The following is a 57671-nucleotide window of genomic DNA, read 5'->3' as shown; positions in this document are numbered from 1 at the left end:
ATAGCTAATTTCTTTTGATCTTCATAACTATTCAATCAATTTTAAGGGGCATTAACTAAATTCCATTCAACGTGCCCCGTATAATTTCCGGGTTGTGCTACCTTTGCATCAGTGATTTTGAGTGAGACATTTCCTAAATCATAATTATAGACAGAGGTATGAATTGCTTGAGTAGCTTTCATTATAACGATTGGGCTATCCGTTTTTATTTCTGGTGAAATAGTACCTTGGACTTCACTACCACAATCAACCAAGTCCGTACTAGGATTAAATGGCGCATTTCCATCATTGATATTTTTCTTCACGATACCTTGGTTAGTTAGGACGATCGAGCTTGTTGGAATCTCCTGAGCGCTATCCCAAACAAGTTGCGCTTGTAGTGACCAACTATTATTAGTTTGACTCTCATCACATACACCGACATCAAAAGAAGTTTGTTTAATAAATGGAATATATTGCTCTCCTGATTCTTTTAATGGTGTTTCAAGAAAGCTAAATTTCTTAGGGATATAAGAAAGTCCAAATGAACTTGTTGTTCCCGGTCTCATATTGTCTGAAGGAGATGGCATTTCTGGTAATGGTGACCAGATGGCTTGATAAGTCGTATTGAGTAAGTCTGTCACCTGATTTCCACTGCCCCCTTCTTTTATGTTCCAGCCGATAAAAATGCTATTTGGTTTCTCAGCGACTAGAGTAGCTTTGAATTGATCAAGTGTTGCCATTTGTAGTTTAGGATCGGTAGGAGAAACCGCAACAGATTGGAAATAGTGTTTTGTTATACTATTATCTTCAAACGTCCCCCCGTTGGCATCAAAAGTAGGACCAGCGATTATCCGATTATTTGAAAGATAATTATAATTCAATAGTTTATTATCTTTGGCAATAACTAATAGTGGAGTCTTGTTGTCTGTAGTAAAGATATTAGTAGTATCAGTGACATTCGTCAGATCAAATTGTCTTAAATCTAATAAGTTTAACTCATTCATGCCAAGAAACATGCTGTTCATAATCTTTACTTTTTCGGTTTGAAAAGAGCTCAAATCTAATTTTTTTACACTAGATAAATAAGAAAACATATGATCCATATTTACTACTTGACGAACATCCCAATTTGCTAGTTCTAATTCTTGTAATTTTCGATCTGCATTGAACATATAATTCATATCTATAATATGGGAAGTATCCCAACCACTCAGATTTGCTTTAGTTAAAAGGGGATCATTAGCAAACATCGCTCCTGTGTTTGTCACTGTACTAACATCCAATCCCGTCAAATCTACTTCCTTTAAATTCGACCAAAATTGAAAAGCATGTCTTAAATCTGTCGTTTGAATTGGTACTTTATTCCCCGAAGCAATTTTAAAACTGGTAATCGATTTATAATTAGGGAAAACTGCAGTGTTGATATTGTTCAAAATAGTCGGCTTTCCATTGATTACTGTAGGTACAATTATTTCTTGGCTCTGTCCAATGTATTTCATTAAAAGATAACGATCCTTTTGTGGCGTCAACTGATATTGCCATTCCGATACAGTACCGGTTGCTGCTGTAACAGAGGAAGTTATTTGATCTACAGGCGATGTCGCTACATAGCTTCCCTCAATAGAATGTTCATTCATTAGGTCTTTTAAAATGACACTGTTTGCTAGTTGTTCTTGCAATTGATTCTGCAATGAAACTGGCCAATGACTTAAATCTAAATTTTTTAATGCGTGACAATTAGTGACGAATCCTTTGACACTTTTAATCATTGTTGTCTTCCAATTGTTGATTCCCTCAATTTTTGTTAACTGTGGACAATCATTAAACATATCACTCAAATCTTCTGGCATTTCATTTTCTAAGATTGTCACTTGTGTTAAATTCGGACAATTCATAAACATGCCTCCTAAATTAGTCGCATCAAGTTTATTGATCTTTACAGATTGTAATTGCGCACAGTTTTTAAACATTTCACTTGTATTAGTCACTTGACTAAAATCAGTCTGCCCAAAATCAACATTTCTAAGTGTTTGATTTCTAAAAAATACTTGTGACAAGTTGACACTATTTCCCTGATCACTAGCAATACAAGGGGCGAAAGGAAGATCAGCAGATACCGTCAAAGAATGCACTTCATTTTTGTTGATATCTCTCAAAAATTGTGGAGATAAGATTAGTTTTTTTATATTTGGTTGAATAGCATCTAAAAATGAAGAATTAATCACGATGGCTGGGACTTGGGTATTGTCTGACAATCCTGACAGCGTTAGTTCTGAATCATTCAATAGATAGTTGATGTGTTGATAGACTCCCTGATGAATTCCTCCCGTTGGCGAATTTTCTTTCTTAGTGAGTAGTTTTGGCGATTCTATTACTTGCTTCAAGTCGTTGTTTTCAACGGCAGTCGCTGTTTGCTCTGTTTGGCTATCTGCAAAGCCTGATTGTCCATAATAAACCATATTTCCTAACAAAATCATCATAATCGAAACATATTTTATTTTTCTCAAAACAGTCAGCTCCTCTTCACTTATAATTGTTTCGCCACAACGAAAAAGTAACCAATACCTAATAAGATGAAACAAATTGAAGTAATAAGAATTAGTGTATTAAGATAAAGAATCGTTTTATTTTCTTCTCCTATAATCACTCTTTTATAATTCATTAAAAATAGGTAAATGGCTAAGCTCATGAAGAGAATACCCGTTGAAATAATAAAAATCGGTATCGTATACATAATTGTTCACTCCTTCCAATCAAATAAATATAAGACTTATACTTATTTGATTCCTCCTTTGAAAGTATGTTATTTCTGTTCATAAAGTAAATCATTCATACTCCTATTTTTTCTAAAAATGGATATAAACGAAAAAAGAGAATGAGTACTCATTATTTTTTCTTATATCTTATAGCCAGATAGATGATGCCAGCTACATTGACTAAAAAGAGAATGATCCAACTAATTTGGAGCCATTGAGGAACAACAACGTGATAAAGCGACTGTTCATTGATATCATTAGCCGTTGTTGGATTGATCGTAAATTCTTTGCTAAATAACCATTCCTTGCCACCTGCCTTAACTGAACCAGTAAAAACATATGTCCCTGCTTTTAGTTCATCCTTTTTCCAATCAAATTGAAAAGGATAGACTGAATAAGGTGCAATATTTACATTTGTTTTTTGTTGCTCTTTGATGACTTTATCTGTATTTTTTTCAAGAATTTTACCTGCAACAGTTGCTTGATCAAATATATAAGGGTTAGGATTTAAAATATCTGCTTGAATGATTTTTCTTCCATTTGATAAAATCGGAGCGACTTTTTCTAAAGTAACAGAAATAGGTTGATTCATTTTGGTTTTTGCATTGTTGGTTAAAACTACTCCTAATGTGTAGTTATACGTATTTTCGATTGATACTTCTTTTTTCTGGTCTTTTGGTGTTTTTTCAGCTTTCTCAGAAACCACGATTCCTCCGACGACCACACCGGGAAATTTTTCTTTGGGTAATGTAACCGTAAGAGAGGTCTTTACTTCACTCTTTGCTGGTACTTTGACTTCTGACTGTGTCGCTTTGACGATCGAAGTCAATGGTAATTTCAAAACTTTGTTGTTTTTTATCGTACCTGTATAATCTAACAAACCATTCGCATTGGTATTTGCATTTGTAACTTTAACCGTTAATAGTTTCTCCTGATTTGAACTATTGATCAATTTAACACCCAATTGATCTTGTGTGCCTGGTTGCTCACATAGATAAAAATAGCCTAAACTAGTATCAATTTGATGTACATTTGGGATACGTTCGATCGTATAGCCTCCCATTATTTCTTCTGCTTGAACATCCAACGTACCAATAAACATAAACATAAGAAATAAGATGATTGATTGCACTTTTTTTAACAATACCGTTCTTCCTTCCTTTTTTTGATTATCAGCAGCTCTTTGATCAAAAGCTTGGTCTGCCAATAATCAAAAAAAGGAAAAGAGTAAGTCCTTTCCCTTCTTAAGGTAATTATGGAGCAACCGATAGATTCCATTCGACATGTCCTGTATGTGTCCCTGCTGGCGTAGTTTTTGTATTTGCTATTTTAAGAGACACTTGTCCTAATCCATAATCATAGGTGTCATTATGCACAAATCCCTGTGTTCCTGACATCAATAAAACTTGAGCATCTGATGTAATCTCAACATTAGGCACAGCAGTAACTGAACCAGCTGGAGCGTCCACTAACTGACCATTTCCAGTATTGACCTTCGCATTAGTTCCAGTATGGGCAGTTTGAATCGACATTCCTTTTTCTCCATTATCCCAAACAACTTGTGCTTTTAAAGACCATCCCATAGTTTCCCGAGTTTTGTCTTTGACCCCGACATCAAATGTGCCAGAATTTTGTGGCATGGTCACAGGGATCGTCTGAGAGCCAGTTTCCAATAATTTTGTTGACGGGATTGTAAAAGTACCTGGTTCATAAGCAATCCCAAAGGCAACCGTAGGATTATTTGATTTATTCCCTGGATCAGATGAGCTGGCAGGATCTTTCGTATTACTTGGTGGCGTTGGATTAGTCCCACCATTTGTTGGTAATTCTAGTGGCGCACTGATCGGTGTTTCAGCTGTTGCTGGACTCGGAGTCGTAGTTGTGCTTGCTGCGTATACCCTTGGATTATTAATTAATAAAAAAGAAGCCAACAAGCCAGTGCTGATTAAAAAAGTACTTTTTTTCATTTATTTCACTCACTTTCTTTTTTCACACATTGGGTATTTTTATACTGTCCTGATTGAACAAAAAAAGCGTATCATTAAACTAGATTCAGTTTTTTTTGTTTTTTTTTGATTTCACACTTATTCTTAAAAAAATTAAAAAACAAATCACTAAGAAAAACAGATGACACTAACTTTTTACATATGACTTTTAAAAATAAATCGTGTACTTAGCAACCCGATGCATAAAAAAACCCATAAAATCCGAAAATAACACCCTTATTTTCTGGATTCTATAGGTTATTTTTTAGCTAGTGAGTTTTGCCATAATGTGATTAATTTTGAGTCAGGATATTAAGTTCAGGATACAATAAATTCAATACATCTAAAGTCAATCTTCTCCCTTTACCTGCAAATGGGTACACGTGCATATGCATCGCTGGATTGAAGTTAGCTTCGATAATCCCATAAGCAGTAGCGCTGTTTTCCGGTGCTACCTCTTTGTCCGGAATAATCAAATCGATTCCACTAATTTTTGCGCCTAAAGCTTCAACTGCAGAAACAGCTATCTGCTTATAACTTTCAGAAAATTCGTCTGTGACATCAATCGAATCGCCACCTGTACTAATATTAGAATTTTCTCGTAGATAAACAACCTGATCTTTCTGGGGAACAGAAGAAACGGTAAGCCCTTGTTCTTTTAACATCAGTTGCTCTAATTCTCCTAATTGAATTAGCTCTAAAGGTGCTCGATGATTTGTGCCTCTTAAAGGATCAAGATTCTTTTCAGCGACCAATTCAGCAACTGTACGTTGTCCATCTCCGACGACATTCGCAGGTTTACGAAGCATGATTGCTTTGACTTTGCCATCAATCACAAAGAAGCGATATTCCGTGCCTGGCATAAATTCTTCTACTAAAATCGAACGATCTTCGCTAAAGGCAATCGCAAGTCCTGCTTGATAGTCCTCTAAATCAGCACCATCTTTAAAAATCGTGATGCCTAGTCCATAGTTCGTTGATTTAGGTTTAATGACAAATGCTTTGTTTGCGAATCTTGGATAGGCTTTGACTGCTTCCTCCATTGTCGTAAACTCGGCTCCGTTTGGCACACGATAGCCGGCTTCTCTCAAGACTTTTTTAGTGACCGTTTTATTTTCCATGATCAAGGGAACGATATAGCTATCTTTACTTGTCATATTTGCATTTTTCACGTACTCAATATGATCGTGATGCTGTAACCGCAAAAATTGATCGGATTCGTCAATCACTTTCACTTCAATACCTTTTTGGATCGCATCAAATAACAAGATTTGCGTAGACAACTCCATCTCTCTAAATCCTGCGAGTTGATACGGACGTTCATGCGCTTTTTGATAGTAAGAAAGACCCAAAGAGGTAGCAAACTGATGTTGACTACTTTCTTTTGCTGCTTGATAGATTGTTCCTGCTAGTGTTTCACTTGGACGTTCCAGTTCTTCTAACATTTTTTCAATCAATGGTAGTGCCTCTAGTTGCTCAAGTTCGAGCGCCATCTTCTTCATATCAGTTAAAAGATCACGACCTTCCTCGATAAACTCGGTTTGATTTAGCGGATGTTCAAGAGAGACGATTTCATTTTTTCTAGTTCCTTCTTCCACCCATTGATCAGCTGCTTCTTTTTCTTCCGTCCATAACATATAAGTTAAAAATAACTGTAAGAAACGAACTTGTTCTTGATCAATTCCTAAACGTGCATTGGGATTTAAATCGATATTTCTTAATTCGATATAACGCACACCCGTTTTAGCTAAATCTGCTACCCGTTTACCACCACGAAAACGAAGTGGCGTATAAAATTCTTTTTCTTCTGATAGTTTTCCTTCTTCAACCATCTTTTCAATGTCGAACAAATATTGCTCCATTGAAGCATACGAAACTTTGACATTTGGATGATTCGTATAACCATACGAACTATTCCGAATACTTCGAACTGGCTCATTAGGAGCTGGTTTATCAATGAAATAGTTTGCTTCACTTAATGGTGATGCCCCATAAAAGTAGGTAATCAACCACCGATAGCGCAGAAAATTGCGCGCAGTTTTCAAATATAGCTCTGTTTTAAAAGCAGCAAACTCCGAAAACTCTGTTTGTTGCACAAACAACGATCGAAGCAAATCATCTCCAAATTCAAAATTAAAATGGATACCACTAACCATTTGCTTTCTTTTCCCATATTCTTTAGCTAAATAGCGGCGATATAACACATCTTCAAAATTTGCTAATTTTGCAATCATGATGTCTTCATCTTTTGCTGGCAATGCTGGTGGCATACTTAAAGGCCAGATCATTTCATTTTCAGGAATTGAGCGAGCAGCAACATCATAAATGGCTGACATATATTGGAAAAGCTCATGGATCGAATCGGTGACTGGTGTAATTAATTCAATTTGTGTTTCACTAAAGTCTGTCTGTATATATGGATGAAACGTACGATCGCCAAAAACACTTGGATGATCAGTACGTGTTAGATCTCCTGTAAGGTTCACTCGCTGTCCTTCTCGTTCCACACCAAAACGTGCTTGATCGATAAATGGACGTGAACTAGGATGTTTTAGTAATTGTTTAAAATTCATGTTGATTATCCTCCAGTTCGTATGCCTCTAATTATAGTAAAAAATAGCCAGAAAAAGAATGAAATTGTTTCAAAATATAAAAAAAGCCTATCCAATTTTATGTACGCTTACTTCGTCGGTTGGTTTGGTTCACTCCCATACCTTACTAATCCCATCATTATATGTAGAATTACCGTTACCTTTCTATAAGAAAAAGCATCTAGCTAAAAAGATTCAATTTTTTAGCTAAATGCTCTTCTTGCTGATAAAAAGAATAACTGCTTACTCTTCTTTCAACAATCCTTTAAATAAACCAATAACAAAATCATTAGGTTCAAATGGTTCAAGATCATCGATTCCTTCGCCAAGCCCTACCAATTTCACCGGTAAGTGAAGTTCATTACGGATGGCTAACACGATCCCACCTTTGGCTGTACCATCTAGTTTGGTTAAAACGAGCCCAGTGACATCAGTTGTTTCTTTAAATTGTTTTGCTTGTACCATTGCATTTTGACCAGTAGTCGCATCTAGTACAAGTAATGTTTCGTGAGGTGCATCTGGTAATTCTCGTTGAATGACACGTTTGATTTTTTCCAACTCATTCATCAAGTTGACTTTGTTTTGTAAACGTCCAGCTGTATCTACTAACAACACATCTGCCTGTTCACTTTTCGCACGTTCCATCGCATCATACACAACTGCTGCTGGGTCGCCACCAGCATTTCCCCGAACCACTTCGACACCAGCACGTTCGCCCCAAACCACTAATTGGTCAATCGCACCTGCTCGGAAAGTATCGGCTGCTGCCAGCAGCACTTTTTTTCCTTCATTTTTGTATTGGTGGGCTAGTTTTCCGATACTGGTTGTTTTTCCAACACCGTTTACCCCGACAAACAAAATAACTGTTAATCCTTCTTCTTGTAGATTTAATTCATTAACTTCGTTGATTCCTTCTTGTTCATATAAATCCACTAATTTTTCAATGATTGCATTTTGGATCTCAGCTGGTTTCTTTGCGTTTCTCAGTTTTACTTCTTGACGCAACGCTTCAGAAATCTGAATAGCCGTATCAAACCCAACATCCGCACCAATCAGTGTTTCTTCTAATTCTTCAAAAAAGTCTTCGTCTACTGTCCGAAAATTAGCAAACAATTCATTCATTCGTTCGCCAAATGTTTTTCTGGTTTTTTCTAACCCTTTATCATATTTCTCTTGTACTTCGACTTCTTCTGGTTCTTGTTGTTCACCAGTAAAAGCACGCTTGATTTTATCAAAAAAGCCCATACGATCCCCCCTAATCTAAAACAAATTTTTCGATAACTTTAGCTACACCATGTTCTAAGTTACTTGACGTGACATAATTCGCTGCTTCTTTAACAAATGGGACGGCATTTGCCATGGCAACACCCATTCCAGCGTATTCAATCATCGGCAAATCGTTTTCTTCATCCCCAATTGCCATGATCTCAGCTGGTTCTAAACCTAAATCTTTTGCTAGTAAAGAAATACCATAAGCTTTTGTCACGCCTTTTGGCATAAATTCTAAAAGCATACTGCGGGTCTTGATGATTTCATAACGTTCATGAAATTCGGCTGGTATTTCTTTGATCTTAGGATCTAATTCCGCTTGCGGATAGGCAATAACTGCTTTATTCAACACAAACTCGTCTGTCAGATCTGCTAAATTTGCCGGTTGAAATTGCAATAATTTATTTAATGTGTTGTATAAAGATTTCTTCCCTGGTGCAGTCGGTAATTGTAAAACCACATGATCTGATAATACATCTAAGGGCAATGCCAATTTTTGCGCAAGATCATATAAACGATGGATATCAGCAACTTCCATCACTTTTTTCTCAATGATTTCTCCTGTATCGTTTTTTTGAACAAGACCACCATTGAAGGTGATGCTATAATCCCCTTCGTCCACTAATCCTAACTCTTGCAAATAATGAGCCATTGCTGCTAAGGGACGACCAGTACATAAAACGATCTTAACACCTTTTTCTTTTGCTTTCGCTAAAGCTTGCTTATTCTCATCTGAAATTTGTTTTTCTTCATTCAATAATGTACCGTCTAAGTCGATCGCAATTAATTTAATCATTTATTTCCTTACACCTTCGTTTCCATTTTTCCTTCTTCATTGATATCTTCCATACGGACAGACACAATTTTTGAAACACCTGATTCTTGCATGGTTACTCCATATAAAACATCGGCAGCTACCATGGTACCTTTTCGGTGTGTGACCACGATGAATTGAGTGTCCTCTTGGAAATCACTTAAATAACGTCCGAATCTTTTCACATTTGCTTCATCTAACGCAGCTTCTACTTCGTCTAAAATACAAAATGGAACAGGACAAACTCGGATGATTGAAAACAGCAAGGCGATAGCAGTTAATGCTCTTTCCCCGCCAGAAAGCAAGCTCAGACTTTGTAATTTCTTGCCCGGTGGTTGCACTTCGATTTCGATCCCTGTTTTTAATAGATCCGATGGGTCAGTCAATACCAATTCTGCGCGACCGCCACCAAACATATTAGGAAAGACTACTTTAAACTCTTGCCTGATTGCTTCAAAGACTTCTTTAAAGCGAGCCCGTACTTCAGCATCCATTTCTTCCATTGTTTCAAACAATTGGTTCTTTGCAGATAACAAATCATCACGTTGTGTGGCTAAAAACGTATGTCGTTCATTCACTTGCTCAAATTGCTCAATCGAACGGATATTCACTGGTCCAAGGTCTGCGATCTGCTCTTTTAAGACTGCTACTTTCGTGCGACTACTTACAATATCGGAAGTTGGCTGGTAATCAGTGACAGCTTTTTCAAAGCTGATTTGGTATTCCGTTTGCAAATAGCTCAGCTGATGATCCAACAACATTTCTGCACGGTCTTTTTGCACTTCCAGTTTCGATTGTTCTGTTAGCTGTTGCTTTTGTTGTTGGTTTTTTTCAGCAAGTACTGTTTCAAGCTGATCGATTTCTTTTTGCGTACGTTCTCGTTGTTCCTTCACTGCCACTAGTTCTGCTTGCAGTTCTTCACGCTGTTGCGCAAGTTCCGTGATTTGGCTCGCTAAACTTTCTTCAGTGATTTCATGATCAGAAAAATCTGCAGTCAATGTTGCTAATTGTTGCTCTAAACTTGTCTGACGTTCAAGTGCTTCATTTTTTTGAACACGTGCTCCACGTAATTGGATCTGTAAATGATTGAATTGCTCTTTCAAGACAGCTAAATCTGCTTGTTCCTGTGCTTTTCGTGCTTGGACTTGTGATCGTTTTTCTTCCATTTGATCACTTTCTTGGTTCAGTGATTTGATCTCTTCATCGATTTGTTGTCGTTGTTGTTCGATTTCCTTTTGTCTTGCCGTTAACTCTGCTTGTTGTTTTTGATATGTTTCGATGAATTGTTGCAATTCTCTCGTTTCAAAGTTTGAGAGTTGCTTTTCTTTTTCAAAGCGTGCTAAGTCATTCGTGATATTTTGCAGTTGATTCGTTATTTCCTGCTCTTCAAACCGCAATTGTTCATTTTGCGTACGCAACTTTTCTTGTTTTTGGCTCAAGTCAGCGACTTTGGTTTGTAATTCTTGAACAATTTTTTCTTGATTTTGCAACTGCTGATCTGCTTGTTCATATTCTGCTGTCAGCTGTTTCAATTCTTGATTTTGAGAGAAGAGACTGCCTTGATTCCCCCGTTTATTTGCTCCACCCGTCATGGAACCACCAGCATTCATCACGTCTCCTTCCAGAGACACTACTCGGTATTGGTATCGTATGGTCTGAGCAATAGCATTGGCACTAGTTAGATCCTTCGCTAATAAGATCGTTCCCAATAAATTGTGGACCACGGTTTGAATTTCTGCAGGGAATGTCACCTGTTCACTTGCGATACCTAAAAACCCATCTACCGTTGCTGCTTGCGAAAGAACGTGCGCAGGTAACTGTCTAGGTTTAATCGTTGTTAACGGTAAAAAGGTCGCTCTACCCCCTCTTTGCTTTTTCAAATAAGTGATTGCTTGACGTGCATCGTGTTCGTTTTCAACAATGACGTGTTGCGCTGCTCCACCTAGAGCTGTTTCGATTGCAAGGGTAAAAGAGCTAGGTACATCAATCAACTCAGCGACTGCACCTACGATACCAGATAATTGTTGTTTATGTTGTAAAACTAACCGAACGCCCTGGTAAAAACCAAAATAGTTTTCTTGGATTTCTTGTAAACTTTTTTGGCGTGCCTTTAATTGTTGGACTTGGTTCATCAATTGGTACATTTTAGGTTGTTCATTGGTTAATTTAGTTTGTACTGTTTTCCCTTTTGTTTGAACTTCTTCCAACTCATGTTGGTTCTTAACTAAAGCTTGTTGAAGATTTGCTTGTTTTTCAGATAGTTCCTGTTTTTGAGAGGATAACGCCAAGACAGAGGCTTCTACTTCTGATTGCTTCGCTAATGTTTGTTTACTTTTGGACGTTTCTTGTAAATATTGACGTTCAAGATATTTCAATTCATTTCCGACATTCGCTTGTTCTTGCATCAAATCAACATATTGATCTCGTAATTCAGATAATAATTCCTTCGTTGATTTTTGATATTTTTCCAATTCTTGTTGTGTCTTCATCAACTGTTGTTGTGCTTCTTGGATTTCTGTTTCTTTTTCAGTTGTTTCTTTTGTCAATTTTTCCTGAAGTTCCTCAAAATGCGCTACTTTCTTTTGCGCCTCGGCCAAAGAAGCCTGATATTCTTGCGTACTCTTTTGTGTATGCTTTGTCCGCTCTATTAAAACATCTTTTTGCCCTTCTGCTTGTTTTAATCTTTCAGACAATGCCAACAGACTTTGTTGACCTTTTTCAATTTGACGGTCTTTTTTGGCGTTTTGCTTTCTTTTTTCTGATAGCATGGCTTCTTGCGATTGGATATGTGTCGCTAATTTTGTCAGTTCTTGATTGAATTGTGTCAGCTGAGTTTGTTTTTCTTCCCACTCTTTTTTCGCTACGTTGATCTCCGTAATCATCAACGCTATATCGGTTTGGGTTAATTCTTCTTTTAGCTGCAAAAATTTCTTAGCGATTTCACTTTGCTCAGCTAGAGGTGTTAATTGCTCTTGCAACTCGTAAATAATGTCTTGCACTCGACTAAGATTATCTTCTGTTTCAAATAACTTTTGTTCCGCTTTTTTCTTGCGTTGTTTATATTTTAATACACCTGCTGCTTCTTCAAATATTCCCCGACGGTCTTCTGGCTTACTACTAAAAATTGCTTCTACTTTCCCTTGTGAAATGATCGAAAACGATTCTTTTCCTAAACCTGAATCTAAGAACAGTTCTTGGATGTCTTTCAATCGACAAGGTTGTTTATTGATAAAAAAATCACTTTCGCCTGTTCGTCGATAGCGACGAGTCACGCTGATTTCTTGATAATCCAATGGTAAATAATGATCGGTATTATCCAAAAGTACTGTAACTTCTGCCACATTCAAAGGCTTACGAGAGTCTGAACCAGCGAAAATAATATCGGGCATTTTCCCACCTCGAAGGCTCTTAGCAGATTGCTCGCCTAAAACCCAGCGGATTGCTTCAGTGATATTACTTTTGCCACTTCCATTTGGTCCAACGACGGCTGTCACACTATTTTCAAAATCAATCACTGTTTTATCTGCAAAGGATTTAAATCCAGCTATTTCAATTCGTTTTAAATACACGAAGCGTTCCCTCACTTACTTTTACAGTGCTGCCAGTGCATTTTCTGCAGCAGCTTGTTCTGCTAGTTTTTTCGATTTTCCTTGCCCAGTCCCAATCAACTTGTCATCTACATAGACTTCGATCCAAAAAATCCGTTCATGTGCCGGACCTTCCTCTTTTATTAATCGGTATTCAATAAATACATCACCTGATTTTTGCAACACTTCTTGCAACTTCGTTTTATGATCCATCTCATGTGAAAAAGCACCTGCTTTGACTTTTGGAAAGACAACTGTTTGAAGAAAGGCATGGGCTGCTTCAAACCCTTGATCAAGGTACAAAGCACCTAGAAAGGCTTCAAATAAGTCACAAAGAAGAGCTGGTCTGGTTCTTCCCCCAGAATTTTCTTCTCCTTTACCTAACATGATATATTTATCAAATCCACATTCTTTGGCAAACTTGGATAAACTATCTTCACGAACGATCGCCGCACGTGTCTTTGTTAGTTTCCCTTCTGGGATATCTGGATATAAACGATATAAATATTCTGAAACCATTAATTCTAATACGGCATCTCCTAAAAATTCTAATCGTTCGTTATCTGATAGTTGAAGGTTGCGATGCTCATTCACATAGGATGAATGGGTAAAAGCTTGTTCAAGTAGATTGAGATCGTGAAAAACGATAGTATACTTTTCTTTTAATTCATTTGTCAGCTGATTGTCCATTTTTCACATTCCTTTATGGATATTTTTTCAATACTTCCTTATTATACTGGTTTTTGTCTAAATTTGAAATGGTTCCGACAAAAGGTAAGTAAAGGTTTAATAAACCTCAAGGATCCAATGATTTTTTCGATTAAAGAATTTATTAGCTGATCATTTGATTGATTTGATAAATAGTATTCAAAAGTTGCCAGCTATACGAAAAGACCTCCCAAACCGTTTCCGTGTTTGGGAGGTCTTTCTCATTGCCAGATTCATTCATTACTTTCGCTAAACGGCATGTATGTCCTTATTTTAAGAACGTGATTCTGCTGTTACCGTTACTTTCGCCCATGGATTTGGTGCATCATATGACCAATCCCAATCTTTAGTACGATCGCTCACTGGTAGTACTTCATTACGGAACAATGTTGGAATTGCGAAAGCTTCTTCAAATGCATATGCTTGCCATTTTTTATATGCTTCTTTTTGGTAATCTGCATCAAATGCTTCACTTGAATTGATATCATTGATCAATTTCGTATTTTCTTCTGATTCAAAACGAGTGTAGTTGAATGCTGCATTTGGTCCCCATAGTCCGTTTGGATTTGGATCAGTTCCTGTACTCCAAGCTGCTTGATATACATCAATTTCAGGATCGTCATTTTCTAATTTATCGTAGAATGAGTTAAATTCGATTAAACGTCCAGTCGTGTATTTCACATCTAAGCCGATTTTTTTCCATTGTTGCACATAGTAATCAGATAATGGTTGCGCTGTTTCGCCACCTGACATTGAAGCAAAGTTGATCGTTAATTTATTTCCGTCTTTATCTTCACGTAACCCATCACCATCTACATCTTTATAGCCAGCATCATCCAATAATTTGTTTGCTTTATCGATATCTTGCGTAAATCCTTTTAGATCGTCATCGTGGAATGATTCAAATACAGGAGGAATCAATGAAGTAGCATTGCTTCTTAACCCTGCATAGAAACGTTCCCCTACTGCATCGTTATCTAATGCATAACCCATTGCTTGTCGCAATGATTTATCTGCCATTTTAGAATTTGGATCGTATTCAACACTGCTCTTTTCAGCATTCCATTTACCTAATTTGAAGCCTAAGTAAGTGTATGATGTTTGTTCACGTCCTAAGTTTGTGTAACCTGAGACATCTTTATATGTGTCATACGTATCTGTAGGCATTTGGAAAATCATGTCATAAAGTTTTGAGTTCAAAGCTTCTGTTGCACTAGCAATCGGCAATGATTTCATCGTGATTTTTTTCAATTGTGGTTTGCCATTCCAGTAATATTCATTTGGTAGATACTCTACTGATTCTCCTGCAACGATATTACTCATGTAATATGGACCAAAAGTCACTGGATTTTTACGTACTTGATCACTTGATTCCATGTCTTTGATTGCTACACCTTCAAGTGTGTGTTTTGGAGCTGCATATGCCCAAATCCCACCACCTGATTGAAGCATACTTGGTTCCACTTTTTTATATTCGATTTCAACTGTCTTATTGTCCACTTTTTTGATACCTGAGATTGTCGGAGCGCTACCGCTATGGTATTCTTCCATCCCAACGATGTTTCGGAAGTTATCATCATAACGGATACCTGTATAATCCTTGTTACCGATAATTTCATAAGGGAAAATCACGTCATCTGCGGTTACATCTTTACCATCTGACCATTTTACATTGTCTTTTACTTTGATCGTTGCTTTTTTCGTCTCTTGGTCTAAATCTAAACTCGCTGCACCATCATTTGTGATCTTGAAGTCCGCATCATTTGTAAATAGTGCTTCATGAGAAGGTGCCATAAATGCTGCATCGTAAGAATCTTGATAAAATTCCCATTGGAACAATCCTTTGAATTGACTATCGGTTGCTACTGCAGCCTCCAATTCGCCATCTTTTATTGCATCTTTATCATTTTTCGTTGAGATTGGAAATGTTAATTCCTTCTTCTCACCGTTATTTGCTGAACTCCCAGAAGAGTTAGAACCTCCGCCGCTTCCACAAGCAGCTAATGCCATTACTGAAAAAAGTGTAACAACGCCTAAAATTGATTTCTTCATTCCTTATTTCCCCCTTTGCTTTCTTCTTTATCCTAATCGTTGGCGTGCATCGGCAGAACGCTTAAACGCTTGTCCAACATAGTTTATACTCAACATCAATACTAAAATTAGAATTGACGCAGGTAACCAGATCCATTGTCGATTCACTAAAACCTCACCGTTGCTGGCATAACCGATTAGTGTTCCTAAACTAGGAACATTTGCTGGTAAGCCAAACCCTAAGAAAGTCAAAGTGGTCTCGATCCCAATATTTGCTGCAAAGTTCATCGTTAAGTTGGTAATGATCAATGAACTTAAGTTAGGCATGATTTCACGGAACATGATTTTAAAATCACTTGTTCCCATTGTTTTTGAAGCACTCACATAATCACGCCTTGCTTCTGATAAAGTTTTACTTCTGAATAATCGAGCTTTAGCAACCCAATAAAATGCACTCATAATGAAGATGAACGACCAAACATTATATCTAGAGATAATCGATACAAATACGATAATAATCAACATAATCGGTAAAATCATAATGAAGTCAACGATACGCATCAAAATGTTATCGATGATCCCCCCATAAAACCCAGAAATGATCCCTAGTCCAACCCCGATAATCGAAGTGATGACTGTGATTGCAAAACCAATGGTGACGGAGTTTCTTGCACCGATAATCAGTTGTCCTAAAACATCCCGACCACCTTCATCTGCTCCTAAAATAAATTTTGTCCCCTCGGTAGAGATAGCACCTGGAGCTGCATATTTATCAAAGATGCTGACATACATTACTTTATCTTGGTCTGTAAATAACGCACCGATAAAGATAACTAACAATAAAATAACTAGTAAGCCTAATGAAAAAATGGCGATTTTATCTTTTCTAAATTCACGAGCAATCATTCGTAATCCCATTGGTGGGATACTTTCTTGCACAACGTCTTTCTTTTTATCACTCATTTGTCTTTTCTCCTTTCTGATTGAATTTTATTGGATACGGATACGTGGATCAACAATGCTCATGATGATATCTGAAAGCAAGGTTCCGATCAACGTCGCAATTCCTAAAATCAATACTAAGGAGGTAATAACTGTATAGTCACGTTGTCCGATCGAATCAATAAACAATTTACCGACTCCTGGATAGCCAAAAATCTTTTCAATAACTACTGAACCAGCAATCAAGGAAGTAATTTCATAACCCATTTGTGAAGCCATCGGCAATGCCGCGTTTCGGAAAATATGACGACTAAATACTTTATTGGTTGGTACCCCTTTTGAACGGGCAGTTCGCACAAAGTCTAAAGATTTTGAATCAATGACTTCGCTACGTAAATACTGGATCGTTACAGCTGTAGCTAAAAAGGCTTGAGTGATCGATGGTAAAATGATGTATTTCATGCGATCAATCAACTGGGTGAAAAAGCCCCCTTGGATTCCTAACGTCTGGGAGCCGCTGGTTGGGAACCAGCCTAGACGATAACCAAATACAAATAACATAATCAAACCAAAGATAAATAACGGAACAGCAAAACTAAAGAAATTGTAGATTACAACAGCTTTATCCAAAAATGAGTTTTGGTATCTGCCCGCCAACATACCTAGTGGTACAGCAATCAAATAAGTAATGATAACTGTTAAGATCGACAAGTAAAGAGTATTGACGATACGCTCACCAATCAAATCAGAAACTGAACGTTTGTATAAGAAACTTTGACCGAAGTCTCCTTGTAACGCATTCCCGATCCATCGGAAATACTGGACATACCAAGGATCATTCAAACCAGCTGCCTGTCTCATTTGCTCGATGACTGCTGGATCTTGGTTGGGGTTGATCAACCCGGTAAAAGGATCTCCAGGCATCGCTTTTGCCAACATAAAGATCAAAATACTAAGAATAATAACTTGTGGGATCATTAATAATACACGTCGTAATATCGTTTTCCACATTAGCTGGCACCTCCATCTTTCAACGCTACTTTATGCGTCGGTGTGATCGTACGGAGATCGTACACTCGACCAGTTGCATCGTAGTACTCCTTTTGATTTTGGATGTACTCACGTTCCACTCTTCGTCGATTCTCTTTGTGTAACTCCCGATTTTCGACATCAATCCGAGGGATAGCAGACAGTAAACGTTTCGTATAGATATGACGTGGATCATTATAAATATCTTCTCGTGTACCAATTTCAACGAATCGACCTTTATACATAATTGCGATATTATCACACATATGTTTCACGACTCCCAAGTCATGAGAAATAAATAAATAACTTAAACCAAATTCTTGTTGGATTCGTTTCATGAAATTTAATACTTGCGCCTGAACGGATAAATCCAATGCAGAAACTGGTTCATCTGCTACGATGAGTTTTGGGTTTGTCGCAACTGCACGTGCAACCCCTAAACGTTGACGCTGTCCACCTGAAAACTCATGTGGATATTTATACAGCGCATCTTCCGGCATCCCTACGATATCCAGTAGATTTTTCACTTTTTTCTTTTCCTCTTGATCACTCAAACGTTCAAAGTTACGGATCGGTTCTGCAATAATATCCAATACTCGCTTTTTAGGATTCAAGCTGGACATTGAGTCTTGGAAGATCATTTGAACATCTTTGTTATAGCCAATTTTTTGTCGGTTACTTTTTTTAGTGACATCTTTACCTTCATAAATGATTTGTCCTGAAGTCACTTTTTCTAATCCAACGACTGCTTTCCCTGTCGTTGATTTACCAGAACCAGATTCTCCGACTAAGCCATACGTTTTTCCTTTTTCAATAATGAAGTCGACACCATCTACTGCATATACATGATCCGTTACTCGATTAAAGAATCCACTACGAATAGGATAGTGTACTTTCAAATCGCTGATTGTAATTAATTCTGTCATCTACACCTCTCCTTTTTCGTCTCTAAAGTGGAAATGTTTGTAGCAAGAGCAACGAACCAAATGATTCGGAGCAATTTCATGAAGGACAGGGTTTTCTTCGTGATCACTGGCTGGAATCCAAGGAATCCGAGGAGCAAAACGACAACCAGTTCGTGGCATATTTTTCAAAGAAGGAACAACGCCTTCAATCACATGGAGCTCAGCTTCATGGTTCCCCTCTTGAGGAATAGAGTTCAACAATGAACGGGTATAAGGGTGTTTAGGATTTTCAAAAAGTTCTTTGACCCCAGCTACTTCAACAAATTGACCGCCATACATTACCGCTACCCGATCAGCCATTTCTGCCACAACACCTAAGTCATGCGTGATCAGAATGATTCCTGTTTTGGTTTCTTCTTGTAAGTCTTTTAATAAATCAAGGATTTGCGCTTGAATCGTTACATCTAGCGCTGTCGTTGGCTCATCCGCAATAACAATCGGTGGCTTACACGCAATCGCAATGGCGATGATTACCCGCTGTCTCATCCCCCCAGATAATTCATGGGGATATTGTCGTCCGACTCTGGCAGGATTAGGAATCCCAACTTGCTCCAACAATTCCAAGGCACGAGCTTGCCGTTGTTCAGCGTTCATTTTGGTATGATAAGATAACCCTTCCTTAATTTGATCTTCAATACGCATCAAAGGGTTTAACGCAGATAACGGATCTTGGAAAATCATCCCAATATCATTCCCGCGGATTTTGTTATACAAAGTTTCATTCAATTCAATCAAGTTTAAATCATTATATAAAATTTCGCCTGTGATCTTTGTGTTGTTTGGATCAAGTAACCCCATAATAGTAGTCGCTAATGTACTTTTCCCGCAACCAGATTCTCCAACGATTGCTAAGATCTCGTTTTTATCTAATGTAAAAGAAACGTCATCTACTGCATCGTAATACTCATCTTTAAGACGGAAGCCTGTATGTAGGTTCTGAACATCTAATAGTTGATTATCTGACAATCGAATACCCCTCTCTGCTCCCTGGTTGGAAGTTTTCTTAATAAAAAATGATATCCCACAGAATAAAACGTTTTATAATAAGCGTTATTCTAAGGATAGTACAATATATTATTAATAATTATATATAAAACCCCTCTACAATGCAAGAAAATTTCAGTCAGTTGCCAGAATTGTCAGAAAAATCTATTTAAAATAAAGATAAATCACTTGAAAAATTAAAAAAAAGTGAGTAAAGATCCGATTGATCTTTACTCACTTTCATGCTGATGATTAGTTAAGATGATTGCTGATGTAGTCAACTGCCCCACCAACTGTTTCAATTTGTTCTGCATCTTCGTCAGAAATTTCTGTTCCAAACTCATCTTCAAGTTCCAAAACAAATTCCATGATGCTGATTGAGTCAGCTTTTAGGTCATCTTTGATATTTAATTCATCAGTCACTTTATCTGTATCAATTTCAAAATGATTTGAAATAATTTTCGCTACTTTATTAAATACTTCTTCACGTGACAATGTTTTCACCTCCAACAATTATCAAAATCGCCGATTTCCTTCACCAAGGCTAATTTTACTGACATTTTCTAAGATTGTCCACCTTTTTTTCTATAGGGTCGTCGACGAGCAACCAGAAACATTATTCTGCAGGTTTTTCGAATTGTTCAACTAACTGCCCTACCACATTGGTTTCCAACATAGTGTGGATTTGTCTGATGGTATGTCTCACTGCATCTGGTCCAGTCGCACCGTGAGTTTTGATGACTGGTGCCTTTAATCCAAAAAGAACTGCTCCGCCATGTTTTGAATAATCCATTTCTGATTTTAATGAACGTAACCCATCTTTCAACAATAGTGCGCCCATTTTTCCTTTAAATCCTTCATTTAAAATGGCAGCTTTCAAAAGGTCCATCAGATTCATTGCTGTTCCCTCAATGGATTTCAATACTGCATTGCCTGTAAATCCATCGGTTACAACAACATCTGCTACCCCGTTCAATAGTTCCCTCGCTTCAACGTTTCCAATAAAATTCAAACTGGTTTCATTTTGAAGTAATTCGAAAGCTTTTTTAGTTAATTCGCTTCCTTTTGTTGCTTCCGTCCCATTATTCAATAAAGCAACTCGAGGTCTACCGATTCCTCGGACTTTTCTTGCATAAAATGAGCCTAAGATTCCATATTGTAATAAATGTTCCGGTTTATTTTCAGCATTTGCACCTAGATCAAGCATATCAAACCCTGCATTGGGTTGACCGACTACCGGTAAAGTAGACATCAGACCAGGGCGTTCGATGTTTTTGATACGACCAACAATAAAGAGTCCAGCTGCTAATAATGCGCCAGTGTTCCCCGCTGAAAAAATCGCGTCTGCTTCACCATTTTTGACAGCTTGTGCTGCCAAAACCATCGAAGCATTCTTCTTACGGCGAATGGCTTTAACTGGTTCATCATCACTATCGATTTTTTCATCTGTATGAATGATCGTCACATTGTGTTCTGTTGTTAGATATTTTCTTATTTCATTTTCCTTACCATAAAGGATAAATTCCACATCTGGGAAATCTTTTTGAGCTAAAGCCACACCTTCCACAATGGCTTGTGGTGCGTGATCTCCACCCATTGCATCTACGGCAATTTTCATTATTTCCACTCCTTTTTTATCATCACTATAAAGTATAGCACAGTCTATTAATCAAAATAACGATTATCTTGATTTTCCAAGTCTAAACTGCGGACCAAATGTTGGTATTCTGGCAATAGTTGCCAATCCTTTAACTGCCATAGCTTTTGTGCCTCATCACGAGCTACCTCTAATATATTACTATCTGTTACAAGATCAGCAATTGCAAATTGCGGTAAGCCTGATTGGCGAAAACCAAATACTTCTCCTGGTCCACGCAACTCTAAATCTTTCTCACTTAGAACAAAGCCATTGTTCGTTTCTGTCATTATTTTCATTCGCTCAATCCCTAATTCATTTTTAGGATTAGCTACCAATACACAATAAGAAGCATCACTACCACGTCCAACACGTCCACGTAATTGATGTAACTGTGCTAATCCAAAACGATCAGCATCCATGATCAACATGACTGTAGCATTCGGAACATTTACACCCACTTCGATGACCGTCGTTGAAACCAAGATTTGCATCTTGTTTTCTTTAAATGTTTCCATAATTGCTTCTTTTTCCTGGTTCTTCATTTTACCATGTAACAATCCGACTTCATACTGAGGCGCAAAAAGCGCACTTAATTTTTCATAAATTTCAACAGCGTTTTTAACGTCTAATGCTTCTGACTCTTCAATCAACGGGCAAATGACATACATTTGATGTCCTTTCGCCAGCTCCTTCCATGTCCAATCTAACACACTATTTAATTGTGGCGTACGAACCCATCTCGTCTCTATTGGAATCCGGCCAGCTGGAAGTTCGTCAATTACCGAAACATCCATTTCTCCGTATGCAGTAATCGCTAAAGTCCGAGGAATTGGTGTGGCTGTCATAAATAAAACATCTGGACGCCAGCCTTTTTCACGGAGTACTTTTCGCTGATTCACACCAAAACGATGTTGTTCATCCGTAATAACTAAACCTAAGTGTTGAAATTCGACTCCTTCTTGAATCAACGCATGGGTACCGACAACGATATCGATTTCTCCTTGTTCCAGCAATTCGAGTAGTTCTTTTCGTTCTTTGGCTTTCGTCGAACCCGTTAACAGAGCAAGTTTAACTTCTTGCGCATCAAATAATTGAAGAAGGCTTTCCATGTGTTGTTGTGCCAAAATTTCAGTTGGTACCATCAATGCGCCTTGAAACCCTGCAGTGACCGCCGCATATAAGGCAATTGCTGCAACAATCGTCTTTCCGCTACCTACATCACCTTGCAATAGGCGTTGCATATGTTGCGGACTTCTTAAGTCACGACAAATTTCATTCGTGACTTTTTTTTGGGCATCCGTCAATTCAAAAGGTAGTTTTTGAATAAATTGTTTCAAGCGCTGGATGTCATATAAAATTTCAATGCCATTTGTTTCTGCTTTTTCCGATTTTTTAAGCCCTTGAAGTCGCATTTGAAATAAAAAGAATTCTTCAAAGACAATTCTTCGTTTTGCTTGATGGTTTTCTTCATGATTTTTCGGAAAATGCATGCTCTTAACAGCTGTTGGCCGATCCAACAGTCGATATTTCTCAACTAATCCATTGGGAAGATTCTCTTCGATCAAATCACCATACTCTTCGAACCCTCTTCGAATCAAATCGACTAAAGTTGTTTGACGGATTGATTTATTGACATGATAGATTGGAGAAAAATCATCCACCGCTTGAGAACCCAAAATTTTCATACCATTTAATGACTTCCGTTTCGCATCCCATTTTCCATAGACAGCAATTTCTTCGGATAAGATCACTTTATCTTTCAAATATGGTTGATTGAAAAAAGAAACATTGAAAACAGCATGATCCTGCATCATACGAAATTGGAGTCGATTCTTTTTGTATCCAAAGCGACTCATTACTGGTGGTGAAACAACCAGGCCTTTTAAAGTCACTTTTTCTTGATCAAGTATTTCATTTAAATTTCTTTCTTGAATGTCTTCATAGCGAAAAGGATAATAGGTCAATAGGTCTTCGATGGTTTGGATTCCCAGACTAGCAAGACTATCCGCCCTTTTTGCTCCCACACCGGCTAACATCGTCACTGGATCATTTAAAGACCTCATATTTCACCCTCCTTTACCGTATGTTTCACTATCAATCCATTCCTTAGAAATAGGGCTGCACCAACAACCTGGTACAGCCCCCGTTCTTTTACCGTTCGTTCAGGCGAAAAGGATTGTCCTTTTCTATTCTGCAGAGAATAAATACGGATAAACCGGTTGATCGCCTTGATGAATTTCAATTTCTAAATCTGGATATTGTTCAACTAATTTAGCTGATAATTCTTCTGCTTGATGAACCGAACCACCTTCACCTGCTAAAATCGTCACAATTTCTGTTTCTTCAGTGATCATTTTTTCTAAGGTAGCGAATGAAGTTGCCATCATGTCAGAATCTGAGATAACGATTTTCCCATCAATCATCCCTAAGAAATCACCCTCAGTAATTTTCACACCATCAATGGTTGTGTCACGAATCGCATGAGTAATCTGCCCACTAACGACACTTGCAAGCATTTCTGTCATAGTCGCTTTGTTTTCTTCCAACGATACTTGATCATTAAATGAAAGCATCGCAGTTAGTCCTTGAGAGATCGTTTTTGATGGTACGACCGCTACTGGGATATCTGCTACTTCAGCCGCTTGATCCGCAGCCATGAAGATATTTTTATTGTTTGGTAATACGATGACTTTATCCGCATTGACTTCCTGGATCGCTTTAACGATATCTTCCGTACTTGGGTTCATCGTTTGTCCACCACTAATGACGTAGTTTGCTCCTAAACTTTCAAATAACTCTTGCACTCCTTTACCGGCTGCAATCGCTACGATCCCATAAGGTGTACGAGCTGCTTTTTGTGGCTTCGCTTGCTCATCGTGTTCTAAAATCGTTTCATGCTGTAAACGCATGTTGTCGACTTTGATTTTTACTAATGAACCAAATTTTTGTCCATAATTTAATACTTCACCTGGATTTTCGGTATGCACGTGGACCTTAATGATCTCATCATCATTAACAACCAATAATGAATCACCGATTCCATCTAAGTAATTACGAAATTCTTCATAGTCAAATTGGCTATCGACGGTTGGCCCTTCACCGATTTTTACCATGATTTCTGTACAGTAACCATAATGGATATCTTCTGTTGCTAATTGACCTTGGACACTGCGATGATGCTCAGCATTGACCATTTCATCCATTTCAGCTGGTGATGGTTCATAGACTTCTGTCATTTTGAACTCACCATTCAAGGCACTTAAGAAGCCTTCATATACAAATAGCAAACCTTGACCGCCACTATCGACGACACCGACTTCTTTTAACACTGGTAACAAATCAGGTGTTTTCGCTAAGGCACGTTTCCCACCTTTTACCACAGCCGTCATCACTTCAACAACGTCGTCACTTGTTTTAGCTTTCTTTTCTCCAGCTTTTGCAGCTTCACGGGCTACTGTCAAAATGGTTCCTTCAACAGGCTTCATGACTGCTTTATAAGCTGTCTCAACGCCATGCGTAAAAGCCGCAGCTAAATCTGCAGCGTTTAACACTGTCACATCAGGTATTTGCTTTGAAAAGCCTCGGAATAATTGAGACAAAATAACTCCTGAATTTCCTCTGGCTCCCATTAGTAGGCCTTTTGATAACATTGCTGCTAACTCGCCTACTTTTTCAGAAGTAGAATCAGCAACTGCTTTAGCTCCACTTGTCATAGATAAATTCATATTGGTACCTGTATCTCCATCAGGAACTGGGAATACATTTAACGAATTGACATATTCTGCATTTACTTGCAGACGATTCGCGCCCGCCTGAACCATTTCCTGGAATTGGCTTGCACTGATTTCTGTTACACTCACCTAGATAATCCTCCTTCAGATCGACTGCTGAATCATTCAGCAAGCCTTCTGCCTAGTCTGGCAGTACACGAACACCTTGGACGAAAACATTAACAGAATTGGCTGTTACACCTAGTAATGTCTCCAAGTTGTATTTTACTTTTTCTTGGACATTGCGAGAAACTTCTGAAATTTTTGTACCATAACTAATGATCGTATAAACATCTACTGCGATACCATTAGCTTCTTGGCGAACAACTACTCCTCGAGAATAATTTTCTTTTCGTAGAATTTCAGTAATATTATCTTTTATTTGGTTCTTGCTGGCCATTCCTACAACACCGAACACATCTGTTGCGGCGCCACCAACAACTGTTGCAATCACATCATTGGTAATTTCAATGGTTCCAGCTGACGTTTGAATTTTTACAGCCATGAATGAGCCTCCTTAACGGGCAAAATACTCCCATTTTTCTTCTATCATATTTTATCATAGCGTCACCCGAAATAAAAGGCAGTTACCCTAAAGTACTCAAAAACCGCTGAAAATTTTAAAATTAGTCCTGTATAATTTACAATTATTCCCATGGATTGTCAATTCTTGCTATGAAAAGACACTTGCATATTACCCCTTCATATGATATGTTATTCTGGTATGAGCTGAATTATTCTATCGCTCCAAATCGAGGTAAAGGGGGAAAATTACATGGCAAAAGTTTGTTACTTTACTGGTCGCAAGACAAAAAGTGGAAACAATCGTTCTCATGCGATGAACTCAACAAAACGTACTGTTAAACCTAACTTACAAAAAGTTCGCGTTATGATCGACGGAAAACCTAAAAAAGTTTGGGTGTCAACTCGTGCTTTGAAGTCAGGAAAAGTTGCACGCGTTTAATTGAATGAAGTTTGAACCGTTCGGTGCGTGAACGGTTTTTATTTTTATTATAATGCCTTACTTTTCATAAAAGAAGTTAGTTGAAAAGCCTACAAATGATCTTGATGAACGATCATTTGTAGGCTTTTTAGGTTTTGCCAAGTCCTTAATATTAAACATGTATTCTTTTAAAAACTGGTATTTTATTATTTATAAAATCAGTTTATATAAGTTTTTTTGCCTTTTATTTTCAAAATAAACGTTATTTATTATTGTTTTTTTATTTTTTTGGAAATGCCAAGTCTTTTCATGTAGTTAAAAATATGAATATGATAAACTAGAGATAACTTCATATTTCATAGAAATTTGGTGAATGAATCAATGAAAACAAAAATCAAACTTTTTTTAAAAGAAAATGGTCGTTATGCTTTTGCTAGTTTTCTGATCCCTTTTTTGATACTTGCGTTAGTTTACTTAAGTATCGGAATTTATCCAGGAAGTAGCCGAAGCATTCTTGCAAGTGATGCATTTTCTCAATTTTCAAATTTCCATGCAAGCTTTCGGAACATGTTATTAGGAAAGCAAAGTATTTTTTATACTTGGAACGCCTCATTAGGTCTGAATTATTTATCTTTAATTTCATATTACTTAGGCGGATTATTTACTCCGCTTGTTCTTTTGTTTCCTAATAATATGATGCCTGATGCTTTATATTTTCTAACTCTGCTTAAAGTTGGGTTTGCTGGATTATCTTTTTGGTTCCTTGCGCGGACGTATAAAATTCCACGTTGGGGACAAGTGGCTTTAAGTGTTAGCTATGCTTCGATCTCTTTCATTACCGCTCATTCTGAGATCATTATGTGGTTGGATGCGTTTATTTATCTTCCACTTATTATTTTGGGTATCCATCGGGTCATGGATTATAAACGACCAACATTATTATTTGTTAGTTACTTATTGCTCTTTTTATCCAGTTTTTATATGGGCTTTATGATCGGTATTTTTTCTTTTCTTTATTTTATGGCAAGGCTGTTTACAAAATGGTCACTCTACAAAAAATCGATTGTACCTTATGGGATTACTTCCTTATTAGCTGGTGGAGCATCAATGATCATTATTCTTCCAGCAGTCTTGGATCTCCGATCAAATGGCGAAACATTAACACAGATCACTACACTAAAAACCGAAGCTACCTCATATTTGGATATCATCATGAAAAACATGATCGGTGTCTATGACACAACCAAATATGGCTCCATTCCTTTTATTTATGCTGGTTTGTTTCCATTAGTTTTATGTCTATTTTATTTTGCTAGTCGAAAAATCAACTTAAAGAACAAACTTTTGTATGGTAGTTTATTTGCTTTATTGATTGCTAGTTTCTATCTTGTACCACTCAACCTCTTTTGGCATGGTATGCATGCGCCTAATATGTTTTTGTTCCGCTATTCCTATTTGTTTTCTTTTCTCATCCTTTTGTTAGCGGCCAAAGGATGGGAACGAATAACTAAAGAGGATCAAGGCTTACTCCTAAGTATCATCATCATTTTAGCAGCAGTTTTTGCTATCGCATGGGGACTTAAGCCTAATAATAGTTACTCTTATATTACAACGACATCGTTTGTCTTAACGATTGTTTTCTTGAGTCTTTACGCGTTAACAATTGGCTTTTTCCAGCAACCAAAACAGCCCGTTAAATACCTTAGCTTATTGTTACTGTTACTGATGACAGGAGAAGCAAGTGTCAATACGAATAGTATGATTCATGGGATATTAGATGATTGGAATTATGCTTCACGAAGCTTATATACTGATCCTGCTCCTAGCATCAAGTCACTTGTTGACCAGACAAAAAAAGAATCGGATACTTTTTATCGATTAGAAAATCTTGATCCGATTTCTCCTAATGATTCCATTAACTATGGCTATAGTGGTATCAGTTTGTTTTCTTCTATTAGAAACAGGAACTCTTCTGCTTATCTAGATTCGTTAGGCTTTCGTTCAAGGGGAACAAATCTTAATATCCGCTACGCAAACAATACGTTATTGATGGATGGGTTTACAGGAATAAAATATAATATTGCTAAAAATGACAGTAGCTTTAGCAAATATGGCTTTGTGAAAGAAAGTCAGAGCGGTGACTATACACTCTATAAAAATCTAAATGCTTTACCGCTAGCTTTTACAGCACCAGTAGATATTAATCACGTGGAACAACCATTAACTGACAATCTCACGAGCCAAACCAATTTGATCAATCGGCTGGCTGATTTAAATGAGCGGTATTTTACTTTCTACACACCAACTTTGAAAAGCCAACAAAACGTCACAGTAAACAAGACGTCTACCGGGGTGACTTATTCTGAAACCACGAATAACCAGCCCAAAACGCTCACTTGGGAAGTGCGTGTACCAGCAAACACACAAGCTTATCTCAGTTTGTTCCCTACTAACTATGCCCAATTAGAAAGCTCTACCGCCACGATTACTGTCAACGGTGTGTCACGAAAGACTCAGATCAGTATTTCTGGACAATATTATGATCTAGGATATTATCCTCAAGACACAACAGTTACTTTCTCCGCTAGTTTTTATGGCACAAAAGAGGTTAGCTTTATGGAACCTAAAGTTCTTGGACTTGATGTTGTTGCTTATCAAGCAGCAATGAATCAAATCAAAGAAAATGGTGTTGCTATGAAAACGACCGGCCGAACAGCCACTGGTACTTTCAACACATCCGAAGAAAGAATGCTAGTCACAACGATCCCTTATGATGCTGGTTGGTCCGCAAAAATCGATGGAAAGGCAGTCAAAGTCGAAAACTTCAAAGATGCCTTTGTAATGATCAAACTACCTGCAGGCAAACATACCGTCACTTTTAGTTATTTACCTCAAGGTTTTATCATCGGATCGATTTTGTTCGTTCTTTGTATCGGACTTTTTATCCTATATGTGTGGTATCAAAAAAAAGAGCCCAAAGTAAATAAGCGATATAAACATAGTTAATGATCCACTCAGCGCCATCATTTCTAAAATTGAAATGATGGCGCTGATTTTTACGTTGATGACTCTTATAGTTCTGATTACTTATCTACTACCGTATTCAGTAATTTCATTATGTTCTGTTATCTTCCTTACAGGACTTGTGGAGCCTGCAATCCTTGACGTTGATGCAGACTCGAACTTGATTCACGCCTGTTCTCCAAAAGCTCTCTTAAGCGTTGAACATCACCCTGTTGATTAGATGAACTGCCCTTATTTAAATTCCCACCTCCGGAAAGAGAGGGTGAATTGTCAAGGATCCAATCGCTTATTTTTATTATTTCAACCTACAAAACATGTTTCGTTATGGCAAAACCTACCAAATAAAAAAGACAGAAAGAAACTTTTCTTCTTTCTGTCCCAATTATTCTATCTCTCATAACCAACCTCAATTTCTTATCATTCCTCAACGAAGTTAAAAAGTTAAATGTTCTGGTTTATTGATTACTCATCTGTCGTACCCAACGGCACCCTTAGGATTATTTACCCGGCTTACAAGATTTGGAGATGCTGTAGGTCTTTCAGACTGCGAATCTATTTTGACCACCTGTGTGCCACAGTCTCCTAAAATTACTCTCAGTTCTTTTTTCTGACCATTACTCAACCTACCGTTATCTACCTTTCCATTCTCCACTTCTCCGTTATTAAACTTGCCATTATTCCCCTCTTCATTACTTAATTGTCTAGCTTTTTTTTGATATATTAAGTTGTCTTGCAAGTCTCTGATATTCGCATATGTAGCTCTAAACAAAGATGTTTTTTTGGTTTGAGAGGTATGTTGATCTAAACTGCCTGTTTTTCCTTCTTCCTTGCTATTTCCACTAAGCTGTGTTACTTCTGGATTTGGATTAATCTCTTTATCTGTTAAACTACTCTGGTTTTTCAGAAAATTCTTTTGTACCTACTTTATGTTCTTTAGATAACTGAATGATCTCTTTATATAGTTTTTGCTTTTCATTTCTTAAAGAGTTCATGGATTGCCAAAGTTCCGGTTTTGGACCTTGATCCCGGTTATTATCTACGACTTCATAATCATTATTAATATCCGCAACTTCATCATAGATGCTAAAAGATATTGAAGACGTGGTAGAAGCATTACTTGGACGAGGAGTTAGTTCCTCAAGATTCCCGTTCTCTCCATAAATGTCTACTTCGTCATATTCAACTGGTTCGCCATACACATGAGCAGCAACAGCACTTGAACGAGGAGTTCGCTCCTCAGGATTTTCGTTCTCCCCATAAATGTCTACTTCATCATATTCAACTGGTTCGTCATACCCATTATCATCAACAGCACTTGAACGAGGAGTTCGCTCCTCAGGATTTTCGTTCTCCCCATAAATGTCTACTTCATCATATTCAACTGGTTCGTCATACCCGTTATCATCAACAGCATGATTTCCGTTTTGTCCTTGACTCGTAAGTTGGGAACTATGTATTGTGTTGTCCTCTGAACTGTTTTTTAGACTCTCTTGTTGTTTCTTTTGGAATTCTTTAAATTTCATTTTAACCACTTCTGCTAAACTAACCGAAGAGTTTTGGCTATTAGCACCAACACTTAAATCTTGCCTTCGAATTTGTTTTAAACCAAGTTGTTCCCTTACTTGATGTATCATGTGATATGTATTTAAAAAATTCTTTCTCTGAAATAATAGAGATTCTATTACTGCAGTGTTAGTCATTCCATCAGGAGCAATACCCTCGTCTTTTTTTAATAGGTTCAAATTGTTCTTAGCAGCTTCCCAACCTTCTTCAATTGAACTAATTAGCTGTTCTCTTTCATGCGGTCTAGCTTTCTTCAGTGATTCCACTCCATCACTAATACTTTTGTTATATGCTAGTATATCTTGTAAAATACCATCTGAATCTTGCTTTTTTTCGCTTACAGCACGTGTAAATAAACGTGCGCTTTTACTTGCTACTAGCCTTTCATCTGCCTTTAGTTTAGTTTTTATAGTATTCGGTATCATTTCAGTTAAGTTCATCACTGCTACTTCTAGTTTTTCTTTGGTTAATTGCTTATTGTCTTTCGATAACGTTTTCTTTGTTTCTTCACTTATTTTTTTATGAAATGTTTCGCTATCATAAAATCCTAGATTGTTAGCTATCGCTATAAGGTCTCCATGTATAGTCTCCAATGTTTCCTGATTATTTTCCATTAAAAAATCTCCCTCCGTTAAGTTAGTCCATATTGTATACTAAAATCCAACCATTCCTTTACCTATTTTTTCTTTTTTTTAAAATTTATGTTTCGCTTAGTAAAAATGTTCGACATTCGTACACATCGTCTAACTTAATATCTAGTCATTATTTTTCATATCTACTCTTCCAATATTTAGCTGAGTACTGAATTCGATTCGCATATTCATAAAACAAAATCATGAATTGAAGCATTCTATCCTAAAAAATGGCTCACCTTGAGTAGCTATGGTACGTTCTCAAATAATTAAACAACAGGTGTACTCACTAGTCGTATAAAATCCATCTGACTTCTTTATTTAAGGGTTGATTATCAGCTATTACCTAGATAAAGATTGTCCATTTGTCACAGTATTTTGGGAAATTCTATTTTTTTCTAACTCCGCACCTTGTTTTGCTCTATCACAAGCTTCGTTTATAGAACTCTTTGTTTCAAAAAACTTAGTTAATGCTTTGACATTTGTTTTTGGTACCAGTTGATTGGTTTTATTGTTATGCTTTTCTTGATCAACTTCTAGTTTCGAAGAATTGTTTTCCGTAAGATCTGTTTTTGTTGGCTCAGGTTGCTCTAGCTTCTCCTTACTCGGTAATGTCAAAGGGATGTTTTCTGTAAATTCTTTTTTTGCTGGCTCGGGTTGTTTTGGTTTCTCTCCGCTCAATAATTTCGAAGGATGGTCGTCTGACGAGTTTTCTACTGTTTGTCCTACTGATATTTTCTGTGCCGTTAGTTTATTTAACATTAACTGGTTTAATACATTATCAAAGATTGATCGTTGCAGTTTTTGATCACCTTGTAGTTTTGAAGAATTATTTTCCGTAAGATCTGTTCTTGTTGGCATGGGTTGTTTTGGTTTCTCCTCATTCGTTAATGCCGAAGGAGTGTTTTCCGTAAAATCTTTTTTTGCTGGCTCGGGTTGTTCTGGCTTCTCTCCGCTCAATGGTTTCGAAGGAGTGTTTTCCGTAAGATCTATTCTTGTTGGCATGGGTTGTTTTAGTTTCTCCTCATTCGTTAATGCCGGAGGAGTGTTTTCCGTAAGATCTATTCTTGTTGACTCGGGTTGTCCTGACTTCTCCTCACTCGGTAATATCAAAGAGGTGTTTTCTGTAAATTCTTTTTTTGCAGACTCTGCTGTTCTTTCTTGTGCTACTGGATTATTTAACTTTATTTGGTTTAATACATCAACGAATTTTCTTCTATGCTCTCCTTGATCAGAAGGTTTAGTTTTTGACGATTCCTTTGTTATTGGCACTGGTATTACTGTTGTCTGATGTATGGGCAGGTTCTTTAGGAATATGTTACCCATAGCGTTTTTAAAAATTTCTTTCTCAGTTGCTGTCATAGCCATAAACGATTTTGAACCGGTTGTTTCTCCTAATATGCTAGTTGTATTTTCCATCTTCGTACTCGATGGTATTGATGGATTATTGTTTGCCGAATTTTTTGCTGGATCTGGTGTCACTATTTTTGGCTGTATGGTTAGTTTTTGTTGGAATATATTACCCATAGCGTTTTTAAATTTTTTTTCTCAGCTGCTGTCATAGCCATAAACGATTTTGAACCGGTTGTTTCTCCCAATATGCTAGTTGAATTTTCTATCTTCGCACTCGATAGTATTGATGGATTATTGTTTGCCGAATTTTTTGCTGGGTCTGGTGTTACTATTTTTGGCTGTATGGATGCGTTTTGTTGGAATATATTACCCATAGCGTTTTTAAAATTTTCTTTCTCATCTACTCTCGTCTCAATAAAGGTTTTTTCCTCATGTACTTCTCCCAGTATGCTGATTAAAGTATTCTGTTCTAATTTTTCATTGCTCATATCATTTATTCTCCTTTCGCTCATTAGGTTCTATTATAAAGAAAAGAATCCTCTCTTTAGCAACAACTTTTTCTTTTTTATATACTTTATGTTATTTCGATTGTTATTTTAAATAATAGTTATTTTATATTTCTATAAAATTTATAATTTAGCTACTTAGATGCTAGTAATATCTTGTTACTGTTGTTATTTTTTAGAGAGTTAAAACTCATAAAAAAATAAAAAAACGTTTCGTTTAGAGAAATATTTTTTCTCTAAACGAAACGTGTGAATAAAAGGTCTTTATGGATTCATAAAAAGAGCTATTTTCTCTTAACCATTTAATCCTCTCGTCCTTTTTTGAAGTTTATTACCTCCAATAGGATCTATTTGGAACTTTTCTTTATTGATCATACACCACTTCATACAGATATAACCCTTCTGGATGAGCTGTGGGTCCTGCAGCATTTCGATCTTTTTTCGCAATGATTTCGGGTATACTATCCTCTGAAAGTCGTCCGTTCCCAATCTTCAGCAACGTACCGACAAGGATCCGAATCATCTTGTACAAGAAACCATTCCCACGAAAAGTAAATAACAACTCATCCCTGGCCTCATTGACTTCCATCTTTGCTTCATAGATCGTTCTTACTTTGTCCTCGATTGAACTTCCAGAAGCACAAAAAGAAGTGAAATCATGGGTACCTATTAAGTCAGGCAATGCTCGTTGAATTTTCGATAAATCAAGTGGATAGGGGAAATAACTTGCGTAATGCCGACGAAACGGACTGCGTGGTTTTCCAATATCGACCCGAAACTGGTAAGTTTTTTCTTTTACTAAATAGCGCGCGTGAAAATCATCTGAAACGATCTCAACGGCTTTAACTGCGATATCTTCTGGCGATTGCGTATCTAATGCAAAACGCATACGTTCTAAAGGTCGTTCTTCAGGGTAATCAAAATGGATCACTTGCCCCATCGCATGGACCCCTGCATCAGTACGGCCAGAACCAAAGACAGTAATCTCTTTTCCATTGGCCATTTTCTTTAGCGTTTTTTCCATTTCCTCTTGGACAGTACGACCATTTGGTTGCTTCTGAAAACCATTAAAATGGGTACCATCATAGGCAATAATTGCTTTATAACGTGTCATACTTTCACCTACTCATCAACTTCTTAAAAAGACTAATGCAATGGTCATCAAGACAAAAACAACAAGGACCATCGTATCTCGTTGATGCCAATGCAGTATGCGGTACTTTGTTCTTCCTTCACCACCTTGGTATCCTCTTGCTTCCATGGCAGTCGCTAAATCTTCTGCCCGGTTAAAACTGCTAACAAACAAAGGAATCAGTAAAGGAATAACTGCTTTCATTTTTTGGACTAGACTTCCTTCACCAAAATCAACCCCACGAGCTCGTTGTGCATTCATGATTTTCTCTGTTTCATCCATCAACGTTGGTACGAATCGTAGAGCAATCGAAAGCATCAACGAAATTTCATGCACCGGAAAGCGAACTGCTTTTAATGGGCGAAGTAAATACTCAATCGCATCAGATAATTCCAAAGGTGGAGTCGTTAATGTTAATAAAGTAGACATAAAAATGATTAGTACAAATCGGCAAAAAATAAACAGCCCATTCATTACACCGAACTCCGTAATATTGAAGATTCCCCAACTCCAGTAGGTAGCACCACCGCTAGTAAATAATACTTGGAGTGCCACTGTAAATAAAATCAACCAGATCAAAGGACGGATGCCTCGGATGAAAAATTTGAAATCTACCTTTGAGAGAAAGACAGCAAGTAAAGTGAAAACAGCTAATAACGCATAAGTCTGCCAATTATTTGCCAAAAAAATAATTCCAATAAAGTAGAAACTTGCTAATAACTTTGCTCGAGGGTCTAATCGATGGATCAAGGAATCTCCAGGCATGTATCGACCAAAAATTAATTTATTCATCATAAGGTTGTCCCCCTACTAATGCTACGAGCTGATCTGCTAATTCATCTGCAGTGATTGGAAGTTCGGAAAAAAGCGCTGTTCGACTATTCAGCTTTTCCGCAAATTCTGTCGCAGTCGGAACACCTAATTGCTTTTCTTTTAGCCAAGATAGATTTTGAAAAACTGCATGAGGTTGACCGCTATTTACAATCCTACCTTTTTCTAAGACATAAACATAATCCGCGTAATTTGCCACATCATCCATTAAATGAGTGACCAATACGATCGTGATTTTTTGTTCTTTGTGCAGTCGCCAGAACATATCCATCATTTCTTTTCGACCTTGAGGATCAAGTCCAGCCGTTGGTTCGTCTAATACTAGTACTTCCGGCTTCATAGCAAGTACACCTGCAATCGCTACTCGACGCATTTGTCCTCCTGATAATTCAAAAGGAGAACGCTCTAAGTAAGTTTCATCTAAACCAACTTGTGCTAATGTTTCTTTAGCTAAATCTCGTGCATCTTCCTCACTGACACCAAAGTTCTTTGGTCCAAAAGCAATGTCTTTTGCTACCGTTTCTTCAAATAATTGGGCTTCAGGAAACTGAAAAACAATGCCTACTTTTTTACGAATGGGTTTTAAGTTTTTATTATTCGTATCGGGCTTGATTTGTCGATCGCCAATATGTACGATCCCGCTGGTAGGTTTAATCAACGCATTCAAATGTTGCAGTAAGGTTGATTTCCCACTTCCAGTATGCCCGACTAAGGCTGTGTAGCTATTTTCTTTAATCATTAAATCAATATCAAATAATGCACGTTGTTCGAATGGTGTGTTTGGTTGATAGGTGAAATCTACTTTTTCAAAACGGATGTCCATAACCATTCCACCATCCTTTCTTCTGTCATATATTCACTAGGAACATCAATTCCTCGTTGCTTCAAGGCGCTTTTCAATTTTTCAGGAAAAGGAAGATCTAACCCTAAATTGATCAATTCTGGGCCAGCAGAAAAGATTTGTTCTGGTGTGCCTTCATTGACTAATTCTCCTTGTTTCATCACTAATATCCGATTGGCATTTGCTGCCTCATCGATATCATGAGTGATAGATATGACGGTCAAATTACTTTCATCTTTGATTTTTTTAATCGTGGAAATCACTTCTTCACGACCTTCTGGATCAAGCATACTAGTAGCTTCATCTAAGATAATAATATCTGGACGTAGAGCTACGACTCCAGCAATGGCTACTCGTTGTTTTTGTCCACCAGAAAGTCTTGCTGGTTCACGTTTGGCAAAATCGATCATACGTACCTTTTCTAGCGCATCTTGTACACGGATTACCATTTCTTCTCTAGGTATACCTTGGTTCTCAAGACCAAAAGCAACATCATCTTCAACAGTAGATCCAACAAATTGGTTGTCTGGATTTTGGAAAACCATTCCAACCATTCGACGGATCGACCAGATATTTTCTTCATTAAGTGTTTGATTGCCAACTTTCACAATACCAGACTCTGGTAGAAGCAACCCATTGATTGTTTTTGCAAGTGTTGATTTCCCTGATCCATTATGTCCGATGATTGCGATCCACTCACCTTGCTTGATGGTAAATGAAATGTCTTTTAATGCTGGACGAGGGTCATCAGGTTGATATTTGTAATTAATCTTTCCTAATTCAATTATTGGCTCCATAATTACTCCTTCTCCATCCTAAGTTCCTACTAACACTATCAAAAAACACCTGATTTTTCAATTGTTTCCGTTTTAATTAAAGTGTTTTTTTACACCTTCAATTAGATGTCTTGACAGGTAATTGAAGGTACAAAAAAACACTTTATGATGAGTGCATACTCCCCAAACCGATAGATTTGGGGAGTAGCGCTGAGCTAGACTCGGAAGAGTTAACTTCCAACATCATAACACTCTAAAAGAATCATCTATAAAGTGATGTTATTAGTGTGATTTTAGACAAGTTCTAAGACAACCATTGGTGCACCATCACCGCGTCTTGGTTCTGTCTTCAAGATACGAGTGTAGCCACCTTGACGTTCAGCATAACGAGGTGCAATATCATTAAATAGTTTTTGTAAAGCTGATTCAATGACGATGTCCTCATTTTCTTCACGTACGCTAGCAACTTCATTACGTACAAAAGCCGCAGCTTGACGACGTGCATGTAAGTCTCCACGTTTGCCTAAAGTGATCATTTTTTCTGTAGTTGAGCGAACTTCTTTCGCACGAGCTTCAGTAGTCACAATACGTTCGTTAATTAATAAGTCAGTTGTTAAATCACGCAACATCGCTTTACGTTGGCTAGATGTGCGTCCTAGTTTACGATAACTCACGTTGGTTTCCCTCCTTCGTAAAAGGTTTTAATCTTCCTTACGTAAACCTAAACCTAAGTCGTGTAATTTAGCTTTCACTTCTTCTAATGATTTACGTCCTAAGTTACGGACTTTGATCATTTCTGGCTCAGATTTATTTGTAAGTTCTTGTACAGTATTGATTCCTGCACGTTTCAAACAATTATAAGAGCGAACAGACAAGTCTAATTCTTCAATTGTCATTTCTAACATTTTTTCTTTTTGTGTTTCTTCTTTTTCGACCATGATTTCAGCATTTTTAGCTTCATCAGTTAGGTTTACAAAGATGTCTAAATGTTCTGTCATGATTTTTGCAGATAAACTCATTGCTTCCAACGGTTCGATTGAACCATCTGTCCAAATCTCCATCGTCAATTTATCAAAATCTTCACGGTGTCCAACACGAGTGTTTTCTACTTGGTAGTTCACACGACGAACTGGCGTGTAGATTGAATCGACTGGAAGTACACCAATTGGCATATCTTCTTTTTTGTTTTCATCTGCTTGAACATAACCACGTCCTGGCTTCACTGTTAAGCGAGCGTGGAACGTAGCTCCTTCAGAGACGCTACAGATGTACATATCTTTGTTAAGAATTTCTACCTCACTATCAACGATAATATCGCCAGCAGTTACTGTAGCAGGTCCGGTAATATCGATTTCAAGGGTTTTTTCTTCTTGACCATACATTTTAAGTGCTAAGCCTTTAATGTTCAAGATGATTTGAGTGACGTCTTCTCTTACCCCTTTAATGGTAGAGAATTCATGCAGTACACCATCGATTTGAATATTAGTGATGGCAGCACCTGGCAAAGAAGATAATAAAATACGACGTAGGGAATTCCCTAAAGTAGTCCCATATCCTCTTTCAAGAGGTTCAACGATGAACTTGCCATAATCTTTTTCTTCATCAATTTTTGCGATTCTTGGTTTTTCGAACTCAATCATTCTTATCTTTACCCCTTTCAAAACGAAAAGTGTCTTGTTCAATGACGTTACTAATAGAACTCAAAATGAGCGGCACTCATTAAACACGACGGCGTTTTGGAGGGCGGGCACCATTATGAGGAACTGGAGTCACGTCACGAATTGCAGTCACTTCTAAACCTGTAGCTTGTAATGAACGAATTGCTGCTTCACGTCCAGAACCAGGTCCTTTAACTGTTACTTCAACAGTTTTTAATCCGTGTTCCATTGCTGCTTTTGTAGCTGTTTCTGCTGCCATTTGAGCGGCAAAAGGAGTTGATTTTTTGCTTCCTTTGAAGCCTAATGAACCAGCTGATGACCACGCTAATGCATTCCCGTGAGTATCAGTGATCATGATGATAGTGTTGTTGAATGTAGAATGGATATGTGCAATACCTGCTTCTATATTCTTTTTCACACGGCGTTTACGATTCACTTTTTTTGCTGCCATGAAGTTCTAACCTCCTTCACTTAAGAATTATTTTTTCTTGCCAGCGATAGCGCGAGCTGGACCTTTACGAGTACGTGCATTGTTTTTCGTGTTTTGTCCACGAACAGGCAATCCACGACGATGACGGATTCCACGGTATGAACCGATTTCCATCAAACGTTTGATGTTTAAGTTCACTTCACGACGAAGGTCACCTTCAACTTTTAATTTATCTACTTCTGCACGGATAGCATCTGTTTGTTCATTCGTTAATTCACGAACACGAACATCTTCAGATACACCAGCATCAGCTAAGATTTTTTTAGCAGTAGTGTTACCAATACCATAGATATAAGTAAGAGAAACTACTACACGTTTATCACGAGGAATATCTACTCCTGCAATACGAGCCATATTTATTGCACCTCCAATTATCCTTGACGTTGTTTATGTTTTGGATTTGCTGGGCAAATCACCATAACGCGTCCTTTACGACGAATTACTTTACAATGTTCGCACATTGGTTTTACTGATGGTCTTACTTTCATGATAATACCTCCTGTAGTTTTACGGAGTACAATTATTTAAAGCGATAAGTAATACGGCCACGGTTTAAATCATACGGAGACAATTCAACCGTCACTTTGTCACCAGGTAAGATACGGATGTAATGCATACGGATTTTACCTGAAACAGTAGCAAGAACTTGGTGTCCGTTTTCTAGTTCAACTTTAAACATTGCATTCGGCAAAGTTTCGACGACTGTACCTTCGACTTCAATCATATCTTCTTTTGCCACGCACAGTACCTCCTTGTACTTGTTTCGCATTTTCACACGATAAAATGGCGGAAACTGCAGTTCCCACCTCAAAATTCTCAAAATGGATCATCTAGAGGATTTCTCTAGAAGTCGGACTGACATATTCTATCATAATTTATTGAACTTGACAAGAGTAACTGCTTAATGCAAGTCGGCTACGGGCAATCGTGCTATTTTTCAATAATTTTTTGGACATCAGTAAATACAGCATCGATTTCACGATCACCATCGATAGTGTTTAGCAAACCTTGTTCTTTGTAATAGGCCAAGATTGGTTCACTATTTTTGATGTTGATAGCCAGACGATTTTTAACCGTCTCAGGTTTATCATCTTCTCTTTGATAGAATTCATGCCCACCACAACGATCACATGTATCTTCAACTTTTGTAGGGTTAAAAATTTTATGATAAGTTGCTCCACAATTGCTGCAAATGAATCGGCCAGCTAAACGCTCAACCAATACATCTTCACCAACATGGATATCGATGACTGCATCAATTTTTTTGTCTAAGTCTTTTAACATTGCATCTAGCGCTTCCGCTTGCTCAAGTGTACGGGGAAAACCATCTAATAAGAAGCCTTTTTCCGTATCAGGTTCAGCTAAGCGCTCTTTCACGATTCCATTTGTTACTTCATCAGGAACTAATTCACCTTTATCAATATAAGACTTTGCTTCCAAGCCAAGAGCTGTTTCATTTTGCATTGCTGCACGGAACATGTCTCCTGTTGAGATGTGAGGAATATGATAAGCATCAATGATTTTTTCTGCTTGTGTTCCTTTACCTGCGCCTGGTAGCCCCATTAAAATGAGGTTCATTGTTTTCCCTCCTAATAAATGTGAGAACGTGTGTTGAGGAAAAACCTCAACACGCTTTCTTACTCGATAAATCCAACGTACTTACGTTTCAGCATTAAGCCTTCTAACTGTTTCGCAGTTTCTAAAGCTACACCGATGACGATCAGTAAGCTAGTACCACCTAACCCAATGGACTGAGGCAGATTCCAAATCATTTGAGCAATGATCGGTAATAAAGCCACTAAACCAAGGAAAATCGCACCGACTGTACTTAAACGCATCAATAAGCTTGAGACATACTCTTCAGTTCCTTTACCAGGACGTACGCTTGGTATATAGCTTCCTTGTTTTTGTAAGTTTTCCGCTAATTTCTCAGGGTTTACTTGAACAAAAGCATAGAAGAATGTGAATGCGACGATCAAGATCGTATAAATAGTTGCACCAGGTGCAGTATTATAGTTAAAGATCTGCATCATTATTTTATACCAGTTTTCAGCCCCAAATCTTCCACTCAATGCTTGTAAAACCGCATTAGGTGTCGCAATAAACGAACTTGCAAAGATAACCGGGATAACCCCAGCCGCATTGACTTTCAACGGTAGATAACTACTTGTTGGCGCCCCTGCTACACGTTTCGTATATTGAATTGGGATTTTGCGTTCAGCTTGTTGGAAAAATGTAACGCACGTTACGATCAATAAGATTGCAACGATTAAAATAGCAATGAAAATTGCAGATTTCCAGATATCTGATTGATTGATATTTACGAAATAGTCTTCATAAATTTCTTTTACACTTTCAGGAAGTCGAGAAATGATCCCTGCAAAGATGATCATTGATACTCCGTTACCGATTCCTTTTTCTGTGATTTGTTCTCCTAACCAAGTGACAAACATTGTACCCGCAGTCAAAATCAGACCGATAGTAACATAGGTTGAAACGTTAGGGTTATTCACAAAACCTAGTTGAGCATATTGGTTAAATCCAGCAGTGATCCCAACAGATTGGACAAATGCCAATACTAATGTCAGGTATCGAGTTGCTTGATTCAACTTCTTACGACCAACCTCTCCTTGTTTTGACCATTCAACAAAACGTGGCACGATATCCATTTGTAACAATTGGATAACGATCGAAGCTGTAATGTAAGGCGAAACCCCCATTGAGAAGATGGAGAAGTTTTGCATCGCACTACCACTCACCAAGTTCAACATGTTGAAAAAAGGTAAAGAAGAAAGGTTTTGCAATGAACTAGCATTTACTCCGGGCACAGTGATATGTGCACCTAAGCGAAATACAAATAGAACAAAAACAGTAAATAAGATTTTGGATCTAATGTCTTTTACTTTAAAAGCATCTTTTAACAGTTTGAACATTAGATCACCTCAATTGACCCACCAGCAGCAACGATTGCTTCTTCAGCTGCCTTAGAGAATTTTGCGGCTTTCACAGTCAATTTCTTAGTTAACTCACCGTTAGCTAATACTTTGATTCCAGATTTTTCGTTTTTCACGATTCCAGCTTCTACTAAAGCAACTGGAGTTACTTCAGCACCATCTTCAAAACGATTTAGGACATCAAGGTTGATGACTGCATAATCTTTGCGGTTCACGTTTGTGAAACCACGTTTTGGTAAACGACGGAATAATGGAGTTTGACCCCCTTCAAATCCTAGACGTACACCACCGCCTGAACGAGCTTTTTGACCTTTTTGACCACGTCCAGCAGTTTTTCCGTTACCAGAAGAAGTACCACGTCCAACACGGTTACGTACTTGTCGTGAACCTTCTGCAGGTTTTAATTCATGAAGTTTCATAGGTTTGGCACCTCCTTAATATTCTAGTTCATATTTCTTACTATATACTAGGTTTGTTTAATTAGATTTCTTCAACGTCCACCAAGTGAGAAACAGTGTTGATCATGCCTTTGATTGCTTCATTAGCAGGTTTAACCACTGAGCTGTTAATCTTTGTAAGACCTAACGCTTTTACTGTATCACGTTGGTTTTGAGGACGTCCGATAATACTGCGTTTTAAAGTAACTTTTAATTCAGCCATTATTTTTGTCCTCCTTATCCGATTAATTCTTCAACTGATTTGCCGCGAAGTTCTGCAACTTCTTCTGCACGTTTCAATTGTTTCAAACCTTCAACAGTTGCACGAACAACGTTGATTGGTGTATTTGAACCTAAAGATTTAGAAGTGATATCTGCTACCCCTGCTAATTCCAATACGGCACGAACTGGTCCACCAGCAGCAACCCCAGAACCTTCAACAGCAGGTTTCATTAGGATTCTACCACCACTAAAAGCACCGATGACTTCGTGTGGGATTGTTGAACCAACCATAGGTACTTCAACTAAGTTTTTCTTCGCATCTTCAATTGCTTTACGGATTGCTTCAGGTACTTCTTGTGCTTTACCAGTACCAAATCCTACATGTCCGTTTTTGTCACCGACAACAACTAAAGCAGCAAAACGTAGACGACGTCCACCTTTAACAACTTTTGTTACACGGTTAATTGCAACAACGCGGTCTTCTAATTCCAAATGTTTTGGATCGATATAAACCATGAATGGTATTCCTCCTTTTCCTAAAATTCTAGTCCATTTTCGCGAGCAGCTTCAGCTAAAGCTTGCACACGGCCATGGTAAAGGTATCCACCACGGTCAAAGACTACTACTTTAATGCCTTTTTCAGTTGCACGTTCAGCAACTAATTTACCGACAGCTTGTGCTGCTTCTGTTTTTGTTCCACCTGAAATTTCTTTATCCAAGGTAGAGGCACTTGCTAGCGTTACACCCGCTACGTCATCAATAATTTGAGCGTAGATGTTTTTGTTAGAACGAAAAACGTTCAAGCGTGGGCGCTCAGCAGTACCAGAGATATTGTTACGTACACGACGATGTCTTTTCTGACGTGTTTTGTTCTTATCTGGTTTTGTAATCACAATTGTCACCTCTTTAATTTTATTGTACTGCACTTAGGCAGAAACACCAAAGTCTCGAAAAATAGAAGCTGCGGCACAAGTTAAATTTCTTTTGAATGAAGGTAAACTTCTGCAAAATCCTTTTTTCCTGCTGCTGGCTTCTATGCAATTTTTCTAAACTATTTACCAGTTTTACCTTCTTTACGGCGTACATATTCGCCAACATAACGAATACCTTTACCTTTATAAGGTTCTGGAGGACGAGTTCCGCGAATGTTCGCAGCTAATTCGCCAACTTCTTCTTTGTTCGCACCTTTAACAATTACTTGTGTGTTAGCTGGTACTTCAACAGTTACGCCAGCTGGTGGTGTGATTTCTACTGGATGTGAGTAACCTACGTTCAAGACAAGTTTTGATCCTTGTAATTGCGCACGGTACCCAACCCCGATCAATTCTAATGCTTTTTGGAATCCTTCACTAACACCTACAACCATGTTGTTGAAGTTAGCACGAGTTGTTCCATGGATTGTTTTCATTTCTTTACTGTCATTTGGACGAGTGAAAGTCACTTCGTTTCCTTCGATATTCATTTTGATATCAGAAGAGAAAGTACGTGTTAATTCACCTTTAGGTCCTTTAACTGTAATGTTGTTTCCATCTTGAGTAACTGTTACTCCTTCAGGGATCACAACAACTTTATTTCCAATACGGCTCACTTAAAGACACCTCCTTGTAAATTCTAGTTGATTACCATACGTAAGCGATAACTTCGCCGCCGATATTTTTTTCACGAGCTTCTTTATCAGTAACAACACCTTCAGAAGTCGAAATGATTGCGATACCTAAACCGTTCAATACTTTTGGTACTTCGTCAGCTTTGACATAAGCACGCAAACCTGGTTTAGAGATACGTTTTAAGTTAGTGATAACACGTTCGCCGTTTTTACCAAATTTTAGGAAAACACGGATCACGCCTTGTTTGTCATCTTCGATATATTCAACATCACGAACGAAACCTTCACGTTTTAAGATTTCAGCGATGTCACGTTTAATTTTTGATGCAGGAACTTCTAAAGACTCATGTTTAACCATGTTTGCGTTACGGATACGAGTTAGAAAATCTGCAATTGGATCTGTCATGACCATTGATCTTTTACCTCCTTCTTATGCGAATTTACTTTTTTACCAGCTAGCTTTCTTCACGCCGGGAATTTGACCTTTATAGGCAAGTTCGCGGAAGCAAATACGGCAAAGATGGAACTTACGATAAACTGAATGTGGACGTCCGCAACGTTCGCAACGAGTGTAAGCTTGTGTTGAATGTTTTGCAGGGCGTTTGTTTTTAGCAATCATTGATTTTTTAGCCACGTAGTTCGCCTCCTTTAATTATTTTTGGAATGGCATGCCTAATTGTGTCAACAACTCACGAGATTCTTCATCTGAGTTAGCTGTCGTTACAATAACGATGTCCATACCACGTACTTTATCTACTAAATCGTAATCTACTTCTGGGAAGATCAATTGTTCTTTAATACCTAAAGTATAGTTTCCACGACCGTCAAAGGCTTTTTTACTTACACCATGGAAGTCACGTACACGTGGTAGAGAAACTGAAACCAATTTGTCTAGAAATTCGTACATTCTTTCTCCGCGCAAGGTAACTTTTGCCCCAATTGGCATTCCTTCACGTAAACGGAATCCAGCGATTGATTTTTTAGCTTTAGTAATCATTGGTTTTTGTCCAGTGATCAAAGTTAATTCTTCAACTGCTTTATCTAAGTTTTTAGCGTTTGATACCGCATCACCAACACCCATGTTGATGACGATTTTTTCAACTTTAGGTGTTTGCATAACAGAGCTATAGTTAAATTTTTCCATCAATGATGGAGTTACTTCTTTAAGATATTTTTCTTTTAGGCGGTTCATTCAGTAAGCCCCTCCTTCCTTAAACTTATTTATTATCTAAAACTTCACCGGTTTTTTTAGAAACGCGGACTTTTTTGCCATCTACTTCTTTGTAGCCAACTCGGCCAGCTACGCCAGTAGAGTCGATCACCATCACGTTAGAAACATGAATTGGTGCTTCCATCTCAACAATTCCACCTTGAGGAGCAGCTTGAGAAGGTTTTTGGTGTTTTTTAACAACATTCACACCTTCGACAATGACTTTATCTTTTTTCGGAAACGCTGCTAATACAACGCCTTCTTTATTTTTGTCTTTTCCAGTGATAACTTTAACTTTATCGCCTTTTTTAACAAACATAACTGTTTCGCACCTCCTTTGATAAGTGTCTCAAGATTATAAAACTTCTGGTGCTAGTGAAACGATCTTCATGAAGTTGTTTTCACGTAGTTCACGTGCAACCGGCCCAAAGATACGCGTTCCACGAGGGCTTTTATCATCACGAATAATCACTGCAGCATTTTCATCAAATTTAATATATGAACCGTCTGTACGACGAGCTCCTGATTTTGTTCGAACGATAACGGCTTTTACGACGTCACCTTTTTTGACAACCCCACCTGGCGTTGCTTGTTTAACCGTAGCAACGATCACATCACCGATGTTAGCAGTTTTACGACCAGAACCACCAAGGACTTTGATCGTCAAAATTTCACGTGCGCCTGAATTATCAGCGACTTTTAAACGACTTTCTGCTTGGATCACGTTGTGTATCCTCCTTTCAGATTTTGCATTCAATCTATATAGGAAAATCTCGTGTTATTAGATAATAACTGCTTCTTCGACTACTTCCAACAAACGGAAACGTTTTGTAGCTGATAATGGACGAGTTTCCATAATTTTCACGATGTCGCCAACTTTAGCTGTGTTGTTTTCATCATGCACTTTGTATTTCTTAGAATAGTTCATGCGTTTGCCATAGATAGGGTGGTTTTTCTTTGTTTCAACAGAAACTGTAATGGTTTTATCCATTTTGTCAGATACCACGCGACCTTGATAAACTTTGCGTTGATTTCTTTCTTCAGTCATACGCTTAATGGCCTCCTTCCATAATTACTTAGCTTGTTCACGCAATACAGTTTTGATGCGTGCAATCGATTTACGTACTTCTTTAATACGTGCAGTGTTTTCTAATTGACCTGTTGCTAATTGGAATCTAAGATTAAACAATTCTTCTTTTAATTGTTTTTCTTGATCAAGCATTTCGGCAGTGGTTAATTCTCTGATTTCTTTAACCTTCATTCGATTCACCACCCATTTCCTCACGTTTTACGATCTTAGTTTTCATTGGTAATTTGTGAGAAGCTAGACGTAACGCTTCACGAGCCACTTCTTCAGACACGCCTGCAATTTCAAACATGATTTTACCACGTTTTACTGGTGCAACCCATCCTTCAGGTGCCCCTTTACCAGAACCCATACGTACCCCAATTGCTTTGGCAGTATAAGATTTGTGAGGGAAAATTTTAATCCATACTTTCCCACCACGTTTCATGTAACGAGTCATTGCGATACGAGCAGCTTCGATTTGGCGGTTAGTGATCCAATGTGAATCAACAGCTTGCAAACCGTATTCACCGAATGCTACTTCTTTACCACCTTTGGCTTCCCCGCGCATTTTTCCGCGGAATTCACGACGGTGTTTTACACGTTTAGGTACTAACATGATTATTTCCCTCCTTTCTCAGTGTTTTTTTTAGTTGGAAGAATTTCTCCACGATAGATCCACACTTTAACTCCTAGTTTTCCGTATGTTGTATCTGCTTCTTCCCATGCGTAATCAATATCCGCACGTAATGTGTGAAGAGGAACAGTTCCTTCTGAGTATCCTTCTGAACGAGCGATGTCCGCACCGTTTAGACGTCCAGATACTTGAGTTTTGATCCCTTTAGCGCCAGCACGCATTGAACGTTGGATGGCTTGTTTTTGAGCGCGACGGAAAGCAACACGATTTTCTAATTGACGTGCGATTCCTTCACCTACTAATTTTGCATCTAGATCTGGTTTTTTGATTTCCACGATGTTGATATGGATTCTTTTACCAGTTAATTTATTTAATTCTTTTCTTAGGTTTTCGACTTCAGATCCGCCTTTACCAATAACCATACCTGGTTTTGCTGTGTGAATTGAAATGTTAACACGGCCTGTAGCACGTTCGATTTCAATTGTTGATACAGCAGCATCAGCAAGTTTAGTTGAAATAAATTTACGGATTCTTAAATCTTCGTGTAAGAACTCTGCATACTCTTTTTCAGCATACCATTTAGCATCCCAGTCGCGGATGATGCCTACACGCATTCCAATTGGATGTACTTTTTGACCCACTGATTATCCCTCCTTATTTTTCTGATACGACTACCGTGATATGACTTGTACGTTTGTTGATTGGAGAAGCTGATCCTTTTGCACGTGGACGGAAACGTTTCATTGTTGGTCCTTCGTTAACAAATGCTTCAGATACTACCAAGTTTTCAACATCTAAGTCAAAATTGTTTTCTGCATTCGCAACTGCTGACATCAATACTTTTTCAATGATTCCAGCAGATTTGTTTGGTGTGAATTTCAAGATTGAAATTGCATCCGCAACACTTTTACCTCTGATAAGGTCAATTACTAAACGGGCTTTTCGAGGTGAAGTGCGAACTGTTTTTGCAGTTGCTTTAGCTGATGTGATTTGTTCTGCCATTTGGTTTTATCCTCCCCTCAATTAGCGTTTCGTTTTCTTATCGTCTGCAGCATGGCCACGATAAGTTCTTGTTGGTGCGAATTCACCTAGTTTGTGTCCTACCATATCTTCTTGGATGTAAACTGGTACGTGTTTACGTCCATCGTATACTGCGATGGTATATCCAACAAAACTTGGGAAAATGGTCGAACGACGAGACCAAGTTTTGATAACTTTTTTCTTTTCAACCCCTGCTTGAGCTTCAACTTTGTTCATTAAATGCTCATCAACGAAAGGTCCTTTCTTTAAACTACGACCCATGGTGAACCTCCTCTCAAAATGTGCGACACATGGTCAAAGAAATTATTTATTTTTACGACGACGAACAATAAGTTTGTCTGATTTAGCTTTTTTATCACGAGTTTTGTAACCAAGTGCTGGTTGTCCCCAAGGAGAAACTGGTGCTTTACGTCCGATAGGAGCTTTACCTTCACCACCACCGTGTGGGTGATCGTTAGGGTTCATTACGCTACCACGTACAGTTGGGCGTTTACGCATCCAACGAGAGCGTCCAGCTTTACCGATGTTGATCAATTCGTGTTGTTCGTTACCTACTGAACCGATTGTTGCACGGCAAGCAGCTAAGATCATACGAACTTCACCAGAGTTTAAGCGGATCAATACGTATTTGCCTTCTTTACCAAGTACTTGAGCACTTGTACCAGCAGAACGGATTAATTGTCCACCTTTACCAGGTTTCATTTCAATATTGTGGATAACAGTACCAACTGGAATGTTTTCTAAAGGAAGAGCATTTCCGACTTTGATATCTGCATCTGGACCTGAAACAAGTTTCATTCCAACTTGTAGTCCTTTTGGTGCTAAGATGTAAGCTTTCACTCCATCTTCATAGTGTACTAACGCGATGTTAGCTGAACGGTTTGGATCGTATTCGATCGTTTGAACAGTTGCAACAACGTTATCTTTGTTACGTTTGAAGTCGATCACGCGATATTGGCGTTTGTGTCCGCCGCCTTGGTGACGTACAGTGATGCGGCCGTTATTGTTACGTCCAGCATGGTTTTTCAATGGTTGTAACAATGATTTTTCAGGTGTTGATGTTGTGATTTCAGCAAAATCAGAACCTGTCATGTTACGACGACCATTTGAGGTAGGTTTGTACTTTTTAATCGCCACGTTTTTCCCTCCTAATTTAATGAGTTATCTAGTAAGTGCTTATTCAGCAGCTTCGAATAATTGGATTTCTTTTGAATCTTCAGTCAATGTAACGATCGCTTTGCGACGTTTTTTTGTATATCCTGCATATTTGCCCATACGTTTGAATTTCGCACGTACGTTCACGATGTTCACGTTTTTAACTTTTACGTCAAAAGCAGCTTCAACCGCTTGTTTTACTAAAGTTTTGTTTGCACGAGTGTCCACTTCAAAAGTATATTTCTTGTCATCCATGGCAAGCATTGATTTTTCAGTGATCACTGGGCGTTTGATTACGTCTAGTAAGTTCATTATGCAAGCACCTCCTCAATTTGAGTAAGAGCAGTTTGTGTTGCTAACACTTTTGTATTTGAAACAACATCTAGAACACTTACGTTATCAGAAGTTACTACAGTTACGTTTGGTAAGTTACGTGCTGATAAAGCAGCAAAGTCGTTACCATTCTCTAGAACAACCAATACTTTAGAGTCAATAGATAAGTTAGCAAGAACTTGTTTAAATTCTTTTGTTTTTGGTGCATCGAAGCTTAATCCTTCAATTGCTACCAAGTTGTTTTCAGCAACTTTTTCTGACAATACAGATTTCATTGCTAAACGACGAACTTTTTTAGGAAGTTTGTAGCTGTAAGAACGTGGTGTTGGTCCAAAGACTACGCCACCTCCACGCCATTGTGGTGAGCGGATTGATCCTTGACGAGCACGACCAGTTCCTTTTTGACGCCATGGTTTACGTCCACCGCCTCGAACAGCACTACGGTTTTTAACCGCATGTGTTCCTTGTCTTAATGACGCACGTTGCATAACGATTGCATCGTAAACAACACTTTCATTTGGTTCAATTCCGAAGATTTCTTCGTTAAGTGTGATTTCACCGTTTTGGCTTCCATCTTGTTTGAATAATGCTACATTCGGCATTCCTTAGTTCCTCCTTTCTTCCTACTATTATTTAGCTTTCACAGCTGATTTGATAGTGATTAATGATTTTTTAGCTCCAGGAACATTTCCTTTAATTAAGATAACGTTTCTTTCTGCATCAACGCGAACAACTTCCAAGTTTTGGATTGTTACGCGGTTGCCACCCATACGGCCAGCAAGACGTTTGTTTTTGAATACACGGTTAGGTGCAACTGGACCCATTGACCCAGGACGACGATGGTAGCGAGAACCGTGAGCCATTGGTCCGCGGCTTTGGCCGTGACGTTTGATAACCCCTTGGAATCCTTTACCTTTCGTAGTACCTGTTACATCAATAATGTCTCCTGCTTGGAAAACATCTACTGTAATTTCTTTTCCTACTTCATATTCTCCTAGCTCAACATTTTTGAATTCACGAATGAAGCGCTTAGGAGCCGTGTTTGCTTTTGCAACATGACCTTTCGCAGGTTTGTTTGATAAAACTTCACGCATATCTTGGTAACCAACTTGAATAGCTTCGTAGCCATCAGTTTCCATTGTTTTCACTTGTAGCACTACGTTTGGAGTAGCTTCTACAACAGTTACTGGAATTAATTCGCCAGATTCAGTGAAGATTTGTGTCATTCCCACTTTTTTCCCTAAGATTCCTTTGGTCATGAGTACACCTCCATTAATTTTATTTTAATATTATAGTTTGATTTCGATGTTAACACCAGATGGTAAGTCTAGCTTCATCAAAGCATCAACAGTTTTTGGTGTTGGGTTCACAATGTCGATAAGACGTTTGTGTGTACGCATTTCGAATTGTTCGCGTGAATCTTTGTATTTGTGAGTCGCACGAATAACTGTGTAAAGACTGCGTTCAGTTGGTAATGGAATTGGACCAGACACGCTAGCTCCAGTTCTTTTTGCAGTTTCCACGATTTTATCCGCCGCTTGATCTAAAATACGGTGTTCATACGCTTTTAAACGGATACGAATTTTTTGTTTTGCCATCTTGTTCCCTCCTTCGCCTATTTTGAAAAGTAGACATAGCTCCACGAAAATTTCCGTCACGCTCGTTCGTGGCAAAGCGTCCGGGCGTGTCGCAACCTCTCGTTTCTTAGCCGACGAAATCCTATAGATCACGTCTGTGACATTTACGTTTAGGTAAACGCACCTTTGTAATTATAATATATCTAAATCCACAAAGCAAGGCTTTTTTCCTGTAAAAAACAATTTGTTTTCATAAGTTTTCATTTAGATATCTTTAGATGCCTCTTATCCTTAAATGTCACATTTTATTTCTACTAAACTTCCTTCCTATAGTAGTTCGCCTATCTTCAGTTATTCAAAAAAACCGCAGAACCCCCAATCATGTTGGTTTCTACGGTTTTTTATTCTATTAACTATCGGAAGTGATAGACAATCTAAGCCATACACTTTTCTTGAAAAACAAAGTTTGGATTATTTTTTTTAGTTCTGTTCTTGTCGCCAAGGTTGAATATTCGCTTGACGATAGACTTTTGCTTGGTTGATTGAATGGAAGAGTTCCATCTTTTGCTTCACCACTTCTTTTGCTGCTGCGATACATTCAGGATAAATGGCATTTGGATCCCATAGCTCTGTTGTAGCTAAGATTTCACGACACTTTTTATAAAAAGAATATTTATAGTCGGATGAAATATTGACTTTCTGAATACCGATTTGCACTGCTTTTGCAATTTCTTCGTCTGGGTTAGCAGATCCTCCATGTAAAACTAGCGGAATGGTTACTTTTTCTTTAATACTTGTTAAAACATCCATTTTCAATGCTGGCTTGACATCTTTTGGATAGATACCATGAGCGGTTCCGATTGCCACCGCTAACGAATCGATTCCTGTACGTTCCACAAATTCCTGTGCATCTTCCGGCTTCGTATAAATGACTTCCGATACACCGCCTTCTACTGAAGTACCCGTGTTACCAATCGTTCCTAGTTCGCCTTCAACTGAGACCCCGATCTTATGGCAAACATCTACCACTTCTTTTGTTAGTGCAATATTTTCTTCAAATGGCAACAAGGAGCCGTCGATCATAACTGAACTAAACCCACAATGAAAATCCCTCGCATAATACTTGCCAAGCTATCGCCATGATCCATATGGATAACGAAAGGCACAGCGCTGTTTTTCGCTCGGCTCACTGCATATTGGAAAAACTCATCTTTGGTACAGTCTGATTCTGTCGGATGGACTGCAATGATTGCGGGTGCATCATTTTCTTCTGCCGTCTCAATGACTACTCGTAAAAAGTTGCTGTCAGCAACGTTAAACGCCCCTACTGCAAAATGATTTTCCTTGGCAATTTCTAACATTTGATTCATATTGATTAACATCGTCTATTTTCTCCATTTCTATGATTTATTGGTTGAACCTGATAGTTGAATGTATTGCTGAACTAACTCTTTTCCTGCTATGACTGTTTGTTGGATGAGAGTGGGGTATTCGATCGTTGGCTCCTGTTGTAGAAGCTGTTGGCATCTTTGTTGTTGCGCCTTCATAAAATCAGAACCAACATTAATCTTATTGATTCCTAACTCAATGGATTGGCGAATGTTGTCTTTTCCCGCTCCTGACCCCCCATGTAAAACTAACGGAAGTTGAGTCTTCTCTTTTATTTCTTGGACAATATCGAAACGAAAACGTGGTTTGTACCCTTTAGGATAATCTCCGTGACTGGAGCCATAGGAAATCGCTAAGCAGTCCACACCCGTTTCATTGATCAATCGGATTGCTTCTGCTGGGTCCGTACACATGGCATCATCTGTAAAATGGTCGCCTGTGACTGCCCCCATATTTCCTACTTCTGCTTCTACGCTCGCATCATACGTTTGGGCAAATTGAACCATCGCTCTCGTTATTTCGATATTCTGATCCAAGGGATACATCGAAGCATCCATCATGACGCTGGAAAATCCTTCTTGTAAGCACTGTTTGACAAATGCGATGTCTTGACCATGATCTAGATTAATCGCTACTTCGACTTTGGCATCCTGTGCCATACGGATGATGGGCTTCGTTAAATAATGATAATTGATGTGTTGCTTTAAGTGATCTTGCAATAAATCTATGATGATCGGCGCATGTAATTCCTCAGCAGCTTGGATCGTTGCTTTAGCTGTTTCTAGATTAAAGCAATTGATCGCCATGACAGCATAGTTTTCTTGATTTGCTTTTTTGAGCATCTCTTTCATTGACACATACATATCAAATCCTTCTCTCTACAGTTTTTAAGATAATTTAATAGAAGAAAAATCTACTTCTTCCTCTTCTTCCTCTACGACAGGGTGTTCAGCTGGCGCCTTTTTCAAAATAAACAATAGAATGCCGGTAACTGCAGAACCAATCAATAAGGCAAAGGTAAACTTTAACGGATCCGTCATTGCTGGGATAATAAAGACCCCACCAGAAGGAACTGGTGACCCAATTCCCCACGACATACTCAAACCTCCGCCAATCGCTGCACCAGCTGTACACGAAATGATCACACGAAGCGGATCAACTGCCGCTAAGGGGATAACGCCTTCCGTAATCATGCAAAGTCCCATCGGAAAAGCAATCTTAATGTTGTTTTCTTCTTCTTTTGAATATTTTGTTTGCCGAAATAACTTAGATAAAACCCATGAAATGGTGACACCGAAAGGCGGAACCATTGACGCTAACACTTTCACAGCTTCTGGTTCTTGCACACCTTCCAAAAGCATCCCATCAGCAAACAATGAGGCTACCTTATTGACTGGTCCACCAAAATCAAAGGCAGCCATCCCACCGACAATTGACCCAAAGAGGAATTTTCCAGAACCTTGTAGTCCTTGTAAAAAATCGGTCATCGCTTCTGTTGCCCAAACAATCGGCACACCTACCACGAAAAACATCAATAAACCGATACTAAGGGTCGCTAACAGTGGGATGATCATCATCGGCATCAATCCTTGTGCCCACTTAGGAACTTTGAGATATTTCACCAATAATAGGACAAAGAACCCCACCAAGTAACCGCCTAACATACCACCTAAAAAACCTACGCCAATGGCATTGGCAATTAACCCCATAAACAAACCTGGACCAATCCCTGGGCGATCGGCAATGGAATAGGCAATCGCTGCAGAAATCACTGGAGCCAATAATCCCATGCCCAAAACCCCTAGAGAAACTAAGGCATCGGGTACAGAATAAGACGCTTGATAATCATTGATGACTTGCCCACCTGTTAAATTCCCAATAGCGATCAAGAGTCCAGCGGTCACAACAACTGGTAACATGTATGAAATAGCTGTCAGTGCATGCTTTTTTAATTGTAGTTGACGAAGCATCCAATTCCTCTCCTTTTATGTTTTACTGAGTTCTTCTTCAATTTTAGTAATCAACCCTTTCGGTGCTTTAATGACCATGTTCGTAGGAATCTCAATCACTTTTTTTCCTTCGAACCGCTCCTTGCCACCAATTTTGATATCTGCTGCAATAATGACGACATCTGCCTGCTGGATCTCCTCCTTCGATAACTCGTCTTCTGTACCAATTGTTCCTTGTGTTTCGATGTGCACTTCATGTCCTAATGCTTTTGCTGCTTTTTCTAATTTTTGTTTGGCAATATACGTATGTGCAATTCCTGAAGTACAGGCTGCTACTCCGACGATCTTCATTTTTCCTTCCTCCTTTTCTTTTAGACAGTTGGTTCTTTTGCTAATAGTTCCATTAATTCTGCTTTACTAGTTGCCTGATTCATTTTTTCGATAATGGTATCTTCTGCTAATAACATTGCTACTTTTTGTAACAATTTGATATGAACGGTATTGGCATCTGTATCTTTTACTGCAAATAAGATAATGACCTTTACAGGCTGCTCATCTAATGATTCCCAAGGGATCGGGGTCTCGACTTTACCCACAACCAAAGAAGTCTGAATGACACTCGCTGATTTTCCGTGGGGAATCGCCACACCGTTTCCAATCCCTGTGATTCCTTCTTTCTCCCGTTGAAAGACATCTGATGAAAAATCATCAACATCTTTGATAATGCCGTTTTCTTTTAGTAATTCACTTAATTCGAGAATCGCTTCTTTTTTTGTTTTCGCTTTCATTTCTAAACGTATCAGTTTTTCTGTAATCACATTTGCGATACTAAATTCTGACATTACCTGTTTTGTAACCATTTCACATCTCTCCTAACATTTGCTTCACACGTTTTTCGTCTTGCTTGGTAAATACTGAGTTTACTAATATCGTGGGAATCTTCGGTGGCTCATTCAAACAAACCGTTGTTAAAATCAAATCGATCTTACTAAATTCCGCTTGGTTTTTCTGGTACTGCCGAGAAGATAAAACAGCGATAATCTCTAATTCAGGAAAGGCTTTTTTTACTTTGACTTTCAATAGTTCTGAAGTTCCAACACCACTACTACACATGATCAATACACGTTTTTTATTGGGGCTAACTCTTTGTATCTCACAAAGTATAATGTTAAAAATCCAATTTCATCTTTGGATATATGGTTTGTATGAAATTTTTTTTGGACCATTTTACTGACAAATTCTACTAATTGAAACGTTTCCTGGTACTCTAATTCAATGTCGTGCAATAAATCATTTTTGATTGTGATCTCATGTTTTAATCGATATAATAGCGGCTGAATGTGACTATACAAATCATGTCGGTTTCGTTCTTGATCAATCGCCACTCCCATGAGCCGGCTCATCGTAGCAGAAAAAAAACGGGTGATTTCTTCAGCTTCATTTGAGATATTTTGATGTTTAATCGAACCATTTTCGATCCTGGAGGAAATCAAGTATTGAAAAAGATAAAAAGTTTCACTTTCAGGGAGATTTGTATTTAAATATTGACCTAATTTGAGCATGACTTGCTTTGATAGTTGGTACAGTTCCTGGTTATAATGGATCAGCGCCTGATCTTCTTCATCTAAATCCCACGTATCTTCTTCTAAATACACGACCCCTTCACGGAAGCGTTTGACTAAGATATAAATATGAGAAAAAATATTCATTGCATATGGATAGGCAATTCGACTGACTAGTTTTTGTTCGATAAACTCAACGATCGAAGTAATAAAATTGATATCAAATGAGCTGATCATTGGGTGACTAGGAACCACTTGTTTATCTTCCAATAAATGGATACTTAATAGCATATTCACTACTTTACGAATATGTTTTTCTGTTCCTTCGATACCAATTCGGGTACCTTGTCGTTTAAGTTGGAGGTGGTTTTTCATTAAAAATAAACTGATCTTAGCCAAATCATTACTAATTACCGGATCACTCACATAATACGGATGGAACAATTCATTGATTAATAACTTCTTGGGTGCCTTAAACAACAAATTAAGCAAAATCGCATTTCTTCTTTCCAAAGGTCCTTGACTCGTTCGACTTTCATTATGCGTTGCACTCACATTTAAATATTTATCGTAGTCTAACCGAAATCCTTTGCCTGCCTCTGCCAAAATGATTTCCCCGTTTTCAGACACATCATTTATCTTTTTAATCGTACGGTAGACCGTTTTCGTAGAAACATGGGCAAATTCAGCTAACTCCTGAGCTGTAAGGGATAAGCCATGTTTAACAAAGTATTCGACCATTTCTTTCTCTCTTTTGCTTAGCTGCATTTGTTCAACCTCCTTGTTTATACTATAACGGAATTTTCTGACAACTCATTTTTTGTTCTGTCCATTACTCTGGACATTTTTAAAAGCGTTTACAAAAAATGGCAAAAAAGACAAAAAAACACCGAAGCAGGCAAAAACCTGTCTTCGGTGTTTTACATGAGACATCAGAGTACATAAAAGTGATAAATAGACGAAACGATGAAAATAAGTAACTATTGATTGGTGTCAGTAGTTTTCTTCCTTAATTACTCTTAACATGACCAATCACAGCATTTGCTTTAACTACCCCACTAGCATCCATCGTTAGCTTCGCCACTTTTTCACCATTGGTAAAAGCAACGATCAGATCTGATTGTTTGTTTGCCGATTGTAGTGCCACCAAGTCCATGGTTGCAATTAATTGACCACGTGCAACTTTTTGTCCCTCTTCAACGTAGATCGTAAAAGGCGCTCCTTTTAAGTTCACGGTATCGATCCCCATATGCAAGAGAACTTCAATTCCTGATTCCGTTTTGATACCAACTGCATGTTTCGTTGGAAAAATATCGATAATCGTACCAGCGATTGGAGCAAATACTTCGCCATTCGTTGGTAGAACCGCAAACCCGTCTCCCATCATTTTTTGTGAAAAGACATCATCTGCCACTTCTGTGATTGGCATTAGCTTCCCATTTGCTACCGCAAAAATATCTTGGTTTTGTGGATCAACGACTGTTTTGGTTGTCACAGTAGGCGTGGACTGAGCAGTTCCTTTGCTGCTACTTCCATGAATTTTTTTCATTTCATCTGCAACAAATTGGACTTCCGTTCCAACGATCACTTGAATATTTTTGGCATCAATTACTTTCAGACCTGGAACGCCAGTCGCTTTGATTTTCCCTTGATCAACTTTTGCCGTATCTTTTACATACAAGCGTAAACGTGTCGTGCAATTGTCAATGGAAACAACGTTCGCTGCACCACC

General features: G+C 38.1%; 63 protein-coding genes and 2 pseudogenes (1 of these 65 only partly in view). 2 read left to right on the top strand and 63 right to left on the bottom strand.

Annotated features, from left to right (window positions below; all coding sequences use genetic code 11):
* Positions 1 to 41: 41 nt before the first annotated feature.
* The 19 genes from IGL30_RS00580 to IGL30_RS00490 all read right to left on the bottom strand — a co-directional run bounded on the left by IGL30_RS00580 (position 42) and on the right by IGL30_RS00490 (position 25557).
* Positions 42 to 2489 carry a BspA family leucine-rich repeat surface protein gene (locus IGL30_RS00580; RefSeq protein WP_088745063.1) on the bottom strand — a complete coding sequence of 816 codons (2448 nt, stop codon included), beginning with the start codon at positions 2487 to 2489 and terminating at the stop codon, positions 42 to 44.
* A gap of 20 nt (positions 2490 to 2509) precedes the next feature.
* Positions 2510 to 2716, bottom strand: a complete 207-nt coding sequence (locus IGL30_RS00575; protein ID WP_010736814.1) for a hypothetical protein — start codon at positions 2714 to 2716, stop codon at positions 2510 to 2512.
* Between the two features lie 152 nt (positions 2717 to 2868).
* Positions 2869 to 3882 carry a DUF3324 domain-containing protein gene (locus IGL30_RS00570; protein ID WP_010720408.1) on the bottom strand — a complete coding sequence of 338 codons (1014 nt, stop codon included), beginning with the start codon at positions 3880 to 3882 and terminating at the stop codon, positions 2869 to 2871.
* Positions 3883 to 3991: 109 nt separating this feature from the next.
* A complete protein-coding gene (locus tag IGL30_RS00565; RefSeq protein ID WP_010720409.1) occupies positions 3992 to 4705 on the bottom strand; it encodes a hypothetical protein in 714 nt (237 codons plus the stop codon).
* A gap of 311 nt (positions 4706 to 5016) precedes the next feature.
* Positions 5017 to 7296, bottom strand: a complete 2280-nt coding sequence (gene gshAB, locus IGL30_RS00560; protein WP_088745065.1) for a bifunctional glutamate--cysteine ligase GshA/glutathione synthetase GshB — start codon at positions 7294 to 7296, stop codon at positions 5017 to 5019.
* A gap of 261 nt (positions 7297 to 7557) precedes the next feature.
* On the bottom strand, positions 7558 to 8559 hold the full coding sequence (gene ftsY, locus IGL30_RS00555; protein ID WP_010720411.1) for a signal recognition particle-docking protein FtsY: 1002 nt from the start codon (positions 8557 to 8559) through the stop codon (positions 7558 to 7560).
* A gap of 10 nt (positions 8560 to 8569) precedes the next feature.
* Positions 8570 to 9379: a Cof-type HAD-IIB family hydrolase gene (locus IGL30_RS00550; RefSeq protein ID WP_063626406.1), complete on the bottom strand. Its 810-nt coding sequence runs from the start codon at positions 9377 to 9379 to the stop codon at positions 8570 to 8572.
* Positions 9380 to 9387: 8 nt separating this feature from the next.
* The gene (gene smc, locus IGL30_RS00545; protein WP_088745067.1) at positions 9388 to 12966 is read right to left on the bottom strand and encodes a chromosome segregation protein SMC; all 3579 of its coding nucleotides are present in this window, start codon (positions 12964 to 12966) and stop codon (positions 9388 to 9390) included.
* 21 nt (positions 12967 to 12987) lie between these two features.
* The gene (gene rnc, locus IGL30_RS00540; RefSeq protein WP_010720414.1) at positions 12988 to 13674 is read right to left on the bottom strand and encodes a ribonuclease III; all 687 of its coding nucleotides are present in this window, start codon (positions 13672 to 13674) and stop codon (positions 12988 to 12990) included.
* A gap of 291 nt (positions 13675 to 13965) precedes the next feature.
* Complete coding sequence (locus IGL30_RS00535; protein WP_010720415.1) at positions 13966 to 15744, bottom strand: oligopeptide ABC transporter substrate-binding protein; 1779 nt, start codon at positions 15742 to 15744, stop codon at positions 13966 to 13968.
* A gap of 27 nt (positions 15745 to 15771) precedes the next feature.
* Positions 15772 to 16686 (bottom strand): ABC transporter permease, encoded by a 915-nt coding sequence (locus IGL30_RS00530; protein WP_088745068.1) that lies wholly within the window; start codon positions 16684 to 16686, stop codon positions 15772 to 15774.
* Positions 16687 to 16713: 27 nt separating this feature from the next.
* Positions 16714 to 17676 carry an oligopeptide ABC transporter permease gene (gene opp4B, locus IGL30_RS00525; protein ID WP_010720417.1) on the bottom strand — a complete coding sequence of 321 codons (963 nt, stop codon included), beginning with the start codon at positions 17674 to 17676 and terminating at the stop codon, positions 16714 to 16716.
* Positions 17676 to 18620 carry an ABC transporter ATP-binding protein gene (locus tag IGL30_RS00520; protein ID WP_010720418.1) on the bottom strand — a complete coding sequence of 315 codons (945 nt, stop codon included), beginning with the start codon at positions 18618 to 18620 and terminating at the stop codon, positions 17676 to 17678. Before IGL30_RS00520 ends, opp4B begins: the two co-directional genes overlap by 1 nt.
* The gene (locus IGL30_RS00515; protein ID WP_010736807.1) at positions 18621 to 19625 is read right to left on the bottom strand and encodes an ABC transporter ATP-binding protein; all 1005 of its coding nucleotides are present in this window, start codon (positions 19623 to 19625) and stop codon (positions 18621 to 18623) included. It abuts the gene before it with no gap.
* Between the two features lie 270 nt (positions 19626 to 19895).
* Positions 19896 to 20138: an acyl carrier protein gene (gene acpP, locus IGL30_RS00510; protein ID WP_010720420.1), complete on the bottom strand. Its 243-nt coding sequence runs from the start codon at positions 20136 to 20138 to the stop codon at positions 19896 to 19898.
* 121 nt (positions 20139 to 20259) lie between these two features.
* On the bottom strand, positions 20260 to 21261 hold the full coding sequence (gene plsX, locus IGL30_RS00505) for a phosphate acyltransferase PlsX (protein WP_010720421.1): 1002 nt from the start codon (positions 21259 to 21261) through the stop codon (positions 20260 to 20262).
* A 47-nt stretch (positions 21262 to 21308) separates the two neighbouring features.
* Entirely contained in the window at positions 21309 to 23345 is a 2037-nt protein-coding gene (recG, locus tag IGL30_RS00500; protein WP_088745069.1) for an ATP-dependent DNA helicase RecG, read from the bottom strand.
* Between the two features lie 123 nt (positions 23346 to 23468).
* Complete coding sequence (locus IGL30_RS00495) at positions 23469 to 25142, bottom strand: DAK2 domain-containing protein (protein WP_375371600.1); 1674 nt, start codon at positions 25140 to 25142, stop codon at positions 23469 to 23471.
* A gap of 52 nt (positions 25143 to 25194) precedes the next feature.
* Positions 25195 to 25557 carry an Asp23/Gls24 family envelope stress response protein gene (locus IGL30_RS00490; RefSeq protein ID WP_010720424.1) on the bottom strand — a complete coding sequence of 121 codons (363 nt, stop codon included), beginning with the start codon at positions 25555 to 25557 and terminating at the stop codon, positions 25195 to 25197.
* A gap of 270 nt (positions 25558 to 25827) precedes the next feature.
* Between IGL30_RS00490 and rpmB the strand changes: the two genes are divergently transcribed.
* Together rpmB and IGL30_RS00480 are read left to right on the top strand one after the other, a co-directional pair.
* The gene (gene rpmB, locus IGL30_RS00485) at positions 25828 to 26016 is read left to right on the top strand and encodes a 50S ribosomal protein L28 (protein ID WP_010720425.1); all 189 of its coding nucleotides are present in this window, start codon (positions 25828 to 25830) and stop codon (positions 26014 to 26016) included.
* 360 nt (positions 26017 to 26376) lie between these two features.
* Positions 26377 to 29001: a YfhO family protein gene (locus IGL30_RS00480; RefSeq protein WP_088745070.1), complete on the top strand. Its 2625-nt coding sequence runs from the start codon at positions 26377 to 26379 to the stop codon at positions 28999 to 29001.
* A gap of 484 nt (positions 29002 to 29485) precedes the next feature.
* On the opposite strand, the gene IGL30_RS00475 is transcribed toward IGL30_RS00480, so the two are convergent.
* The 44 genes and pseudogenes from IGL30_RS00475 to nagE all read right to left on the bottom strand — a co-directional run.
* On the bottom strand, positions 29486 to 29755 hold the full coding sequence (locus IGL30_RS00475) for a hypothetical protein (RefSeq protein ID WP_263765727.1): 270 nt from the start codon (positions 29753 to 29755) through the stop codon (positions 29486 to 29488).
* Between the two features lie 151 nt (positions 29756 to 29906).
* Entirely contained in the window at positions 29907 to 31196 is a 1290-nt protein-coding gene (locus IGL30_RS00470; RefSeq protein ID WP_123874902.1) for a hypothetical protein, read from the bottom strand.
* Between the two features lie 360 nt (positions 31197 to 31556).
* A complete protein-coding gene (locus IGL30_RS00465) occupies positions 31557 to 32741 on the bottom strand; it encodes a hypothetical protein (protein ID WP_409541775.1) in 1185 nt (394 codons plus the stop codon).
* Entirely contained in the window at positions 32714 to 33055 is a 342-nt protein-coding gene (locus IGL30_RS00460; RefSeq protein ID WP_260221429.1) for a hypothetical protein, read from the bottom strand. Before IGL30_RS00460 ends, IGL30_RS00465 begins: the two co-directional genes overlap by 28 nt.
* 382 nt (positions 33056 to 33437) lie before the next feature.
* Positions 33438 to 34187: a tRNA pseudouridine(38-40) synthase TruA gene (truA, locus tag IGL30_RS00455; RefSeq protein WP_088745075.1), complete on the bottom strand. Its 750-nt coding sequence runs from the start codon at positions 34185 to 34187 to the stop codon at positions 33438 to 33440.
* Positions 34188 to 34202: 15 nt separating this feature from the next.
* Entirely contained in the window at positions 34203 to 35000 is a 798-nt protein-coding gene (locus IGL30_RS00450; protein WP_010720435.1) for an energy-coupling factor transporter transmembrane component T family protein, read from the bottom strand.
* A complete protein-coding gene (locus IGL30_RS00445) occupies positions 34990 to 35859 on the bottom strand; it encodes an energy-coupling factor ABC transporter ATP-binding protein (RefSeq protein ID WP_088745077.1) in 870 nt (289 codons plus the stop codon). Before IGL30_RS00445 ends, IGL30_RS00450 begins: the two co-directional genes overlap by 11 nt.
* A complete protein-coding gene (locus tag IGL30_RS00440) occupies positions 35835 to 36674 on the bottom strand; it encodes an energy-coupling factor ABC transporter ATP-binding protein (protein ID WP_034697737.1) in 840 nt (279 codons plus the stop codon). Before IGL30_RS00440 ends, IGL30_RS00445 begins: the two co-directional genes overlap by 25 nt.
* A 272-nt stretch (positions 36675 to 36946) precedes the next feature.
* A complete protein-coding gene (rplQ, locus tag IGL30_RS00435; protein ID WP_005880733.1) occupies positions 36947 to 37327 on the bottom strand; it encodes a 50S ribosomal protein L17 in 381 nt (126 codons plus the stop codon).
* A gap of 27 nt (positions 37328 to 37354) precedes the next feature.
* Positions 37355 to 38293: a DNA-directed RNA polymerase subunit alpha gene (locus tag IGL30_RS00430; RefSeq protein WP_005880735.1), complete on the bottom strand. Its 939-nt coding sequence runs from the start codon at positions 38291 to 38293 to the stop codon at positions 37355 to 37357.
* A 79-nt stretch (positions 38294 to 38372) separates the two neighbouring features.
* Positions 38373 to 38762, bottom strand: a complete 390-nt coding sequence (gene rpsK, locus IGL30_RS00425; protein ID WP_002288714.1) for a 30S ribosomal protein S11 — start codon at positions 38760 to 38762, stop codon at positions 38373 to 38375.
* Between the two features lie 27 nt (positions 38763 to 38789).
* The gene (rpsM, locus tag IGL30_RS00420; RefSeq protein WP_002288713.1) at positions 38790 to 39155 is read right to left on the bottom strand and encodes a 30S ribosomal protein S13; all 366 of its coding nucleotides are present in this window, start codon (positions 39153 to 39155) and stop codon (positions 38790 to 38792) included.
* A 17-nt stretch (positions 39156 to 39172) separates the two neighbouring features.
* Positions 39173 to 39289, bottom strand: coding sequence for a 50S ribosomal protein L36 (gene rpmJ / locus IGL30_RS00415; RefSeq protein WP_002288710.1), 117 nt, complete (start codon positions 39287 to 39289; stop codon positions 39173 to 39175).
* Positions 39290 to 39321: 32 nt separating this feature from the next.
* Positions 39322 to 39540 (bottom strand): translation initiation factor IF-1, encoded by a 219-nt coding sequence (gene infA / locus IGL30_RS00410; protein ID WP_002288695.1) that lies wholly within the window; start codon positions 39538 to 39540, stop codon positions 39322 to 39324.
* A gap of 191 nt (positions 39541 to 39731) precedes the next feature.
* The gene (locus IGL30_RS00405) at positions 39732 to 40379 is read right to left on the bottom strand and encodes an adenylate kinase (RefSeq protein ID WP_010720438.1); all 648 of its coding nucleotides are present in this window, start codon (positions 40377 to 40379) and stop codon (positions 39732 to 39734) included.
* Positions 40380 to 40438: 59 nt separating this feature from the next.
* Complete coding sequence (gene secY, locus IGL30_RS00400; protein WP_010720439.1) at positions 40439 to 41734, bottom strand: preprotein translocase subunit SecY; 1296 nt, start codon at positions 41732 to 41734, stop codon at positions 40439 to 40441.
* Positions 41734 to 42174, bottom strand: coding sequence for a 50S ribosomal protein L15 (gene rplO / locus IGL30_RS00395; RefSeq protein WP_010720440.1), 441 nt, complete (start codon positions 42172 to 42174; stop codon positions 41734 to 41736). The genes secY and rplO overlap by 1 nt, the downstream gene beginning before the upstream one ends.
* A 61-nt stretch (positions 42175 to 42235) precedes the next feature.
* Positions 42236 to 42415 (bottom strand): 50S ribosomal protein L30, encoded by a 180-nt coding sequence (rpmD, locus tag IGL30_RS00390; RefSeq protein WP_010720441.1) that lies wholly within the window; start codon positions 42413 to 42415, stop codon positions 42236 to 42238.
* Between the two features lie 14 nt (positions 42416 to 42429).
* The gene (rpsE, locus tag IGL30_RS00385) at positions 42430 to 42930 is read right to left on the bottom strand and encodes a 30S ribosomal protein S5 (protein ID WP_002288681.1); all 501 of its coding nucleotides are present in this window, start codon (positions 42928 to 42930) and stop codon (positions 42430 to 42432) included.
* 20 nt (positions 42931 to 42950) lie between these two features.
* Positions 42951 to 43307, bottom strand: a complete 357-nt coding sequence (rplR, locus tag IGL30_RS00380; RefSeq protein WP_005880747.1) for a 50S ribosomal protein L18 — start codon at positions 43305 to 43307, stop codon at positions 42951 to 42953.
* A 158-nt stretch (positions 43308 to 43465) separates the two neighbouring features.
* Entirely contained in the window at positions 43466 to 44002 is a 537-nt protein-coding gene (rplF, locus tag IGL30_RS00375; protein ID WP_010720442.1) for a 50S ribosomal protein L6, read from the bottom strand.
* Between the two features lie 31 nt (positions 44003 to 44033).
* Positions 44034 to 44432, bottom strand: a complete 399-nt coding sequence (gene rpsH, locus IGL30_RS00370) for a 30S ribosomal protein S8 (protein WP_002288675.1) — start codon at positions 44430 to 44432, stop codon at positions 44034 to 44036.
* 36 nt (positions 44433 to 44468) lie between these two features.
* Positions 44469 to 44654 (bottom strand): type Z 30S ribosomal protein S14, encoded by a 186-nt coding sequence (locus IGL30_RS00365; RefSeq protein WP_002356214.1) that lies wholly within the window; start codon positions 44652 to 44654, stop codon positions 44469 to 44471.
* A gap of 18 nt (positions 44655 to 44672) precedes the next feature.
* The gene (rplE, locus tag IGL30_RS00360) at positions 44673 to 45212 is read right to left on the bottom strand and encodes a 50S ribosomal protein L5 (protein WP_002288671.1); all 540 of its coding nucleotides are present in this window, start codon (positions 45210 to 45212) and stop codon (positions 44673 to 44675) included.
* Between the two features lie 25 nt (positions 45213 to 45237).
* Positions 45238 to 45549, bottom strand: a complete 312-nt coding sequence (rplX, locus tag IGL30_RS00355) for a 50S ribosomal protein L24 (protein ID WP_010720443.1) — start codon at positions 45547 to 45549, stop codon at positions 45238 to 45240.
* 36 nt (positions 45550 to 45585) lie between these two features.
* A complete protein-coding gene (rplN, locus tag IGL30_RS00350; RefSeq protein WP_002288669.1) occupies positions 45586 to 45954 on the bottom strand; it encodes a 50S ribosomal protein L14 in 369 nt (122 codons plus the stop codon).
* A gap of 57 nt (positions 45955 to 46011) precedes the next feature.
* On the bottom strand, positions 46012 to 46278 hold the full coding sequence (rpsQ, locus tag IGL30_RS00345; RefSeq protein WP_010720444.1) for a 30S ribosomal protein S17: 267 nt from the start codon (positions 46276 to 46278) through the stop codon (positions 46012 to 46014).
* Between the two features lie 24 nt (positions 46279 to 46302).
* Positions 46303 to 46491, bottom strand: coding sequence for a 50S ribosomal protein L29 (rpmC, locus tag IGL30_RS00340; protein WP_002288664.1), 189 nt, complete (start codon positions 46489 to 46491; stop codon positions 46303 to 46305).
* Positions 46481 to 46915, bottom strand: coding sequence for a 50S ribosomal protein L16 (gene rplP / locus IGL30_RS00335; protein WP_010720445.1), 435 nt, complete (start codon positions 46913 to 46915; stop codon positions 46481 to 46483). The genes rpmC and rplP overlap by 11 nt, the downstream gene beginning before the upstream one ends.
* A 2-nt stretch (positions 46916 to 46917) precedes the next feature.
* A complete protein-coding gene (gene rpsC / locus IGL30_RS00330) occupies positions 46918 to 47574 on the bottom strand; it encodes a 30S ribosomal protein S3 (protein WP_010720446.1) in 657 nt (218 codons plus the stop codon).
* A 13-nt stretch (positions 47575 to 47587) separates the two neighbouring features.
* Positions 47588 to 47935: a 50S ribosomal protein L22 gene (gene rplV, locus IGL30_RS00325; RefSeq protein ID WP_002288657.1), complete on the bottom strand. Its 348-nt coding sequence runs from the start codon at positions 47933 to 47935 to the stop codon at positions 47588 to 47590.
* Positions 47936 to 47956: 21 nt separating this feature from the next.
* Entirely contained in the window at positions 47957 to 48235 is a 279-nt protein-coding gene (rpsS, locus tag IGL30_RS00320; RefSeq protein WP_010720447.1) for a 30S ribosomal protein S19, read from the bottom strand.
* Positions 48236 to 48277: 42 nt separating this feature from the next.
* Positions 48278 to 49111, bottom strand: a complete 834-nt coding sequence (gene rplB / locus IGL30_RS00315; RefSeq protein ID WP_010720448.1) for a 50S ribosomal protein L2 — start codon at positions 49109 to 49111, stop codon at positions 48278 to 48280.
* Between the two features lie 39 nt (positions 49112 to 49150).
* Positions 49151 to 49441 (bottom strand): 50S ribosomal protein L23, encoded by a 291-nt coding sequence (gene rplW, locus IGL30_RS00310; protein ID WP_002290449.1) that lies wholly within the window; start codon positions 49439 to 49441, stop codon positions 49151 to 49153.
* Entirely contained in the window at positions 49441 to 50064 is a 624-nt protein-coding gene (gene rplD / locus IGL30_RS00305) for a 50S ribosomal protein L4 (protein ID WP_010720449.1), read from the bottom strand. Before rplD ends, rplW begins: the two co-directional genes overlap by 1 nt.
* A gap of 27 nt (positions 50065 to 50091) precedes the next feature.
* On the bottom strand, positions 50092 to 50721 hold the full coding sequence (rplC, locus tag IGL30_RS00300; protein ID WP_002290445.1) for a 50S ribosomal protein L3: 630 nt from the start codon (positions 50719 to 50721) through the stop codon (positions 50092 to 50094).
* A 30-nt stretch (positions 50722 to 50751) separates the two neighbouring features.
* Positions 50752 to 51060 (bottom strand): 30S ribosomal protein S10, encoded by a 309-nt coding sequence (rpsJ, locus tag IGL30_RS00295; RefSeq protein WP_010720450.1) that lies wholly within the window; start codon positions 51058 to 51060, stop codon positions 50752 to 50754.
* Between the two features lie 459 nt (positions 51061 to 51519).
* Positions 51520 to 52421 (bottom strand): annotated as a pseudogene (locus IGL30_RS00290) (ketose-bisphosphate aldolase).
* A gap of 18 nt (positions 52422 to 52439) precedes the next feature.
* Positions 52440 to 53291, bottom strand: coding sequence for a class II fructose-bisphosphate aldolase (locus tag IGL30_RS00285; RefSeq protein WP_010720452.1), 852 nt, complete (start codon positions 53289 to 53291; stop codon positions 52440 to 52442).
* Positions 53292 to 53315: 24 nt separating this feature from the next.
* Positions 53316 to 54398, bottom strand: a complete 1083-nt coding sequence (locus tag IGL30_RS00280; RefSeq protein ID WP_088745079.1) for a PTS fructose transporter subunit IIC — start codon at positions 54396 to 54398, stop codon at positions 53316 to 53318.
* 15 nt (positions 54399 to 54413) lie between these two features.
* Complete coding sequence (locus IGL30_RS00275; RefSeq protein ID WP_088745080.1) at positions 54414 to 54728, bottom strand: PTS fructose transporter subunit IIB; 315 nt, start codon at positions 54726 to 54728, stop codon at positions 54414 to 54416.
* A gap of 20 nt (positions 54729 to 54748) precedes the next feature.
* Positions 54749 to 55237, bottom strand: coding sequence for a PTS sugar transporter subunit IIA (locus IGL30_RS00270; RefSeq protein ID WP_053766556.1), 489 nt, complete (start codon positions 55235 to 55237; stop codon positions 54749 to 54751).
* A 1-nt stretch (position 55238) separates the two neighbouring features.
* Positions 55239 to 56707: pseudogene (locus IGL30_RS00265) on the bottom strand (BglG family transcription antiterminator).
* 241 nt (positions 56708 to 56948) lie between these two features.
* A protein-coding gene (nagE, locus tag IGL30_RS00260) for an N-acetylglucosamine-specific PTS transporter subunit IIBC (RefSeq protein WP_160231418.1) crosses the window boundary here: on the bottom strand, positions 56949 to 57671 show its end. The gene runs 1254 nt beyond the window's last position; only the last 723 of its 1977 coding nucleotides appear in the window; its start codon lies beyond the right edge, outside the window; the stop codon is at positions 56949 to 56951.

Origin of the sequence: Enterococcus sp. DIV1089c, from assembly GCF_050530965.1 — a bacterium.
Taxonomy (GTDB): Bacteria; Bacillota; Bacilli; order Lactobacillales; family Enterococcaceae; genus Enterococcus_B; species Enterococcus_B hirae.
This window is presented reverse-complemented; position numbering and strand designations above follow the sequence as displayed.

Excerpts from the sequence above, each read along its gene's own strand:
- rpmB (WP_010720425.1), top strand. The coding sequence starts at position 25,828 with ATGGCAAAAGTTTGTTACTTTACTGGTCGCAAGACAAAAAGTGGAAAC.
- IGL30_RS00535 (WP_010720415.1), bottom strand. The coding sequence starts at position 15,744 with ATGAAGAAATCAATTTTAGGCGTTGTTACACTTTTTTCAGTAATGGCA.
- rnc (WP_010720414.1), bottom strand. The coding sequence starts at position 13,674 with ATGGACAATCAGCTGACAAATGAATTAAAAGAAAAGTATACTATCGTT.
- IGL30_RS00520 (WP_010720418.1), bottom strand. The coding sequence starts at position 18,620 with ATGACAGAATTAATTACAATCAGCGATTTGAAAGTACACTATCCTATT.
- IGL30_RS00465 (WP_409541775.1), bottom strand. The coding sequence starts at position 32,741 with ATGGGTAATATATTCCAACAAAAACTAACCATACAGCCAAAAATAGTG.
- IGL30_RS00575 (WP_010736814.1), bottom strand. The coding sequence starts at position 2,716 with ATGTATACGATACCGATTTTTATTATTTCAACGGGTATTCTCTTCATG.
- rplP (WP_010720445.1), bottom strand. The coding sequence starts at position 46,915 with ATGTTAGTACCTAAACGTGTAAAACACCGTCGTGAATTCCGCGGAAAA.
- IGL30_RS00550 (WP_063626406.1), bottom strand. The coding sequence starts at position 9,379 with ATGATTAAATTAATTGCGATCGACTTAGACGGTACATTATTGAATGAA.
- IGL30_RS00450 (WP_010720435.1), bottom strand. The coding sequence starts at position 35,000 with ATGATGAATAAATTAATTTTTGGTCGATACATGCCTGGAGATTCCTTG.
- secY (WP_010720439.1), bottom strand. The coding sequence starts at position 41,734 with ATGTTCAAACTGTTAAAAGATGCTTTTAAAGTAAAAGACATTAGATCC.
- ftsY (WP_010720411.1), bottom strand. The coding sequence starts at position 8,559 with ATGGGCTTTTTTGATAAAATCAAGCGTGCTTTTACTGGTGAACAACAA.
- rplW (WP_002290449.1), bottom strand. The coding sequence starts at position 49,441 with ATGAACTTACTAGACGTAATCAAACGCCCAGTGATCACTGAAAAATCA.
- rpsE (WP_002288681.1), bottom strand. The coding sequence starts at position 42,930 with ATGGTTTATATCGATCCAAAACATTTGGAATTAGAAGACCGCGTTGTT.
- rpsH (WP_002288675.1), bottom strand. The coding sequence starts at position 44,432 with ATGGTCATGACAGATCCAATTGCAGATTTTCTAACTCGTATCCGTAAC.
- IGL30_RS00470 (WP_123874902.1), bottom strand. The coding sequence starts at position 31,196 with ATGGAAAATAATCAGGAAACATTGGAGACTATACATGGAGACCTTATA.
- IGL30_RS00275 (WP_088745080.1), bottom strand. The coding sequence starts at position 54,728 with ATGAAGATCGTCGGAGTAGCAGCCTGTACTTCAGGAATTGCACATACG.
- IGL30_RS00530 (WP_088745068.1), bottom strand. The coding sequence starts at position 16,686 with ATGAGTGATAAAAAGAAAGACGTTGTGCAAGAAAGTATCCCACCAATG.
- truA (WP_088745075.1), bottom strand. The coding sequence starts at position 34,187 with ATGACACGTTATAAAGCAATTATTGCCTATGATGGTACCCATTTTAAT.
- rpmD (WP_010720441.1), bottom strand. The coding sequence starts at position 42,415 with ATGGCTGAATTAAAAGTTACTTTAAAACGCAGTATTATCGGACGTCCT.
- IGL30_RS00445 (WP_088745077.1), bottom strand. The coding sequence starts at position 35,859 with ATGGACATCCGTTTTGAAAAAGTAGATTTCACCTATCAACCAAACACA.
- IGL30_RS00440 (WP_034697737.1), bottom strand. The coding sequence starts at position 36,674 with ATGGAGCCAATAATTGAATTAGGAAAGATTAATTACAAATATCAACCT.
- rpsQ (WP_010720444.1), bottom strand. The coding sequence starts at position 46,278 with ATGACTGAAGAAAGAAATCAACGCAAAGTTTATCAAGGTCGCGTGGTA.
- rplC (WP_002290445.1), bottom strand. The coding sequence starts at position 50,721 with ATGACCAAAGGAATCTTAGGGAAAAAAGTGGGAATGACACAAATCTTC.
- rpsJ (WP_010720450.1), bottom strand. The coding sequence starts at position 51,060 with ATGGCAAAACAAAAAATTCGTATCCGTTTAAAAGCGTATGAACACCGT.
- IGL30_RS00405 (WP_010720438.1), bottom strand. The coding sequence starts at position 40,379 with ATGAACCTCATTTTAATGGGGCTACCAGGCGCAGGTAAAGGAACACAA.
- IGL30_RS00480 (WP_088745070.1), top strand. The coding sequence starts at position 26,377 with ATGAAAACAAAAATCAAACTTTTTTTAAAAGAAAATGGTCGTTATGCT.
- rplV (WP_002288657.1), bottom strand. The coding sequence starts at position 47,935 with ATGGCAGAACAAATCACATCAGCTAAAGCAACTGCAAAAACAGTTCGC.
- IGL30_RS00430 (WP_005880735.1), bottom strand. The coding sequence starts at position 38,293 with ATGATTGAGTTCGAAAAACCAAGAATCGCAAAAATTGATGAAGAAAAA.
- rplX (WP_010720443.1), bottom strand. The coding sequence starts at position 45,549 with ATGTTTGTTAAAAAAGGCGATAAAGTTAAAGTTATCACTGGAAAAGAC.
- rplO (WP_010720440.1), bottom strand. The coding sequence starts at position 42,174 with ATGAAACTTCATGAATTAAAACCTGCAGAAGGTTCACGACAAGTACGT.
- plsX (WP_010720421.1), bottom strand. The coding sequence starts at position 21,261 with ATGAAAATTGCCGTAGATGCAATGGGTGGAGATCACGCACCACAAGCC.
- IGL30_RS00565 (WP_010720409.1), bottom strand. The coding sequence starts at position 4,705 with ATGAAAAAAAGTACTTTTTTAATCAGCACTGGCTTGTTGGCTTCTTTT.
- IGL30_RS00280 (WP_088745079.1), bottom strand. The coding sequence starts at position 54,398 with ATGCTTCGTCAACTACAATTAAAAAAGCATGCACTGACAGCTATTTCA.
- rplE (WP_002288671.1), bottom strand. The coding sequence starts at position 45,212 with ATGAACCGCCTAAAAGAAAAATATCTTAAAGAAGTAACTCCATCATTG.
- rpsM (WP_002288713.1), bottom strand. The coding sequence starts at position 39,155 with ATGGCTCGTATTGCAGGAGTAGATATTCCTCGTGATAAACGTGTAGTA.
- recG (WP_088745069.1), bottom strand. The coding sequence starts at position 23,345 with ATGAGGTCTTTAAATGATCCAGTGACGATGTTAGCCGGTGTGGGAGCA.
- opp4B (WP_010720417.1), bottom strand. The coding sequence starts at position 17,676 with ATGTGGAAAACGATATTACGACGTGTATTATTAATGATCCCACAAGTT.
- IGL30_RS00460 (WP_260221429.1), bottom strand. The coding sequence starts at position 33,055 with ATGAGCAATGAAAAATTAGAACAGAATACTTTAATCAGCATACTGGGA.
- IGL30_RS00285 (WP_010720452.1), bottom strand. The coding sequence starts at position 53,291 with ATGTATGTGTCAATGAAAGAGATGCTCAAAAAAGCAAATCAAGAAAAC.
- gshAB (WP_088745065.1), bottom strand. The coding sequence starts at position 7,296 with ATGAATTTTAAACAATTACTAAAACATCCTAGTTCACGTCCATTTATC.
- rpmC (WP_002288664.1), bottom strand. The coding sequence starts at position 46,491 with ATGAAGGTTAAAGAAATCAGAGAATTAACCACTGCCGAAATGCTTGAT.
- rpsS (WP_010720447.1), bottom strand. The coding sequence starts at position 48,235 with ATGGGTCGTAGTTTAAAGAAAGGACCTTTCGTTGATGAGCATTTAATG.
- IGL30_RS00270 (WP_053766556.1), bottom strand. The coding sequence starts at position 55,237 with ATGGTTACAAAACAGGTAATGTCAGAATTTAGTATCGCAAATGTGATT.
- IGL30_RS00490 (WP_010720424.1), bottom strand. The coding sequence starts at position 25,557 with ATGGCTGTAAAAATTCAAACGTCAGCTGGAACCATTGAAATTACCAAT.
- rpmJ (WP_002288710.1), bottom strand. The coding sequence starts at position 39,289 with ATGAAAGTAAGACCATCAGTAAAACCAATGTGCGAACATTGTAAAGTA.
- rpsK (WP_002288714.1), bottom strand. The coding sequence starts at position 38,762 with ATGGCAGCAAAAAAAGTGAATCGTAAACGCCGTGTGAAAAAGAATATA.
- rplD (WP_010720449.1), bottom strand. The coding sequence starts at position 50,064 with ATGCCGAATGTAGCATTATTCAAACAAGATGGAAGCCAAAACGGTGAA.